Below are 57,671 nucleotides of genomic sequence, written 5' to 3' on the forward strand. Positions count from 1 at the left end.
TGCTGCTCGACATGATCGGTTCAGAGAAAGAGCTGACCAAATGCCTAATAGAGGAGGTTGCGAAGCGCGGCGGCAGACCCTTTGTGGAGTCGAGCGATCGTTCCGTGCTCCGCACCTTATTGAAATATGCGACAAAGGAGCAAATGGAGCTTTGGTCGTCGCTGGATTTGGAACGCATGAAAAACATGCAAGGCTATATCGCAGTCCGCTCAGGGGACAACGTCAATGAGCTCGCAGGCATTCCCGAGGCGAACATGCGTCTTTACGATCAGCTATATCGTAATCCGGTACATATGGAGCAGCGCGTCAAAAAAACAAAATGGGTCATCTGTCGTTATCCGAACCCTTCAATGGCCCAGCTTGCGAACATGAGCACAGAAGCGTTTGAGGATTTTTATTTTGACGTTTGTAATTTGGATTATGCGAAAATGGACAGGGCGATGGACCCGCTGCAAGCATTAATGAACAGGACGGATCGTGTCCGCATTGTCTCGCCGGGAACCGATATAAGCTTCTCCATTAAAAATATCGGCTCCAAAAAATGCTCGGGCCATCGGAATATTCCGGACGGCGAAGTCTTCTCGGCGCCTGTCCGCGACTCGGTGAACGGAACGATTTCCTATAACGCACCAAGCGTGTACTCCGGCGTAACCTTTCAAAACATTTCCCTTACATTCAAGGATGGTAAAATCATCAAGGCAGAGAGCAACGATACTGCCCGCTTGAACGAAATTCTCGATACGGATGAGGGAGCACGCTACATTGGGGAGTTTGCGATCGGGTTTAATCCTCATATTTTGCACCCTATGAACGACATCCTGTTCGACGAGAAGATTGCAGGCAGCCTGCACTTCACACCGGGCCAGGCATATGAGGAAACCGATAATGGCAACCGCTCGTCTATTCATTGGGATCTGGTGCTTATTCAGCGCCCGGAATACGGCGGCGGAGAAATTTACTTTGACGATGTGCTTATCCGCAAGGACGGCGTATTTGTAATCGCAGAGCTGGAAGGCTTGAATGCGGAGAACTTAAAATAAGCGTGGATTTCAGCCTCGCATTCCTTTGTAATAAATGGAAAATAAAGCGTTTTTCATTTTGCCCCTTGCTGGATGTGAAAATTCAGGTTATCATGGTGTCAAAGGTAAGCTTTACTAATTTAACTGGAGGGATCTCCCATGTCCAACAATGCAGCTATTGTAGAAATTTCCCAAACGGCTAGCCAATTCACTTCATCCATCGTTCTGCAAGCCGAGAGCAAATATATCGATGTAAAAAGCATTCTCGGACTATTTACAACATTGGTAGGCGGCCACGCCTATGAATTGCACGTTCACGGCCCTGATGCCGAGGAAGCTAAGACAGCAATGAATAATGTATTCGCTAAGCATAACCTTAACGTTACGGTTATTACGGATTAGTAGCATTATAAAATTATTGAATAAGCGTCCCTTCATATTTTGGAGGGGCGCTTTTCTGTTTTGACCTTGTATAATCCCTCTTTTTCGTCTAATATAAAAGGTATAGAAGACGGCGGATACGCGCACAGGGGGGAAAACGATGTCTTCACCGGAAATTACGGTACAATTGCATGAGAAAGCACTTCGTCTCCTTCAGGAAGATGCGAGTAAAATAGAAAAGCTAATCGAGGTCCAGATGGAAAATTTGACAACCCGTCAATGTCCACTGTATGAAGAAGTGCTGGATACGCAGATGTACGGCTTCTCTCGAGAGGTTGATTTTGCTGTCCGGGCTGGCTTGATTGCGGAGCATGCAGGCAAGGAAATTGTAAGTAGGCTAGAACGTAATTTGGCGATGTTATATGAAGCTTTGGAAAGAAAGGGATAGCCTCTGAACGGAGGCTGTTCTTTTTTTTGCAAGCTTAGCAGAAAGGAAGAAAGAGTCATGCCGCGGCATGACTCTTTTTGTTGCATAACGTAGCCAATGATGGTGCTCCACTTGATTCAAACAAGATAGAAAGCTATGCCGAGGATGATATAAACCATGATCAGCAGGAAACCCTCATACCAGTTGGTTTGTCCGTCCCGTGAGACGGATTTGGCGATGAATACCGAGACTCCGATTGCGGTCAACTCGATAGGCGTGAAAACGATATCCATCGTGTTGCCAAACAATGCGCTCACAAGGATGAGCACCGGTGCAACGAACAAAGCGATCTGTAGGCTGCTTCCGATGGCAATTTCGACGGCTGCGCCGATCTTGTTTTTCAAGGCAAGCATGACGGCTGCACTATGTTCAGCAGCGTTGCCGACGATCGCAATGACGAATGCCCCTATAAAGAGCTCAGATAGGCCGAATTTCTCGCTGAAGGCATCGAGCGTATGAACTAGCCATTCGCTGACAAAGGCCACCATAACCGTTGCCAGGACGAGAAACAGAATGGACTTGCCTTTGGACCAGGCAGGCTCCTCGCCATGGTCGGCGTTCATGGTTTCGTCGGAGAGCATGTCCTTGTGCGTAATCATGGAGAAGATCAGCCATAAAATGTAGGAAACGATCAAGATGCCCGCAACAGCGAGGCTGAGGAATTGATCTTTCTCAAACGTAAACTTCTCCGATACGACGAACACAGCGGGCACGAACAAGCCGATGACAGCCATAATCATTAAGGTGGAATTGTGATCAGCCAGCCTTGCATTGAAGCGCTGCTCTTTATATTTGAGCCCTCCGAGCAGGATGCTAAGCCCGAGCACAAGCAACAAGTTCCCGATGATGGCGCCAGTCAAGCTAGCTTTTACCATGTCAAATTGCTGCGCTTTGATCAAGAATATCGCTATAATCAGCTCAGCGGCATTGCCGAAGGTCGCGTTAAGAAAACCGCCCAGCCGTTGGCCGGCATAATGGGCAACGCTTTCGGTAGCCTTACCTAAGAAGCCTGCCACAAAAATAATGGCAATCGCCGAGATGATGAATTGCAGCGTGTTATCCCAATGAGCATAATGACCGATTCCGCTGAGCGCAAACATAATGATCAATCCAGAGAAAAACAGTTTTTGATTCAAATCGAACACCTCTTTGCAATGGGCTGAAAACCTGACAATACTATATAGGATATCGTTACCTAAGTAAACATTCCCAAAGGATGAATTTTTTAACCAAAATCCCGCTTAAATGAGGGTGATTGTTTTAAAAAAAGGATTGTCACATTTTGGTGGGATTTGGTAGAGTGTACATAATGAGTGTGGGTAAGCGGGGTTTCTTTTTTTGAAAGGAGTGGATGGATTGTTAGGAGTTATTATTATTCTTATGGTGATTGGGTTGCTTATTCTTCTTGTTTATCTTATTACCCTATCCATTAAGGGCAGAAATAGGTTAAGAGATGAGGCTAGGGCAAGGGGAGCTTACGCTGTTATTACTGCCGAGCATTTCGAAGGGCTTGGAATCAATAAGGAATGGTGCAAAATCTTTGCTTTGGAGCGAGAAATACAAATCGAATCTACGAACACTCATATGGCGTTCCATATCCCAGTCGACCGAATCAGGTCTGTCTTAGTGAAAAACAGCAAACAGCTAATCGAAATGGATAGCACATTACGGTCGCATATGCTTCTTGGCGGACCAGAGGCGTTGAAGGCATCCAAAGAAAATATGTTCCTGTACATCATTATAAATTATGAGAGCGGAGCAGGCGAGCTGCGGAGAGTGTTGTTTCGCGCTGAGGCAGGTAACTTTGGTTTAGGTCCCTTTATTTTTAAAGTGAATAAAAGTTTGGCTGCCGCGCAGAGCGGACGAATTATTGACCTTTAATGCTCACATCTCTAGCAATCGCATTAACAAAAGCTTTTTACGACTCTGCTTTGCCGTCGCAATGTCCGTCTGTTATAATAAGCCTATATGGCAAATTGAGGAGTGAGTCACATGACCGAAGATCTTCAAACGGGTCTTATTCGAATCTCTGATGATGTAGTAGCAACGATAGCTGGACTCGCAGCACTTGAAACACCAGGCATAGCGGCAATGTCAGGCGGAATTTCGGAAGGGCTCGCGAAACGCCTCAGCGGCAAAAATGTGCAAAAAGGAGTTTCTGTTGAAGTTGGGCAGACGGAAGCGGCGATTGATCTTCGTATCATTGTCCATTACGGAATTCCTATTCAAGAGGTGTGCCGCCAGCTTCAGCTGAATGTAAGGGAATCGGTTGAGAATATGACCGGGCTTCATGTTGTGGAAGTGAACGTGAAGGTGGAAGGCGTTGCCTTCAAAGAAGACGATATTGAAGAAGCGCAGCAGCAACGGCTGAAATAAGCCAGCAATGCAAAATAAAAAAACGGTATCTCTTATTTAGCAGAGGTACCGTTTTTTTGTTTCCGATTGTCGCCTTGACTCTCAATGCGGTTGGATTCTCGGGAGATGCTAAGCAGAACGCCAATGGACATCAGACAAAACAGAAGGGACGATCCGCCATAGCTAATAAAAGGGAGTGTGACCCCCGTTAACGGAATCGTAGCTGTAACGCCGCCAATGTTGACGAATGCTTGAATGGCGATCAAGCCTACAATGCCTACCCCGACTACCGTGCCGTATTGATCCGGGCAACGAAGCGCAACGATGAGTCCGCGCCATAAGAAAACGAGATAAAAGAGCAGGAAAAGAGCGCTGCCGATAAAACCGAATTCTTCGCCGATAATGGCAAAAATAAAATCGTTATAAGGGTATTTCAGGTAATGCAGCTTCTGCACGCTTTCACCGAAGCCTGCGCCGGTTAATCCTCCGTGTCCAAAAGCCTGAAGGGACGAGACGAGATGCCAGCCGCTTTCTTGCGAGTCGCTAAGCGGGTCCCTAAAAATGGTAAGCCGATCGATTCGGTATTTCCATGCTTTAGGATTAAGCGCCATCGAAATGCTGAATACGACGGCCATAATCATAGCTACTATCGTTCCAGACATAAAAACTTGCTTTAAATTAGCACCGCCGGCCAAAATCATAATCGTCGCACACGCAGCGAGGACCAAGCATGAGCCTAAATCGGGCTGAAGCATGATTAAGCCGCAAACGAAGCCGACGATCAAGATTACAGGGAGAAGTCCTTTTTTGAAGCTGCGAAATTTATCGCCCTTCTTCGTAATCAGCGCGCCAAGGTACAAAATGATAGCCAGCTTCGCAGGCTCTGTCGGCTGAATCCCAAGTGAACCGACCCCAAACCAGCTGCGTGCGCCATTAATGTTTTGTCCGATGAACGGAACGAGCAACAGCATAATGATGACGGGAATGAAAAAAAGGATATATAATCGTTTAAATACTTGGTAACGAAGATTCATCATAACTAACATAACCATAACACCAAGACCAGCCCACATGAACTGGCGCTTGGTAAAATATAAGGCGTCTTCTTTCGTCACGACAGCAACGCTTGAACTTGCGCTGAATACCATCACAAGTCCGAAGCCGACGAGAAGAAGCGTTAAAATGAGAAGCAGAAAGTCCGGTCTTCCACGGCTACCGCTCTGTGTGGCTTTCATGTTTTCACCGTTACGCCAGCAATTGCTTCAGTTGTTGAAGTCTTTGTGTAGCCGTATTCATAATTGGCTGAGGTACCGGAGATTCATATTCAAGGCCATGCGGGAATGTGGAGCGTCCGATGTAGACGGATTCAATTAGCAGCACGGCGTGAGGTGATTCCAGCTTGCCCTCGATTGCGCGCGTTGTAATTCTTAAGTAGTAGTCGGAGCCGCTTGCACGATCCTCAAGTTTCAAATCGTATGTAGCGCGATAATATTCCCATTGCCAACGGACAAAGCCGACCTTTTCGGCAGATTCGTCTAAATGGTCTAGTTCGCTTTTAACACCGTTTAATCCGGTATTTTCAATAATCATGGTAGTTCCTCCCAAAGGTTTTGTGAAGCAAAACTGGCTTCTTAAGCATATGCTTCCAATTCTAAAGACAGAGTTGTACATTCTTTTCTCATGATAGTATGTTTCCCCAGCAAGCGCAACCCTTACTCCCATCACTTCAAGCGAACAATCGTGACATTTTGAAGAAATGTATGCTTCTCATCGATTCGATGGGGTATAAGCTTCCTTAATAAGGCTTACTTCTGTTAAACTAGATAAAATGTTCTCATTCGTTCGAAAGCAAGGGCTTCCGGGTAGAATTGTGAAAGAAAAGCAAGCAAGGGTTATAGAATTGTTTTGTAAAAATGTTAGGAGGTTTGCGATTTGCAGACAGAGGATATCGTAGATCTGGAGCTTCAGCAGTTGTTTCCGAAAATGGTGCAATGGCGTCGGCATCTTCATCAGTACCCCGAGCTATCCTTTCATGAACGTGTAACGTCAAGCTGGATTGCAAGCCAACTGGCGGAGCTTGGCTGCGAGGTTCGGACAGGCGTCGGCGGGCATGGACTCATTGCAGTTATTCAAGGCGGGCTTCCGGGACCGGTGGTCGCGCTTCGTGCAGATATCGACGCGCTTCCAATCCAGGATGAGAAAACATGTGATTATGCATCGAAGGTACCCAATGTCATGCATGCCTGCGGACATGACGGTCATACGTCGACGCTGCTTGCGATAGCGGCTTATTATTCTGCTAATCAGCCGTCGATTAAAGGGGAACGCAGGCTTCTGTTTCAGCCTGCAGAGGAAGTAACCCCGGGCGGAGCAAAGCCCATGATTGAAGACGGGGCACTGGAAGGCGTTGACTCCATCTATGGCGTACATTTATGGACACCGCTTGCCAATGGCTTGGTTGCATCCAAGCCCGGGCCTTTCATGTCCGCCGCGGATGAATTTGTGATTGATATTATTGGGCGCGGAGGCCACGGCGGACTGCCTCACCAAGCCATTGATGCGATCATGATTGGCTCGACACTCGTTCAGTCCGTGCAATCCATCGTCAGCCGGAACGTCAACCCGCTGCAGCCTGCCGTCGTTTCAATCGGCTCCTTTCAAGCAGGGTCAACAAACAATATTATCGCAGAGCGCTGCAGGCTGAAAGGAACCGTCAGGTCGTTCGATGAACAGACGAGAATGATGATCCATGATCGCCTTGAAGCTTTAGTGACTCACGTATGTCAAATGCATGGGGCAGAGTTTGATTACCAAATGCGAATTGGCTATCCGCCTGTTGTGAATGACGAGGTAGAAGCAGAGCGATTTTTCAAGGTAGGAGGGAAATTATTCGGCGAAGCTTCTGTCGTGCGCTCTGAAGCCATAACCGTAGCAGAGGATTTCTCTTACTATTTGGAGAGGGTACCGGGCTGTTTTATGTTCGTCGGGGCTGGAAATGAGAGCATAGGAGCAACCTATTCGCATCACCACCCGAAGTTTAATTTCGATGAGAACGCTATGCTGCGAGCCGCTAGGCTGTTGATTGGAATGGCGGATGATTACGCAGAAGGCGACTCAGCTACCGTCTGAAGCTTTTTTTAGGACAAGCTAAAGCGATCTGTAAAAGGCGGGGGCAGCACGAAGCCGCAAATATTCTAGTTACCAAGAAAAAGGCTGCCGAGGCGTGTTCACACGCCTCGGCAGCCTTTTTGGCAATAAACAATGAATTCCATTTTAACATGTCGAGCTAGTTATCCTCCCAGACGGACACTAATTCATTATATTGATTATAAAGCTCAGCGGGGTCTGATTCTTTGTTGTTCCAAATATTGGTTGCGCCCCATTGTAAAATATCAGAGTCAGAAGTAACAGCCTCATCTGCCGAGGAAACGATTACTTTTTGGTTTGCTTCTAAAATATAAGGCCCAAATGGGAAAGTTTGATTGCCGCGAACACTAACGAGCTTCCAACCGTTCATCGGAATGGCATCGTTTGTCGTATTGGTTATTGTCACAAGCTCTGCGACCTTGTCGACATCCACGATAATGCCGGTTCGTGCCGCTTTCTTAACGGGAAATTCGGTGTGAGTGCTCTCGTCCGAATTGCTCCAGAGGCCTTTCTTCGCGACCTTGGCCTGCTGCTCTAGCTGCTTGTATGCGTTCTCCATCTTGACATTGGGCTCTACGATTAGTACCTTAGCCAGCCCTTCCTCTAACAACAGCTCGTTCAAAATTCGCCCGTCCTTAAGCTCGACAATGGCAAGTGTGCGGTCATATTGATCATTCAGCTCTTTATCAAAGGTCAGCCTGACCTCCTGCGATTCAGTCAGAACCTGCTTTGTATAAGCGGATGCCTCAGGACCGAATGGCTCCACCGGGCTGTCCTGTTTTTTGGTTTCCGGCGTATCCACGTAAAGCAAGCGAATCGTCGTTTCATCGGAACCCGTCTTAATCTTAAAGGTGTCTCCGTCAATGTAACCGGCGACCTGGTACCATTGGTTCGTTTGAATAACGTTCGAATTAAGCTCGGAAATGGCCGAACAGGCGGCAAGCGGCAAGCATGCGAGCATGAGGAGAATTATAAACATTCTTTTCATTGATGTAGTACCTCCAGCCCGACGTGCGGTCAAAATGAGAGCTTACTCATTTACTATAACACATTTTGTATATAAAAATCGCGTAAAGGCGCTATGGGATTCAAGCATAAAAAAGTGCCAATTTCTTCATACTGTGAGAAGGGGCATCTTGCGGCCATTTTCGTTTGCCTTGCAGAAGCATTCTGCCGACCTATTCTTTGAGGAGGGGAACTATGCACGACCTTAGTGAGAGACCCTTAATTGTCCAATCCGATTTAGTGGTGCTGCTTGATGAACGCAAGCCAGCGGCACAGCAAGCCAGAGACAAGCTCGTTCTCTTCATGGATGCGGTGCGAAGGGCGGGTAATATACATACGTATCAAATGACGCCGTTAACGCTATGGAATGCAGCCGCTGCCGGGATATCGTCCGACGATATTGTGGGCTGGCTGACGGAGTACGGACGGTATGAGGTTCCGTTTCAAGCGGAGGCGACGCTTAGAAAGCTGATGGGCAGATACGGCAAGCTTTGGTTGTCGACAGATTCTGGACGATTGCTATTGCATGGTGATCCGATTTTGATGGAAGAACTGGAGCATTTTAAAACAATAATGGGTGCCGTTGTTCAAAAGCATTCGGCTATTGCATGGGAGATGAACGAAAAGTCCAGAGGGAGTTTGAAGCAGGAGCTTACCCGCATTGGTTATCCGGTCATTGATTTGGCAGGTTATCATGCCGGAGAAACATTGGCTATTCATATGAAGGAGATGACCCGCAGCAACCGTACATTTGAATTAAGAAGCTATCAGCAAACGGCCGTTGATCAATACTATAAAGAAGGAACAGTGCAGGGCGGCAGCGGGGTCATCGTTCTTCCGTGCGGTGCGGGAAAAACGATCGTCGGCATTGCCGCGTTGGCCCGGCTAGGAAGGGCTACCCTTATTCTTACTTCAAACAGCACCTCGGTTAAGCAATGGCAGGACGAGCTTTTGGATAAGACTACCTTGACGGAGGAGCAGGTTGGCCAGTACTGCGGTACGCTTAAGCAGGTACGTCCAGTAACGATTGCCACTTATAATATTTTGACCCATCGAAAATCGAAAGAGGCGCCATTCACTCATATGAAGCTGTTTACTGAACGGGACTGGGGACTCATTATCTATGATGAGGTCCATCTGCTACCCGCTCCTGTGTTCCGGATGACTGCCGACATTCAAGCGACGAGGCGGCTGGGTTTGACGGCTACTCTCGTTCGCGAGGATGGCTGTGCAGAGGACGTCTACTCCTTAATCGGACCTAAGCAATATGACATGCTTTGGAAAACGGCTGAAGCTGGTTCGCATATCGCTGCTGTATCTTGCACGGAAATAAGAGTTCCGCTCCACAACAGCAGCAGAATGCATTACGCACAAGCGAGTACGCGTGCCCAAATCAGAATTGCAGCTGAAAATCCGGGGAAAACCCCTGTTGTCGAGCAGCTGCTGAAGGAGCATAGGGGTAAGCCTACTTTAATTATTGGACAATATTTGAGCCAATTGCATGAGCTGGCTGTAACGCTAGGAGCCCCGGTATTGACGGGCGAGGTACCGCATACCGAGCGACAGCAGCTTTATGAGAGGTTTAAAGCGGGGCACATCTCGGTGCTGATCGTTTCAAAGGTTGCGAATTTTGCGGTTGATTTGCCGGATGCCGCCGTGGCTATACAGCTCTCGGGCAGCTTTGGCTCGAGGCAGGAAGAAGCGCAGCGTATAGGAAGGCTGCTTAGGCCGAAAGCCGGCCATAATCGTGCATGGTTCTATACGATCGTAACGGACGAAACCAAGGAAGCGGAGTTCGCGATGAAGCGGCAGCTGTTTATGCTGGAACAGGGCTATAAGTACGAACGAGTGACTGTTTCGACAGCCGATAACGTTTTGGCGGGGGAGGCTGCGGCTCAGTGAGGATAAATATGCTTCTTGACAAGCTCTCTTATGAGCACAGGGCAAGCTTGGAACAATCCCCTATTTGGCATCAAGCTAGGGAGAGAGGAATGCGATGGGAAGAAGCTGCGGTTAAGGACGAGGAGATTCTTGCTGCTTCCCGTATGCTGCCCCTTTACGCAGCTGAGGTTTTGAGCGTGATGCTGCGCAGCTTTTCGGCTGTTCCAGTAGAGAGCGAAAGGCTGCTCAAAGAGCTGCGCAAGCATTCAGATTTATCCGGTGCGGAATGCCAGCTTGGTCTGGCAGAGCTTGAGGGAGCCGGCGTGTTGTTTTCGGTTCGGAAGGTATGGGGGGAACGTTTGTATTTTATGCCCCTAGACAGTTTTGGAGGCTGGCAAAGAGCTTTATTCCCATGTAATGTTGACCCAATCTCTGCTCTAGAGAGAGAATATTTGATGAATGGCGCTATGAGAGGTTACCGCAAACCGCTTGGCAGACAATTGCTTGCAGCCTTTTCAGCATTAGGTCGCTGCGGGCTTGCGCTTACCGCAAGCGGTACGCTACCCAAAAAAACGGTAGCCAAGCTCATGCAAGCCGTCGATATAGATGAGGCCGCGCTGGCATCGTTTGATCTGAAGTGGCCTTTCCCAGACAAATATCCGCTGACCGTTGCCTTTATATTGGAAGCGGGTTTTGCTTTTGGTTTGCTTGAGCAGGATGAGGGTACATTGAAATGGAATGAGGACATGCTCAGCCGATGGCTAAGGCTTGATGATCAGTGCCGTGAGCGCGAGCTTATGACTTGGGTATTCGCGTTCGTTTTACCTTCCAGCGGCGTAAGCGCGCATCTGGCGGCTGCGATGGCTGGGCTGGAAGCGGGGACATGGTACACGGAGCAGAGAATACTGGCAGCGATAAAGGTTAATCTAGTACCTGAAAATGTTGAGTGCGAGCAACGTATGGATCGTTTTTATCGGCGCTGGTTTGAACTATGGCATAACTTAGGCTGGTTGGAAATTGTCCATCGCGAAGGCCATGGCGAGCGGGAGTGGTTTGTCAGATGGAAGGCGGAAGCACCGCTTCATGACCTTATTTCTACAAGTATGGTCAGAAACGAACCTCCATTTGTCACGGTGTCACCTAATGGCGAATTAATGGTCGAACCGGAGTGTCCATTCTGGGTAAGGTGGGAGCTTGCGCTGCTTGCGGAATTAAAGTCAGATGAGCAGGTGGCGGTATATCGGCTGGAAGCTGCATCGGTTGCCCAAGCCATGGAGCTAGGGAGAAATTCCTCAGACATCAAAGCGTTTCTTGTTTTCGTTTCGGGCGGAGAGCCGTTCCCGACTGCCGCCGAGTCTTTACTGGAAGTGTGGACGGCCCGGGCATGCCGCACGGCATTTGCAGAGGTTACGCTGCTTCGGTGCGACAATGAGGAAATGGCTGCGCTGGTGGAGCAACTCCCGTCCATGAAAGCTTATCTAATTCAGAAGCTGGGGAAAATGGATTACATTGTTGAGCGAACTCAAATCGCTGAGATCCGGCAAGCCTTGAAGAAAACAGGCTATGAGGCCCGCAAAGCCGTACAATCTGAGATTGGCGCGGTCAGCACGTCCTATCCCTCTATGGCGGAGGGGAAAAATCTATGGAGTGGAACCAGTCATACAGAAGAACGGAAACGATCAACCCCAGCGTACCTTTATGAAGCTTTTCCCCTCCAGCATTTCGAGCTTAATGGACCTTCTCTGAGAGGGGAATTGCCAGCCATTGCTCAAAGAGAGAGTGTTCCGGCGATGTGGATCAAGCAGCTGCGAGCGTATCATCATTCGACAAGAAGAGAGCTTATTGAGCAAGCCTTGCTATGGCAAACGCCGGTACAGCTGCGAATCGAGCGGGAGCTGCGCTCCTTTGTCCCTGAGAAGCTGGAGCAGAAGGAAGACGGGTGGGCCGTCATCGGGCTGCTGCGTGACCAGCCAGGGAGCTCTCTGATTCGACTTACGCCGGATATGTGGGAGGAAATGCGTTTGGTTATTCCTGGGCAAGACGCTACAATATAATCTCTATCAATTAACCAAGCGACTATGATATGATAGTGGAGTATTTATGTAAATTGAAATGAGGTGGATGAATGCCAACTGCTGAAGGTTTAACGACTGTTCAGTTGGAGCAACCGCAAGGCGGCGTTTCTTCTCTCGACATGGCGTCTCTGCTGCTTTGTGCTTATGAACTAGGGGATTGGATCAATCAATCGGCGGAAGTCGCCGAATATTTATATTGGAAGTCGGCTGTGAATGAGGACGAGGAAGTGAAGCAAACGGCTAAGCGATTCGCGAAAGCGAAGGAGCTATTTGTCGAGTGCGAGCGCTTTGGTCGCTTTCACCCCGATTACAACGAAGCGAAAGACAAGGTGAAAAAAATCGAACGAGAGCTAGGCGAAATTGAAAGCGTAAGGCGCTTTAAATTAGCTGAGCAGGTTGTCGATGAAATGCTTTATGATGTATCCCGCACGATAGCTGAATCCGTCTCTGATAACATCAAAGTGCCTGGAAACGAGAAGGCAGGGGGCGGTTGCGGAAGCGGGGGGTCATGCGGCTGCGGAAGCGGCGGCTGCGGCTAAGCGCTGATTATGAAGCGCGAAAGCCATGCTTGCGAACAAGGTTTGCTACGCAAACCTTAGCAGGTGCTTACGAAGTAGGTTTGCTACGCAAACCTTTAAGGAGGAATAAGATGCTGCCGGAACGAACGGGTTATATTATATGGGTTAGCGATTTGAAAGCGGCTAGATCGCTGGAGCGTTTCGGAACGGTTCATTATATGTCGCGCAAGATGCATTACGTTGTGATGTACATGAACGCAGAGCGCTCGGAAGAGGCTGTGCGGCAGATGGGGAAGCTTTCGTACGTTCGCAAGATCGAACGTTCTTACCGCAATGAAATCAAGACCGAATACAGCAAGGACAGTGAGGACAAAACGAGGTTTTACAGCTTGTAGTTCTGGTTCCTTAAGCTGGCCCCACTGCAAGCGGACGCGTATTGACTAAGTCAACTCGGCTGTTCGGTTGTTTTAATGGAAAATAATATAAACATGTTGATATCGGGCGCTTCTCAGCGACAAAAAATGCTGAGAAGCGTCTTTTTTATACGAAATCATCCAATAACTTACAAATATGGTCTGACTTTAATTTATTGTTGTAATCTCGGACAATCGTGGTAAAATGGAATTAAATTCATAGTAAAAAAGACCCGGTTCCTTGGGAGGAGTTGGTTGCGCAATGAAAGATAAAATGACCAGAAGATGGAGCACATACGAGTCGTTTTATATCGATCTAGGTGATAAGAAAGTAGCGGACATCGTCATTACGAACCATGCGAAAGTACGTTGGCTCGACCGGATCGAAAGTGAAAAAACTGGCTTCGAGGATATTGCCGAATTTTTGTGGGAATGCTTGAAGCAAGGGCGTATTGAGCCCTATTACCGCAACGAGCAGGATGTATACTTAATCGATGATGACCTTGTGTTTGTGGCTGAATTTGCGGACTCTTTGACAGAAACGGACATCACCGGAGTTCCCCTTCAGAAGATGATCATTGTAACCTTCCTTGGGCGCATGTCTGAGACCATTGAGCTGAGGGACCTAAAGTCCTATTATTCATGGCTGAGGCACTCCCGCCGCATGACACTTGTTAAGAGCAGCAGAAAAAGAAAATAAGAAATTATAACATATAATATTGATACAGAGCGTGCATCTAAAAAAGATTGCACGCTTTTTGCTTTGGTTATAAGACTCTGTACAAGCTTTGTAGTATAATATTCAGCAGAAGAAAGGATGATTGGAACATGGCGCTTAATTTTCATCAATTGCATATTTTTTGCACGGTTGCGGAACGAGGCAGCTTTTCGGCTGCTGCGCAATCTTTACATATGACTCAACCTGCCGTGACGATGCAAGTGCAGTCACTGGAAGATTATTTCGGAACAAAGCTGCTGCAGCGCTCGACGAAACGGATTGAGTTGACGGAAGCGGGCAGGGCGCTTATGCCCTATGCCCAGCGGAGCATCGATTTAATTCGGGATACGGACCAGGCGATGTCTGCATTTACGAAGCAGCTCAAGGGAAGGCTTCAACTGGGCTCAAGCTTAACGATAGGAGAATATATATTGCCGCGGCTGCTGGGCCCGTTCGGGCAGGAGTATCCGCATATTTCAATTAGCATGAAGGTGATGAACACTTCGCAAATCATGGAAGATATCCTTAACCATCAGCTTAATTTTGGGTTGATTGAAGCTCCGGTCAATCATCCTGATATGCATATGGAGGCCGTTATGAGTGACGAGCTTCGTCTTATCGTATCCAAATCACATCCGCTTGCCGACCGCGCATCCGTGACCTTGGAGGAGGTTATGGAATATCCCTTCGTGCTGCGCGAACAAGGCTCGGGCACCCGGCTTGTGATGGAGGAGCAGTTGCGGAAAAAAAATATCGATCCTGCATCGATGAAAATTGTGATGGAATTGGGCAGCACAGGAGCAGTAAAGTCAGCGGTCGAGGCTGGTTTGGGGATTTCCTTTATTTCATCGTCCTCTGTTAAGCATGAGGTGGCCCTTGATTTAATTCGAATGATCAAAGTGTCGGATTCCAAATTTCAACGGCAATTTTATTCGATTTATCTCAAATCAGCGATATTGCCCATATCGGCCGTTACCTTTTTATCTTTTCTGAGAGAGAGGGATCTGCAGCAATGGCTTTAATACAGGGACTTGCTGATTTGCATACGCACACTACGGCTTCGGATGGCATGCAGTCCCCTGCTGAAAATGTTGGGATGGCGAAAGCGGCAGGACTTGCGGCAGTGGCCGTTACGGATCATGATACGGTTGCCGGCGTGGACGAAGCTATCCGCGAAGGGAAGCGGCTCGGCGTAACGGTGGTGCCCGGGGTGGAAGTGAGCACGGTCGCAGACGGGACGGATATACATATTCTCGGTTATTATACCAACAATGACGACAATAAATGGCTGGCGCGTTTAGCTAGCCTTCGTGGAACAAGAGACCGGCGCAATGAAATGATTGTTGAGAAGCTCAACGAGCTGGGGCTTTCCGTATCCATGGATGAGGTTTTGGCTGCCGCCCATCATGGAAACGCCAAGCAGATGCAGCAGTCCGATGGAAACAGCATCGGAAGACCGCATATTGCCGCGGTTTTACTGCGGAAGGGTTTTGTCACTAGCATGAAGGAGGCTTTTGACCGTTACCTGGCTACCGGTGCTTTGGCATACGTCAATCCGCCAAGAATCACTCCCTTTGAAGCTGTGGATTGGATTAGAGAAGCAGGCGGGACAAGCGTAATTGCCCATCCCGGTTTGTATGCCAATGATAAAATAGTGCAAGAGATAATAAGCTACGGCGTACAAGGCATTGAAGTCTTCCATTCTGATCATGGCCAAGAAGAGGAAATTCGTTACGCGCGGCTGGCCGAGGATAAAAATTTAATTGCCACAGGCGGTTCGGATTTTCATGGCTCGCGTCAAGGCATCGTATTTCATGGTGCCATTGGCAGCCGGACAGTCGGTACAGAAGTGTTAAAGCAGCTGGAGCCTTCATGGAGGAGAGAGCGGTATGACGCCTAGGCTGTATACGATTAAAGAAGTTTCGTTGCGGTCAGGCGTATCTACCCAGCTTATCCGCAAGTGGGAAGAACGTTATGAGGCTGTGATGCCGCAAAGGATGCAGAATGGGTATCGTGGCTACACGAAGCAGGATATGGACACGCTGGTTTGGTTAAAAGGGCAGGTAGACGAAGGCGTTCCGATCGGTATGGCCGTGCTGGAGTGGAAAAATGAACAGGAGGCTGCTGCAAAGGAGCTGGAACGGGAAGAAAAAGACTTGGCTTCCGAAGACGCCATAGCGAAGCTGCAACAATTTTATATGCCTACCGCTATGGACTGGAACCAACCGATCGAGCAGCTGCTGCAATTTTTCATTCAGCTTGATCTTAGCAACGCGCAGCGTTTTTACGAGCAGCTGCTTGCCATTCATAATCTGGAGCATTTGATGCTGAATATTTTAGAGCCCACGTTGGTTGAGCTTGGGGAACGCTGGGAGCGGGGCGAGATCTCCGAATACCAGGAGCATTTTGGAAGCCATTTTATTCGGGACAAGATGCTTGCCATCCGCAGCTTATTTCGTCCTAATGATGAAAGTCCGCTGCTCGTTACGGCATGCGGACCGGGAGAACGACATGAGCTCGGCATTCTTTTCTTTGGATTTTTCGCGCAGCAGGAAGGCTTTCGGGTCATTTACCTTGGAAGTTCCCCTTCGGAGAAAGGCATTTTTGATTGCTTGGCGGATGTGCAGCCGACAGCCTTTACTTTTAGCTTCTCTATTGAGGAAAGACTTGAGTCCGCCGTGCCATTCTTACTAGAGCTGGATCGTCGCATTGCGGAGAATCATTTTCGGACGAAGGTTTTTATTGGCGGGAGAGCCATCCATGAGGATGCCCTGCTTCAAGGGACAGGTCAGGTATATCTTATTGCTGGTGACGGAAAGAGCTGTATTGAGAAAATGAAAGCGTTGCTCCAGTAAATCAATTTATAAAAGGCAGAGCAGGAGTGAAGCACTCCTGCTCTGCCTTTTTGTATAGAAGAATTATTGTTATTTCGTCTCGCATGAGAGCGATTTGATTCGCTGCTCGTCAGGCGTAATGAATAGCGTTTTTTGGTTATCGTAGATGACAAAGCCCGGCTTTGCGCCGCTTGGCTTGCGAACATGGCGAATAAAGGTGTAATCAACGGGAATTGAGCTGGAGTCGCGGGCTTGGCTATAATGCGCGGATAGCATGGCCGCCTCTTCCAACGTCGCGTTGCCGTATTCACCGCCCCTGATGACAACATGGGAGCCTGGAATATCTTTGGTATGAAGCCAGGTATCCGAAGAGGAAGCCAGCCGGTTCGTCAAATATTCGTTTTGCGTATTATTTTTGCCGACATACATGGCTACACCTTCAGATGAGGTATAGCACAGGAGCGTTGGCTTGAGCGTTTTTTTCTTTTTTTGGCCCCGTTTTCCGCGCTCTTTCATATACCCTTGTTCGACGAGCTCGTCGCGTATTTCGCCGATATCCCCAAGCGAAGCGTTATCGACTTGCTGCAGAAGCGATTCGAAATAGTGGATCTCGGTACGTGCGATGTCCATTTGCTCAGCGACAATAGACAAGCTGTTCTTATGCTTCGTATATCTCCGGAAGTAGCGCTGTGCGTTATCCGACGGTGTAAGCTGAGGGTCCAGATCGATCTTGACGACGGCCTGTTCTTCATCATAGAAGTTAACGAGCTCAATGGAGGTATCGCCCCGTTTGATTTGATGCATGTAGGCGGTCAGCAGTTCCCCAAGTACGCGGTATTTCTCGGCATCCTTGGCCTCGACGAGCGTATCTTCCAGCTTTTTGATTTTTGTAATGTTTTTTGCTTTTTCATTTTGGACGAACCGGATGAGATCTGCCGCACGCTGCTTCACCGTATCCCGTTCGGCTTTATTGCCATAGAAGGCTTCGAGGCAAGCGCTAATATCCGGGAAAATGACGGCTTCTCCTTCAATATGCGTTAGCTCCGTGCTGGAAAAAAAAGATTTTCCAGTTTCGGTGTTCGTTTTTATGGTTGGCGTGTAATGGTTATTTCTAACCTGTTCGCTGAATTCCGAGAAAGCACTCCATAATGCAGACAGGGTTGGCTGTGCAGTTTCTTCCGCAGTTTGCACTGCACCTGTATCGCCTTGTGCACGGTATACGAGCTCTCTGGCAAGCAGCGGGCTGAATCCGCTCAGGCGGTCAACAAGCCGCTTATGCAATGGGGCAGTCTCATCTGTGTCGTGAAGTGCCTCATTGAATTGCTGCTCGCTCGTAATGGCAAGCGGATCAAGCTTGCCTTGCTCAGGCGGAGATGTATAGCTGCTGCCTGGCATGACGATCCGGTGGCTGCTGATTGCAGGCGTAACATGGTGTATGCCGTCATGAATCATTCCCGTAGAAGGGTCCATTAAAATAATGTTGCTATGCCGTCCCATAATCTCCACGATGATTGTCTTATTGGACAAATCGCCCAGCTCGTCGCGGTGCTTGACTTCAATGTGAATGATCCGCTCATTCCCCACTTGACGGATGGATTCGATCTGTCCGCCTTCGCAGTGCTTCCGAAGAAGCATGCAGAACATAGGCGCTTCCATCGGGTTGACGTAGGTGCCTGTCGTCCAGTGTACGCGGGGGTAGGTCGGGTTGGCAGACAAGAGCAGCTTGCCATGCGCGCCTCCTCCGCGAATGGAGAAAACAAGCTCGTGATCGGTCGGTTGGTGAATTTTATGTATACGCGCGCCTACGCAGCGCTGCAGGTCATGCGTGATCGCATGGGTGACGATGCCGTCTAATGCCATGTTGTGATTCCTCGCTTCCTTGGTCGGTCTATCTCTATCATGCCATAGTTGAGACAAAAACTTAAGTCCCTGGTGGGATATTTTATGGGCTGTCCGAATACATTTACCCTATATAGGCTGTCCGAAGGGCCGGCGTCGTTACAGCTTGGCTCGGCATATTATGGGAGGGAGTTATACCATGGAACAAATGAAATGGCATCAAATGGGGACAAGTGAGCTGGTGGACGCTTTAGTCAGCTCCCCTGAACAAGGGCTGGCGACGTCGGAAGCGGCGCAGCGCCTAGAGCAAAATGGACAGAACGAATTGACGGAAGGAAAGCGCGTCTCGCCAATCTTGCTTTTCCTTAATCAATTTAAAGATTTTATGGTGCTTATCCTAATGGGAGCGACTTTGATCTCTGGCTTGCTGGGCGAGTATCTGGACGCCATTACGATTGTGGCCATAATTGCGCTTAATGCCGTTCTCGGCTTCGTTCAGGAGTTTAGAGCGGAGCGCTCGCTGCGGGCTCTTAAGGAATTGTCAGCTCCGACCGCGAAGGTGATCAGGGGCGGTGAGCTGCTTACCGTGGCTGCTAAGGAACTGGTTGCAGGCGATCTCATCTATCTGGAGAGCGGGGATCGCATACCAGCGGATGTACGACTCCTTGAGGCGAACAGCTGTTATGTGGAGGAATCGGCGCTGACGGGTGAATCTGTCCCGGTTGGCAAGCATTCTGCAGCGATCGCCGAGGACAATTTGCCGCTTGGCGACCAGAAAAATATCGGGTTCATGGGTACGATGCTCACCAGAGGTACGGCTAAGGCCGTCGTCATTCGAACGGGCATGGATACGGAAATGGGCAAAATCGCCGGTCTGATCCAGCAAACGGAATCGATGGAGACTCCTCTGCAGCACAGGCTGGAGCAGCTCGGCAAAATTTTGATCGTCGTTGCCATCGCGTTGACGGTTATGGTCGTCGTTGCCGGTATTTTGCATGGTCAGCCGGCGTACGGCATGTTCCTCGCTGGCGTGAGTCTGGCCGTGGCAGCGATTCCCGAAGGACTGCCTGCCATTGTGACCATTGCACTTGCGCTTGGCGTTCAGCGGATGATCAAGCGCAAGGCTATCGTGCGCAAGCTTCCGTCTGTAGAGACGCTTGGCTGCGCTTCAATCATCTGCTCGGACAAAACGGGAACGCTGACCCAAAATAAAATGACGGTTACCCACGTTTGGGTTGGCGGCAGGCAGCTCGAGGTGAGCGGCGAAGGCTATGATCCGACGGGGGCTATATACGAAGAGGGCAATGCGCTGGATATTAAGCATGATCAGTCCATCAAGCGTTTGCTGCAAGTGAGCGCATTGTGCAACAACGCCCAAATCGTGAAGGTAGAGAGCGAGGATACCGGCAAGCGAAAAAGCAAGGAGATCCAGGAGGAATGGGTGCTCAAGGGTGACCCGACCGAGGGAGCGCTTGCGGTGCTGGCAGCAAAGCTCGGTTCTTCCGCAAAATCATTGGAGCAGCTGTACAAGCGGGAAAAGGAGTTTCCATTTGATTCCGAGCGCAAGCGGATGTCCGTCGTTGTTGCGCATCAAGGCGGCAAGCTCATATGTACCAAGGGTGCACCCGACTTGCTTATGGATCATTGCTCCTACGTGCTTTGGGAAGGCAAAGTTGTGCCGTTCACGGCTACGCTTAAGCGCAAATGCGCGGAGGCAGGCGAACTTATGGCTCAAAACGCGCTTCGCGTGCTGGGGCTTGCTTACCGTGATTTGCGTGCTAGCGATGCTTGCGAGACCGAAAGTGATGCGGAATGCCAACTGGTATTCGTTGGTTTGACAGGGATGATTGATCCACCGCGCCGCGAGGTGAAGGAAGCCATAGCAACCTGCCGCCGCGCAGGCATCAAGACGGTGATGATTACAGGCGACCATCAATTAACGGCAGAGGCGATTGCAGGTCAATTGGGCATTATGCCGCGTGGCGGCATTGCTATGAGCGGCAAGCAATTGGAAGCTATGGAGGATGAGCAGCTCGATCGGCTTGTCGAGAATGTTTATGTTTACGCTCGGGTTTCGCCGGAGCACAAACTGCGGATTGTCAAAGCGCTCCAGCGCCAGGGGCATGTAGTGGCCATGACTGGAGATGGCGTCAACGACGCTCCTGCGATCAAGGCGGCAGATATTGGCATTTCCATGGGCATCACGGGAACGGACGTCACCAAGGAAGCTTCTGCGCTCGTGCTCAGTGACGACAACTTCTCGACCATCGTAGCTGCGATTGAGGAGGGCCGGGGCATTTATGAGAACATCCGTAAATTCATCCGTTACTTGCTGGCATCCAACGTGGGTGAAATTCTCGTGATGTTCCTTGCGATGATGGCGGGGCTGCCGCTGCCGCTCGTACCAATTCAAATTCTTTGGGTTAACTTGGTAACGGATGGCTTGCCGGCCATGGCGCTGGGCGTAGACCAAGCGGAGAAGGATCTCATGCAGCAAAAGCCTCGATCGGCTAAGGAAAGCATATTCTCCCGCAGGCTGGGTTGGAAAATTATTAGCCGAGGCATCCTGATCGGCGTATGCACGCTTGGCGCCTTCTGGATTACGCTGCACGATGCACCGGGCAGTGCGGCACAACTGATGAAAGCTCAGACCGTAGCTTTCGCAACGCTTGTCATGGCGCAGCTTATCCATGTATTCGATTGCCGGAGCTCCCGCTCTATTTTTCACCGGAATCCGTTTCAAAACAAATATTTGGTGCTAGCCGTGCTGTCATCGCTCATTCTTATGCTAGGCGTGCTCTATATTGACGCATTGCAGCCGATCTTCAAAACCGTACCGATTGGCTTCCGTGAATGGTGCCTCGTATTCGTAGCTGCGGGAATTCCTACTTTCCTAATGGGAATAGGCAGCGTGCTAGGCTCTCCGAACAAAAAGAAGAATAAAACAAAATGGCCTATCGGACCGCAAAGCGCGGCGAGATAACTAAAAAATACAAATGATGATACAAATTATGAATAGCCTTTCTCCTTGCTTTGCGGTATGCTATTGAGAATAAATCATAGCTTTATCATACCAAGAGATGTGGCAAGGAGAGGGCAATCAGATGAATTTTACGAAAATGAACGGCTTGGGGAACGACTTTGTGGTGATCGCGGGCGAGCAGCAGCTTCCTGAGGGTGTGGCGGATCTCGCGATTTCGTTATGCAACCGGTTTTTTGGAATCGGGGCAGACGGTCTTGTTTATATATTGCCTTCGGAGATCGCGGATTTTCGTATGCGCATCATTAATTCAGATGGATCGGAAGCGGAACAATGCGGCAATGCTATTCGCTGCGTAGCCAAATACGTATACGATAACGGCTTAACCGATAAAGAAGAAATTACGATTGAAACGCTGGGCGCCGGAGCCCAAAAGGTTCAGCTTACCGTAGACAACGGGGAGGTATCTTCTGTCCGTGTTGATATGGGAGAACCGATCCTCAATGGCTTGACAGTGCCGACAACGATCGACGCTGAACGGGTCATCGAGCATCCCATTGAAGTGGATGGCAAGGAGTTCCGGTTTACGGCCGTTTCGATGGGCAATCCGCATTGCGTCATATATGTTGATGATGCTGTGAACTTTGATTTGAACGTATGGGGACCCAAGCTGGAGACTCATCCGCTGTTCCCTCGCAAAATCAACGTGGAGTTCGTAACGGTGAATTCCCGCAACCACACGGATATGCGCGTATGGGAACGTGGAGCAGGACCAACGCTTGCTTGCGGCACCGGCGCATGCGCTACCGTTGTGGCATCCGTACTGACTGGCGCGACTGACCGCACGGCTACCGTATCGCTAAAAGGCGGCGATCTTCTTATCGAATGGAACGAGTCTGATAATCACGTTTATATGACGGGTCCCGCAGCGGTTTCCTTCCGCGGGACTCTTTAAAGCAAAGTAAGATGGGTGGAGAGAATATAATGAAACCGGATTTGAGGGGGGCGCTCCAGCAGCGCATCTTAACCGGGGACGGCGCGATGGGAACCTATCTATATCAGATGGGGTTCCCTGTCGGCGTTTCTTACGAAGAATTCAATACGCTGCGTCCCGATGTTATTGAAAACATTCACAGGCGCTATTATGAGGCCGGTGCGAGAGTCATCGAGACCAACACGTTCTCGGCCAATATGGAGAAGCTTTCGAAGTACGGCTTGGAAGGCGACATGGACGCCATTAACCGCGCAGGTGTCCGCGTTGCGCGCGCAGCCATTGGCGATGATGCTTATGTTGTAGGCGCGGTGGGCTCCATTCGGGACGGCAAGCTGAAAAATCTTCGGACCGCAAAAGTCATTGAAGCCTACCAGCGTCAAATGCATGCTTTGCTTGATGAAGGCGTGGACGGCATTCTTCTGGAAACATTCTATGACCTGGACGAGATGCTGTTGGCGCTTCGGATTGCGAGAGCGGTATCGAGCGTGCCGGTCATTTGCCAGTTTGCCGTTGAAGACGTGGGCCGCACGCAGGATGGAAACGGCATGAAGAGCGCCTTTGACCAACTGCAAGCAGAAGGCGCTGACGTTGTAGGGTTTAACTGCCGCAGTGGCCCTAACGGCATAATGAGAGCCATCGATTCGATTACGGGGCCGATAGGCTTACCGCTATCGGTTTATCCAAATGCGGGTATCCCTGATTATATTGACGGTAAATATGCCTATTCCGCGGGCCCGCAATATTTTGCGGAATCCGCACAGCGTTTTGCCGACCGCGGAGCACGCCTCATTGGCGGCTGCTGCGGAACGACGCCGGAGCATATTAAGGCCATTGCGGAAGCGCTCGAGAACTACGTTCCACAAATTGGACAAACAGCTCCGATTGCTGCGCCAAGAGAAACGATTATTGTGAAGCAGGCGGAAAAGCCGGCCGAAGCGACTGTATCGTCGCAAAAGCAAGCTGTTCAAGAGCCGTCTATCGTTGATCTTGTGCAAAAGAGACATACGGTTATCGTTGAGCTAGACCCGCCGCGCGATCTGGATATCCGCAAGTTTATGGACGGTGCTGCCGCGCTTAAAGAAGCGAAGGCGGATGCGGTTACCATGGCAGATAATTCGCTGGCAGTAACGAGAATGAGCAATATTGCGCTTGCAGCGCTTATTCAGGAGAAGGTTGGCATTCGTCCGCTCGTGCATATTGCGTGCCGAGACCGCAACCTGATCGGAACGCAGTCCCATATGATGGGTCTTGATGCGCTGGATATCGACCATGTGCTTGCTGTTACCGGAGATCCTGCCCGATTTGGCGACTTGCCGGATTCGAGCTCCGTATATGACCTTACATCCTTTGAAATGATCCGGATGATCAAGCAATTGAACGACGGAACGGCTTTCTCCGGCAAGCCGTTGAAGCAGAAAGCGAAATTCGTTGTAGGCGCCGCCTTTAATCCGAACGTGAAGCATTTGGACAAAGCGGTACAGCGTCTTGAGCGGAAAATCACTTCAGGCGCTGACTACATTATGACTCAGCCGGTTTACGATCCAGCTCTAATCGAGCGTATTGCAGAGGCGACCAAGCATCTGACCGTGCCTGTATTTATCGGCATTATGCCGCTTGCTAGCGGGCGAAACGCAGAATATTTGCATAATGAGGTGCCGGGCATTCAGCTTTCGGATGAGGTCCGTCAACGGATGGCGGGGCTTGAAGGCGAAGCGGGGCGTGCGGAAGGTGTGCAAATTGCGAAGGAACTGCTTGATGCCGCGCTGCCGCATTTTAAAGGCATTTATTTAATTACACCATTCATGTTCTATGATATGGGTGTACAGCTTACGCAATACGTGTGGGATAAGACCAACCGAAAGTAGCCAAATAAGGCAGAATGTATGCGAAAAACAGGCTTTTTTGCTTGTTTTCGCATTTTCGCTTGTTCGTTCGTGAAAAATCAATTAAAATAAAGCATGGATACAGTTGCCACAACTATTACAGATGGCAAGGACAGGCTGCCCACAAGCGGCGCCAGCTTAGGCTGAGCATGCTTCGGGACGTATGTCCGGCACTTTTTTCGTCAACAATAGTGCAGTAGTTCTGTCGGTATTTGGCAAGAAGCGAACTTGTCGTTTTTACATCTACTAAACATAAAAAATCGGATTTGAACATTTGCAGGCAGATGCACAAGCAAGACCGTAGGCGGAGGAGGAACCAGGCTTGGCTATTAAACTCATTAATATCGGATTCGGTAATATTGTATCAGCGAACCGCATTATTTCAATCGTAAGCCCGGAATCGGCTCCGATTAAGAGGATCATTCAAGAGGCACGCGACCGCCATATGCTTATAGATGCGACTTATGGACGCCGAACGCGTGCTGTAATTATTACGGATAGCGATCATGTGATTTTATCCGCTGTTCAGCCAGAGACGGTTGCGCACCGGTTATCCACGAAGGACGACGATAACGACGAATAGTACGGGGAGTAATATGGATAAGGGATTGTTAATTGTATTGTCCGGCCCTTCAGGGGTTGGCAAAGGAACCGTTTGTTCCGTTCTGCGAAATAAGGTGCCTGAGCTGGTCTATTCGGTGTCCGCAACGACCCGTCTGCCGCGTCAGGGTGAAGTAGATGGCGTGAATTACTTTTTTAAGACCAGAGAGCAGTTCCAGGATATGATTGCGCGAGACGCACTCTTGGAGCATGCCGAATATGTTGGTAACTACTACGGTACGCCGCGCGATTTCGTTGAACGTACTTTAGCGAGCGGGAAGGACGTTATTTTGGAGATTGAAGTGCAAGGAGCGCTTAAGGTGAAACAGAAGTTTCCCGAAGGCATCTTCGTATTTTTGTTGCCTCCGTCCCTCGATGAGTTAAAGCAGCGGATAACCGGCCGTGGTACAGAATCTTTGGATACGATCAATAACCGTATGTCTGTAGCTGTTGACGAGATGAATTTGCTCGGACACTATGACTATGCGGTATTGAATGATGAGATAGATGCTGCTTGCGATCGTATTCGCAGTATCATGATTGCCGAGCATTGCCGCAGAGAAAGATACTTGCCTTACGTTTCAGGAATGGTTGCCGCAATTGAGAAAGCATGAGTGAGGAGAATGAACGATGTTATATCCGTCCATTGATGAAATGGTGAAAAAAGTTGACAGTAAGTACACGCTAGTCGTAGCTGCTTCCAGACGCGCTCGCATGCTCCGTAACGGAGACAAGTCGGAGCTCAAGAACCCGCGCTCCCGCAAATATGTTGGCGTAGCGCTGGAGGAAATCTACGGCGACATTCTTCAAGTGGAAAACCTCGCAACCAAAGAGGACTAGTCAGCGGAATGAACATACGGAACGGAGTATCTGCTTAGCGCAGATGCTCCGTTTTTTTGATATATAGGAAAGTAAATCATATCGCTATCCCTGCTTTCTTTCTCGGAATGAAACGCTCTGCGCAGACAAAGGACGGCAGCGGTCTTTTCACCTTACGTTTGTACAAAAAAATCGCCTATTTCAAAATGCCTTCCGATTGTATATAATGAGAATGATTATCATTTAAAGACAGAGTTATGACTTTCTCAGTGCAGTCTTAAAGAAAAGGGTGTTGTTCTTATGCATTACCAGCTTGGAAAAGTTCATAAGCACGTTGCGGATATTGAGATCATAGCTGAGGCAGGCAACTGCCATTCAATATGTATTGTCATGGCTGGAAACGGCACGATAGGCATAGGTGATAAGAGATTTGATGTCAATTGCAGTATAGCCATTGTTGCAGAACGAGGCCATTCAGTCACGCTGCATGCAGCTCCCTTTCATGCCATGCACGTGCTAAGAATTGAATTTTCGGAAAGACCAATCATTGAATTTGGCAAATTAAATGAGGATAGGGCTTTGCGGGCTTGGCCGTTTGAAGAGGGAGGAAGGATTAAGCTGAATCGGCAGTTCATGCAGCTGGCCGTTGATTTGGAGCGGGAATGGAGTTTAGGCTGCTATGAGGATAAAGCATGCGGTTCGGAAGCGATTTTTGGTACTCTTCTTCATAAGCTGTTGGAACTGCATGGGAAGATAAAACAGCCGACTTCCCATTCTTGGATGGAGAATGCCATTCGGCATATTAAAGAAAATTACCGAGAGCCTTTGACGAGGAAGGAGATGGCCGCCTTTGCAGGCGTGAGCCCGGAGCATTTCTCGAGGGAATTCATGAAGCATAACGGCAAAACCTTTAAAGCATACATAACGGAGCTTCGCATTCGCTCGGCACAGGAGCAATTGCTGGGGTCAAACTCGGATTTAGTCGAGATCGCGCTTCAAGTCGGTTATCAGGACGGCTTTTATTTAAGCCGCAAGTTCAAACAATTTGTCGGAGCAGCACCTACGATCTATTTGAAAAAACCAAAGAAAATCGCATCTTTAACCTATAATTATTCAGCAAGCTTATTAGCGCTCGGCATAACGCCAAGCGTGGCGGTTATTTCCAGCTGGGTATTCAATCATTTCCGCGGTTCTATTGATAATCAAACTGCGCAGTGGCACGACAATGTACCTGCGCGATTGTATGATACGATCCGCCCGACCAGGCCTGATCTTATCCTCGATTATAGTTTGGATGATGAGCGTGCTGCTGAGCTGCGGGCGATTGCGCCTCTGATTCGTCTGCCGTTCGAGGTGCTTCCGTGGGACGAGCAGTTTCGTTATATTGCCGAGGTTGTAGATAAAGGAAAGGAAGCGGAAACTTGCTTGAACCGGCTCCAAGCGTTGATAGAGCGGGCAAACCAAAGGCTAGACCTTGAGATAGGGAAGCGCGGTACGGCCGTTGTTATTGAACTTGGTGTGGATAAATGCTACGTATTCGGCGATAAATGGGGACGAGGCACGCATGTATTGTATGATCCGCTGCAATTTGCCCCGCCCGAAAGCTTGCTTCAAGACGGTCGATGCAAGATTGGCTACGAGGAAACAACGCTACAAGTTATTCATGAATATGCAGCTGACTTTATCTTTTATCATTTGCCGGACAACGCAGAAGAACGCTCGCGCGTATTGGCTTTTATGGAAACGGAAAGTTGGGAGAGCCTTGCGGCCGTCAAAAATAAACAAGCTTACAGGATTGAAGGGGACGCTTTTTATGGTTTTGATCCGGCGTCAACAAAGAAACAGCTGATGGATATGATGGCTTTGTTAACCGGAGGAAACGGCGGCTAAAAACGGCATCACATTTAGCCATGGACGAAGATAGAGGCGAATTGGTAAAGTTATTTTTGAGAATGATTATCATTCGTATTAAATAACTAGCGGAAAGAGGAACAGTAAGATGCAAAAATGGAACAAAGGATTAGGATTGGGGTCGATTTTTCTTGTTTTTATTTTGCTCATGACAGCCTGCGGCGGAGCGAATGGTCAAAACAGCAATACACCAACAAAAACAGATACGGCAAGCACCGAAGCGCCAACAGCGGAACCGGAAAAGACAACAAGAATCTACAACACGGTCAAGGGAGATGTGGAAATTCCGGTTGCACCGAAGCGCATCATCGCCGAACAATATTTGCAGACCATTTTGGCACTTGGCGTTAAGCCGGTAGGAGCAAGCGAATATTACATCGACAATCCGTATACGAAGGATTTGGCGGCTGGCATCGAAAGCACAGGAGATCGAAGCGGCACAAATTTGGAGAAGGTGACGGCGCTCGAGCCCGATCTGATTATAACGGCAACGGTTGATGACAATACGTATGAGCAGCTATCGAAAATCGCCCCAACGGTCGTCATCCCGTTCGGAACCGATGCTCAGTTCAAAGGCGTGCATGAGGAAGTCAAAGGCATAGGCGAGCTGCTTGGCAAACAAGAGGAAGCGGAGAAATGGCTTGCGAAATACGATGATAAAATCAGCGAGCTGCGAGGCAAGCTGGAAGGCGTGATTGCACCTACCGAAACCTTCTCCATCATTGAGTCAGGCGGAAAAACGTTTTATACGTTTGGGGACAATTTCGGAAGAGGGGGACAAGCGATTTACGGAGCTTTGCAGCTTACGCCATCGGAAATTATTAAGAACGAGCTGATGACCGCGCAGTGGAAAGAGCTCACGCTTGAGGTTATTCCCGATTACGCTGCTGACCACGTTTTGCTATTCTCGGAAACAGGTTCTGACGAATTCAAGAAAAGCAATGTGTGGCAATCGATTCCCGCAGTAAAAAACAATCAGGTTTATGAGCTTCCTGCCGACCGGTACTGGTATTTCGATCCTGTGTCCGTGCTGGCTCAGGCAGAAGAAATTACAGGAATGCTGCTTGAGAGAAACAAAAAATAGCAGTCGATGCCCATTCAATTGAAAAGCTGTCCAAACGTAGCTCTGCTGCTTTGGACAGCTTTTTTGTGTAACGAGGCCAAAAGTTTGATAAACTAGATTCACGTTGTTCAAGAGGGATCGCTTGCAAAAACCGAAGGAATAAATCATTTTTGGGGAGATGAATGCTTTGGCGAATGAGCAAGATATTGAGGAAATAAAAAGAACGCTCAAACAACTAGAGGATCAGATCGTCCAGATTAAAAAGGAAGCGCGGAAGCCTAGATCGTTTTGGTCGCGCTTTGCCATCGGTTTTTTAATCGTTTTTATCGCGATGATCATGGCTTCGGGGGTCCTGTCGTTTTTTCAGTATCATAACTAAATGAAGAGGAAGATCAAGATATGTTGATTGAACTACATGAATTTCCGGCCCTCTCTAAAGGAATCGTATGGGGCCCTGTTGAGAATTGTTTCACCCTCGATTATGAAGTGGACGAGGCCTCGGTAAGCAATATTAGCATCATTCCGATGGTTGGCGAGAAGTATGTGATCATGCAAATTGATAATGGCAAGTGGGAGCTGATTGGTGGAACCCTGGAGCCTAATGAATATTATATGGACGCCTTGTCCAGAGAAGTGAAGGAGGAGCTGGGGGCGGAGCTGGTTTCCTACAAGCTCTTTGGTTGCTTTAAGTGCCATTCTTCAGCGAGCGTTCCTTATCGGCCGCATATTCCCCACCCTAATTTCGTCAGGCTTGTCGGTTACGGTCAGGTCAACATTGTAGGCGCCCCATTAAACCCACCGGATGGCGAGCAGGTGATTGCGGTTGAAGTTGTCGAGATCGAAGAAGCGGTCAGAAGGTTTGAGGAGATCGGCCGGTTTGATATTGCCGAGCTTTACTTAATGGCACATCAGTTACGACTTGGAGCGCTTTAACCGTATTGACTATTGCGAGGCTGCGATTATATATTTTGGTTTATCTATATTCATAAAAAAAGTGGATGATTAGCGTCAAAATCGGCTAGGTCTAGTTAGATTTTGAGGCGGCATATGATATGATAGAAAAAGTGATGGATGCTGCAGTGACGAATGAACAGGAGGGAACGGAATGGACAAATTGCGTTATCCGATTGGCAGGTACTCGTTCGAAGGAATGACCGTAAAGCATCGGGAACAGTGGATTTCAGACATGGAGAAGCTGCCTGCGCAGCTTAGGGAAGCGCTGGCGGACTTAGATAACGAACAATGGGATACCCCTTACAGAAGCGGTGGCTGGACCGTGCGTCAGGTCACGCACCATCTGGCAGATGCTTCGATGAACAGCTACTCGCGTTTTAAGCTTGCGCTTACGGAGTCCAATCCGACCATTAAGCCCTTTAACGAGGAGCGCTGGGCAGAGACAGCAGACAGCTTGCAAGCATCGCCAGAGATTAGCCTTGCGATTGTTGAAGGGATTTATGCGAGATGGGTGCTGCTGCTGCGTTCCATGCAGCCTGCGGACTTTGAGAAAATGTTTTACCATCCCGAGAAGGGCAGTCAGTTCGGTTTGGCTTTTTTTCTCGGCTTCGTGGCTTGGCACGGCAGGCATCATGTCGCTCATATTACAAGCCTAAGAGAACGTAAGGGCTGGTAGCAAAAGACTGCTGGCGGATATAAATCCCTCTATGCACTAATATACTAGCTTATAAGCTTGACAGGAGATACACCATGCTAAAAGGAAAATCGATTATTCTCGGCATTACCGGCGGGATTGCAGCTTATAAAGGCGCGGCGTTATGCAGCAAGCTCGTGCAAGCAGGCGCCAAGGTTCATGTGATCATGACCGAATCGGCAACCAAATTCATAACGCCGCTTACCTTGCAAACGTTATCGCGTAATCCGGTTCATATCGATACGTTTGATGAGCGGGACCCAGCGGTTGTATCGCATATTCATTTGGCGGACCATGCCGATCTTATCGTAATCGCTCCGGCGACAGCCAATGCGATTGCGAAGCTTGCGGGAGGACACGCGGATGACATGCTAAGCACGACGCTGCTTGCGGCGACATGTCCTGTGCTAATCGCGCCGGCGATGAATGTTCATATGTATGAGCATCCCGCGGTTGTGCATAATTTGGAGCTGCTTGCCTCGCGCGGCGCGATGTTCGTAGAGCCAGGGACAGGGCAGCTAGCCTGTGGTTATGTGGCAAAGGGAAGACTGGCCGAGCCGGAAGATATTGTCCTTGCTATTGAATCGTGGTTCGATAGCGGCAGCAAGCTAAAAGGGAAGCGGCTGCTCGTGACGGCAGGCGGAACGATGGAGCGGCTGGATCCTGTTCGATATTTGACCAACGATTCGTCAGGGAAGATGGGTTTTGCGATAGCAGAGGCGGCTCTGCTCATGGGTGCCGATGTCACCTTGGTAGCAGGCCGCACAACAGCGGCCCCTCCCGCAGGCGTCAACCTGATCCGAGTGGAGTCCGCACAGCAAATGCTGGAAGCGGTGACTGGCCTGTACGATCATATGGATATCGTCGTGAAATCGGCAGCCGTTGCCGATTATCGGGCGGTTCAAATCAGTGATCATAAGCTGAAAAAAAATGGCGAAAAGCTTGTGCTGGAGTTTGAGCGGACGACAGATATATTAGAGACGCTCGGGCAGAAAAAGAAGCAGCAGTTTCTTGTTGGTTTTGCCGCTGAAACGGAGCAGGTCGAGCAATATGCGATGGACAAGCTTAGGCGTAAAAACTGCGACCTCATCGTTGCGAACGATGTTAGCAAGGAAGGGGCGGGATTCAACGGCGACACAAACATTGTTCAGGTATTTGGAGAAGAAGGCTTGGTCGCCGCGCTGCCGCTCCTGTCCAAGAGAGAGGTTGCCGCTCGGCTGCTTGATCTGATTGCAGCACGGCTTTCTTCTCCTGGAGGGAAGAGGGAATGATTGCTAAAGTAATTGTCGACGTGCCGAGCCGCCAGACGGATCGGCCGTTTGATTATGAGGTGCCTGCCGCCTTCGAAGACTGGATTGAGATTGGAAGCAGGGTAGGCGTGCCCTTTGGCGGACGAGTGCTGCAGGGCTTCGTGACCCAGCTTGCCGACACGACAGATGTTGCCTTGAGCAGGCTTAAGCCCGTTTCCGAGCTGCTCGATCATGTTCCGCCGCTGCTGCCTGATCTTATTGAGCTGGCGAAGTGGATGAGCGAGAAATATTGCTGCTCGTGGACAACGGCGCTGCAGGCGATGATACCGGCCGCTTTGAAGGGAAAAGCCGAGCGTCTTGTTGGCATTGGAGATGAAGAAGCGGCAAGGGAGGATCTGCCCCAAGCCATGACGGATTGGCTAGGAGCCAGCGGCCAGCTCGTTAAGCTGGAGGTGCTCCTCGAGCGCTTTCCCGAGCATGTCAAAGCTGTGAAGGCCGCTCTTCGCGAGGGTGTGCTTATGGAGCAGACCTCCATTCGCGACCGCCATGCGATCCGTAAAGTATTGACCGTATTCGTGCCTGGGGACGTGGATGCCGTTCGCACTGAAATGGCCGCCTTGCCATCGCGTGCGGCGAAGCAGCGTGAAGTACTGGCCTATATGCTCGAACACGGAGGCCCGCTGCCGCTTCAGCAGCTGCTTGCAGAAGCAGGCGGATCTGCTGCAAGCGTGCGCTCGTTGGCAGAGAAAGGGCTGCTTATCCTTCAGGAGGTAGAGCAGCAGCGCGATCCCTATGCCGGCAGGCAGTTCGAGCGGACGACTCCGCTTGCGCTGACCGATGGGCAGAAGGCCGTTTATGACCGCGTGGCGCGGGCCGTTGCAGCAGGAGAACCAGAGACGATGCTGCTTCATGGAGTCACCGGAAGCGGAAAAACCGAGGTTTATTTGCAATCGATCCAATTTTGCTTGGAGCAGGATAAGCAAGCGATCGTGCTTGTTCCTGAAATTTCACTAACGCCCCAGATGGTTGAGCGCTTCAAGGGACGCTTCGGAGATGCGGTTGCCGTTTTGCATAGCAGGCTCTCAAATGGGGAGCGCTACGATGAGTGGCGAAAAATTAGGAGCCGCCAAGTACAGGTAGCCATCGGAGCGCGATCGGCTATATTTGCGCCGTTTGAACGGCTTGGCCTCATTATCATCGATGAGGAGCATGAATCTTCCTACAAGCAGGAGGAGAGCCCCAAATACCATGCGCGCGATGTGGCAGTTAGAAGAGCAAGGCAGCATGGTGCGGCAGTCGTCCTCGGCTCAGCGACGCCTTCCTTGGAATCCTTTGCGGCAGCAAGCCGTCCGTTATCGGCCAAAGATGAGGGGAAGGAGCCAGCACTATTGCCGATGCCGGGGCGAGTAGGCGGAAGGCCGCTTCCTCCGGTGGCCGTCATCGACATGCGCGAGGAGCTCAAAGAGGGGAACCGGTCGATGTTCAGCAGACTGCTCCACAGCTCGCTTGCCGAACGTCTTGAGCGCGGCGAACAGTCGGTTCTGCTGCTCAATAGGCGCGGCTATTCCACCTTCGTTATGTGCCGCTCATGCGGCTATACGGCAGCTTGTCCACACTGCGACATTTCGCTGACGTACCACCAGAAATCGCGAGCGCTGCGCTGTCATTATTGCGGGCATGCCGAGCAAGCGCCAACCACATGCCCTTCGTGCCAAAGCGAGCATATCCGTTATTTTGGGACAGGTACGCAGCGTGTGGAGGAAGAGCTTTCCAAGCTGTTCCCCGGCATTCGGGTTATCCGTATGGATGTGGATACGACCACGGAGAAAAACTCGCATGAGAAGCTCTTGAAGCAGTTCGGGGACCGCAAAGCGGATGTTCTGCTTGGCACTCAAATGGTAGCGAAGGGGCTCGATTTTCCATATGTTACATTAGTGGGAGTCATTGCTGCCGATACGTCGCTGAATTTACCGGATTTCCGTGCGGCCGAACGGACCTTTCAATTGCTGACCCAAGTGGCTGGACGTGCCGGGAGGCATCATCTTCCGGGCGAGGTCGTCATTCAAACCTATGCTCCCGAGCATTACGCGGTCGTCACAGCGCAGCAGCATGATTATGCGGCTTTTGTATCCGAGGAGCTGCGCCATCGCAGCGCGATGGGCTATCCGCCTTACTGCAGGCTAATCCTAGTGACCATGTCGCACGAGCAATTGCCGCTGCTATCTTCCACGAGTGAGCGATTTGCGGCAGATTTGCGTGAACTCTCCGAGAATGAAGGCGTTTTGCTGCCGCTTAACAGCGGATTTTCAAGAGCGCTAGAGGTGCTTGGACCCGTAGCTTCGCCCATTTCAAGAATGAAAGATCGCTACCGTTTTCAATGTGTGATAAAATATCGTGGGAACATCGACGCTTCCGCACTTGTTCGAAAGGCGCTTGGGTCGTTTACGGACGGTCCGCCGCAGCGCTTAGTGCAGTTCAGTATTGACGTGGATCCGCAAGTTATATTATAAATAGCTATTACTATTTTAATGATCGTAAAGGAAGGGAATACTATGAGTATCCGTATAATTGTGAAAGAACCAGACCCGGTATTGCGGGAAGAAGCAAAGGAAGTAACGAAGTTCAATTCGAATTTGCAGAAGCTGCTGAAAGATATGGCCGATACGATGTACGACGCAGAGGGCGTAGGGCTAGCTGCACCTCAAATCGGCATTTCTAAGCGGGTCATCGTGGTTGACGTTGGCGATGAAAACGGACTGGTTGAAATGGTCAATCCGGTCATCGTTGAGCAAGAAGGCGAACAATTGGGGCCCGAGGGCTGCTTAAGCATCCCTAACCTAAACGGCGATGTGCTGCGTGCCGACCGCATTGTGGTAACGGGTCAGGACAGTACCGGGAAAACCTTTACGGTTCAAGCCCAAGGCTATTTCGCTCGGGCATTCCAGCATGAGGTTGACCATTTGAACGGCATTTTGTTTACCGATTTGGCGGAGAATATCTACGACATTTCGGAAAGAGCCAGAAAAGGCGGCGAATAGCTTCATGCGTATCGTATTTATGGGAACGCCGGATTTTGCCGTTCCCTCTTTGAAGCTGCTGCTCGAGCAGCAGTACAATGTTGTCGCTGTCGTAACGCAGCCCGATCGGCCGAAGGGCCGCAAAAAAACGTTGACGCCGCCGCCTGTAAAGGAAGCGGCTTTGTCGTTCGGGCTGCCTGTGCTGCAGCCTGAACGGATGCGCAGCGCGGATGCCGTAGCTGCGATAGCCGAGCTTAGTCCCGATCTTATCGTTACGGCTGCTTACGGTCAGATTTTGCCGAAAGCGCTGCTGGACATACCTCGTCTAGGCTGCATTAACGTGCACGGCTCCTTGCTGCCCAAATACCGCGGCGGCGCGCCGATCCAGCGCTCGATCATAAATGGAGAAGCTTCGACGGGCGTGACGATTATGTATATGGCTGAGGGACTCGATACTGGCGATATGATCAGCGTTGTCGAGCTCCCGATTACAGATGAAGACACCTCCGGCACGATGTTTGAAAAGCTGAGCTTGGCGGGAGCGGAGCTGCTTGGCCAGACGCTGCCGGCGATTATTTCGGGAGAAGCCAAATCGGTGCCTCAGCAGGATGAGCTGGCGACCTATGCCCCCAATTTGAATCGCGAGGACGAGCGGATCGATTGGACGAAGTCTGCTCGCGCTATTTTCAACCAGGTCCGGGGCTTGTCGCCCATGGCTGGAGCTTTCACTTCATTGAATGGTGAAGTATTTAAAGTATGGCAGTGCAGCGTACCTGTGGATGGAGCTTCCGGTAACACAGCGGCATCGCCTGGAACCGTGATTGCAGCAGACAACAACGGCATTCGTGTGCAGACAGGTGCGGGCGCGCTGGTGCTGAAGGTAATTCAGCCAGCAGGCAAACGCGCGATGGACGCGGCGGATTGGCTGAAGGGCGCCCGCCTTGAAACAGGCACACGGCTTGGCGATGGGGGTGCGGTATGACGGAAAGCACCCGCAAGACAAGCAGTAATGGCGCTGTTTCTGGGAATGTCGCTGGCAAGCCTAAAGCAAAGCAAGGGCACAAACGGCCTGCCGGCCGGGGGAAAGCTCCCCAGTCCGCGCCGTCGCAGCAGCCTGCGCCGCGCAAGGCGAAATCCCCTCGCGAGCTGGCGATGGATGCACTTGTCAAGGTATCCCAGACGGGAGCGTACAGCAATCTCCAGCTAAAGAGCACGCTTCAGGATGCAGGTCTTCAGAAGGCGGATGCGGGCCTTGTGACCGAGCTGGTATACGGCACGATTCAACGTCAGGCGACGCTCGATTATTGGCTGAGCCGCTTCGTATCCAAAGGGCTGCATAAGCTGGAGCCTTGGGTTCACCAACTGCTTCGCATGAGTGCCTACCAATTGTTATATTTGGACCGAATACCGGCGCATGCTGCGGTCAACGAGGCAGTAACCATTGCGAAGAAACGCGGCCATTCGGGTATCTCTGGCATGGTGAACGGCGTACTCCGCAGCATTGACCGGAGCAGAGTCGAATTGCAGGCAGCAGAAATCAAGCATGCAGATCCCGTCACGCAAATCGCACTTCGGCATTCTTACCCGGAATGGCTCGTAAAGCGATGGGTCGAATCCTACGGAGTGGACAAGGCGGAGACCATATGCGCCGCAGGCAACGAGCATCCGCATTCCAGCGTTCGGGCAAATCCACTCAGAGGCAGCCGCGAGGAAGTTATCGAGCAATTGAGAGCAGCAGGATATGAGGTGGAGCCATCTACGGTTGCTCCTGCAGGCATTGCCATCGTACGCGGCGGGAATTTAGCCGATACGGACGGTTTCCGTGAAGGCTTATGGACATTGCAGGATGAGAGCTCGATGCTGGTTGCCGAGGTCGTGGCCCCGAAGGCAGGCATGCAGGTACTGGATTGCTGCGCGGCGCCTGGCGGCAAGAGCACGCATTTGGCGGAGCTGATGGGCGGCAAAGGGAAGGTATGGGCTAACGATCTGCACGCGCATAAGCGCGACTTGATCGTTATGCAGAGCGAACGGTTAAAGCTGCGCAACGTGGAAGCCATTACTGAGGATGCGCTGAAGCTAGCTGACCGCTTTAAACCTGAATCGATGGATGCGGTGCTCCTTGATGCGCCTTGCTCCGGATTTGGCGTTATTAGACGGAAGCCGGAAATCAAATGGACCAAAACCGCAGGCGACGTGTCCGATATCGCGGCGGTTCAGCAGCGGTTATTGCAGGCTGTAAGCGGATTGGTGCGTCCTGGAGGCGTGCTGGTCTACAGCACGTGCACGATGGAGAAGGAAGAGAACGAGCAGCAGGTCGCCCGTTTTCTGGAAGAGCATCCTGAATTCGAGCTCAGCAGCGATTGGCCGCAGGACATCGTTCGGCAGCTAAGGAACGCCGGGGCTGTTGGCGAGCATTTTGATGGACAAGCACAGCTGCTTCCGCAGCATTTTAACAGTGACGGTTTTTACATTGCAAGGATGGTCAAGCGCCTGTAATTGCCGGTTATGGCTGATCATGGGCGTTTGTGGTAAAATAAATCGATGGCGGCTATCCAAAGAGGGAGCCGTCCTACTATAAGGTACAGGTGTGATGAAATGAAACCATGCATATATGACTACACGCTCGAGCAGCTTCAGCAATGGATGATAGATAACGGTGAGCCCGCATTTCGGGGCGGCCAGCTGTTTGATTGGCTTTATGTGAAGCGGGTTAAGAGCTTTGAAGATATGTCCAATCTCTCGAAAGCGATGCGCGAGAAGCTTGAAGAGAACTTCCAGTTCGTAACGCTAAGCGAGATTACCAAGTTCGAATCAAAGGACGGTACCGTTAAGTTTTTGTTCGGTCTTCATGACGCACATGCAATCGAGACGGTTATTATGCGCCACAACTACGGAAACAGCATTTGCGTGACGACTCAGGTCGGCTGCCGCATTGGCTGCACGTTTTGCGCTTCAACGCTAGGTGGCTTGAAACGGAACCTCACCGCAGGCGAGATCGTTGCTCAGGTTGTCACTGCGCAGCAAATGCTAGATGCGACGGGCGAGCGCGTTTCGAGTATCGTCATTATGGGCTCAGGGGAGCCGTTCGAAAATTATGATGCAACGATGGCGTTTCTGCGGATTATGATCCATGAGAAAGGCCTGAATATCGGGCAGCGCCACATTACCGTATCGACAAGCGGCATTGTGCCAAGCATGTACAAATTCGCAGAAGAGAACACACAAATCAATCTGGCTCTCTCGATCCATGCGCCAAATGATGCGCTGCGCTCGAAGCTAATGCCGGTTAACCGCCGCTTTCCTTTTGATGATGTTATGGCCGCTTGCCATAACTATATTGCGAAGACCGGCCGCCGAATTACGTTTGAATATGCGTTAATCGGTGGCGTTAACGATCGTGCCGAGCATGCGCAGGAGCTTGCGGACGTATTGCAAGGCATGCTGTGCCATGTCAATTTGATTCCGGTTAACCATGTGCCGGAACGGAATTATGTGCGTACGCCGCGTGAGGATATTTTTGAATTCCAGCGCGTCCTGGAGCGCAATAAAGTTAGCGTTACGATTCGCAGGGAGCAAGGGCATGACATTGCGGCTGCTTGCGGCCAATTAAGAGCGAAACATATGGAGTCTCAGGCGAGGTGATGACTGATTGTTAACGGCAAACCGAAGTGATATCGGACGGGTTCGTCATGTTAATGAAGACCAATCTTGGGTAAGTCAATTAAATAATGGGATAACGCTTGCCATCGTAGCCGATGGCATGGGCGGGCATCAGGCTGGAGACGTCGCTAGCCAGAAGGCTGTTGATGCCTTCCGCAGCATGCTGGAGCAGAGCGCCGCTAAAGCCGATCTGTCCGTTCAAGAGGGCAAGATGCTAATCAGACAGGCAATCACGCAGGCGAATGAAGCTGTATTTGAGCTGGCTTCGCGCAACGAGAACTATCATAATATGGGAACGACGATCGTAGCTGCATTAGTCAAGAAGGACAATGCCATTATAGGACATGTTGGCGACAGCAGGGCTTACAAAATTACCGAAGGCGTTATCAAGCAAATTACATTCGATCATACGCTTGTCAATGAACTAGTGAAATCCGGACAGCTCAGCGAGGAGGAGGCCGCTCATCATCCGCGCCGCAATGTACTGACCCGAGCTGTCGGTACGGATTCAAATGTTGAAATTGAAGTCCAAGCGATAGAATGGTCTCCTCAGGATGTGCTTTTGCTGTGCAGCGACGGTCTCTCCAATATGGTGAGCGACCAGCAAATCCTTCAAACGGTCATGACTGAGAAGCTTGAGCTGGATGCTAAAGCTGATCATCTCATTCAGCTTGCGCTGCATGCTGGTGGGGACGACAATATTACGGTCGTTCTTCTGCAAGAAGCAGCCGGCACGAATCGAGAGGGGTGACAAGGATGATTGGACAAGACCTAGGCGGACGCTATGAAATTTTGACGCGAATCGGCGGCGGCGGTATGGCGCTTGTGTACAAGGCGCATGACGTGCTGCTAAACAGAAACGTAGCAGTAAAAGTATTGCGGCAGCAATTCGTGCATGACGAGGAGTTCATACGCCGTTTCCGCCGTGAAGCACAGTCGGCGGCTGCGCTATCTCATCCAAATGTCGTTAGTATTTATGATGTTGGACAAGAAGAGGACACGCACTATATCGTTATGGAGTATATTGAGGGCCATAACTTAAATGAAATAATACAAGAGCGTGCGCCGCTGCAGACAGATGAAGCGGTGCGCATTGCCATGCAAATTGCAGACGCGCTCGATCACGCCCATCAAAATCATATTATTCATCGCGATATTAAGCCTCATAACATATTAATCGGCAAAAACGGGCGGGTGAAAGTGACGGACTTTGGGATCGCGCGGGCGGTCACTTCGTCTACGATTACCCAGACCGGCTCCGTTATCGGTTCGGTTCATTATTTTTCTCCCGAGCATGCGAAGGGGATCAACACAGGCGAAAAATCGGATTTATATTCCCTTGGCATCGTGCTCTACCAGATGCTGACGGCGCAGCTGCCGTTTCTTGGCGAAAGCCCGATCAGCGTAGCGCTGAAGCATCTGCAGGAAAATTTCGAAGAACCGCGTGTGGTTAATCCGCATATTCCGCAAAGCGTCGAGAACGTTATCCTTAAAGCGATGCGCAAAAATCCTAATGAGCGTTACCACTCTGCGCATGACATGCTGGTTGATCTGGATACTTGCTTGCGTCCGGAGCGCCTAAAGGAACCGAAAATCACGTTCAGCCATGTGAACGACATGGAGGAAACCCGGGTCATGCCGGCTATTCGCGGCGATTTTCCGCCCGCAATGCCTAAAGACCGGGAGCCGGCGGCTAAAGCTAGCACGGACGAGAAGCCGAGCGATAAGGGCGCGGCGCCACAAGCAAAGGGTTGGAAAAAACCGTTGACCGTCGTTGGCGTGACGCTCATTATTCTTGCATTGATCGTAGGGGGCTTTATTTGGCTTCTTAGCGTACTGGATGTAGCAGAGGTAGATGTGCCATTCGTGGTTGGCAAGACGGAGGCAGAAGCCCGGCAGATGATCGTGGATGCGGGTCTTAAAGTGGAAGAGCCGGTTCTTCACGAGCATAGCAAGGAAATCCCGGTGAATCAGGTGCTAAGCCAGACCAAGAAGAATATGAGAGTGAAGGAAGGTTCCTTTATCCAGATTACCGTCAGTGATGGACCGGAGCTTGAGGAACTGGGCAATTACGTGGGCAAGTCGCTTCAGACGGCGATTGACGAGCTTGGCGCCATCGGCGTTACGCCGGAGCAGATCGTCACCGAAGCCGAATTTAGCGAGGAGCCGGAGAATACAATTTTACAGCAGTCACCAAAGCCAGGAGAGCAGTATAATCCAGAATCGGTTGAATTCCAGTTCACCATCAGCAAAGGTCGCGAGACGGTTTCAATGCCGAATCTGATCGGCAAGACGCTGGAGGAAGCGAAGGAATTGATTAAGGAAAAAGAGCTGACGCTGGACAACGATGACATCTTATACGTGCCTAGCTATGCGCATCCGAAGGATGTTGTCATCAGCCAGAACCCTTATAAGGCGAAAGAGCCTGTGTCCAAAGGGGCTAAGGTATCGATAAGCGTAAGCTCAGGCCCTCCTGCCGACGCCAAGGAGCATCAGTTCAACATTACGATCTCGCCGGCGGAAGCAGGCAAGACAAGCGAGATACGAATTGAGTATTCCGATGCCCGAGGCGAGAAGATTGAAGGGGTTAAACGGCAAATTTCGGGAACGCAAACTTTCCCCGTTACCGTCTTAGTCGCTCCGGATACGGAAGCTTCCGTAACGGTTTACCGTGACAATCAATTCATTGACTCTAAATCGATTACGTACCAGGAATTATTGAATGGTACGAATTCATCCACCTTGATCATACCGGGTGAAGAAGTGCCGGCGACAGAAGAGCCAGTACAAGCGGAGGTTACCGAAAGCGATGAGCCAACTGAAGAAGAGCAGCAACAAGAACAGCAGCAGCCATAACAGCAAGGAAGGTCATCTGAAAGGTACCATCGTGAAGGCCTTAAGCGGGTATTACTACGTACGGGCTGAGGATGCGGCATCAGACTCGATAACGGTCCAGTGCCGTGCGCGGGGCGTGTTTAAGAACAAGGGGCTTACGCCTCTTGTAGGCGATGTGGTGATGTTTAGCTTAACCGAAAATGGGGAGGGGACGGTTGAGGAGCTGCTGCCTCGCTCCTCAGAGCTTATTAGGCCGCCGGTCGCGAACATCGATCTTGCCATACTTGTATTTTCAGTAACGGAGCCTGCGCTTAATTTGCAGCTGCTGGACAAGTTTCTCGTCCATATCGAGCATGCGGGCATTCCCGCCGTTCTTTGTTTAAGCAAACAGGATTTGGAGAATGACGGTTTGGAGACGGAGGAAGCGCAAGCTGCGGCTGCCTCCGTTAATCGTATATACCGCCCTCTCGGCTACGAGGTATATGGGACAAGCTCGCTGCTCGGAGAAGGCATAGCCCCTTTCCAGGAACGGCTGAAGGGCCATTTGGCTGTTTTCGCTGGACAATCCGGCGTAGGAAAGTCCTCCTTGCTTAATGCGATTGTACCGGGGCTAGAGCTCGAAACCAACCAAATCAGCAATCGTCTTGGACGCGGCAAGCACACGACCAGGCATGTTGAGCTGATTGAAATTGGCGGTGGCTTAGTGGCGGATACGCCAGGGTTTAGCCAGTTGGATTTTCAGGAGCTTGGCATAGAGGATTTGGGATATTGCTTTGTCGAGATGAGGGAGCTGTCTCCGGATTGCAAGTTTCGAGGCTGTACCCATGTTCATGAACCGGGCTGCGCTGTACTGGCAGCAGTAGAAACCGGTAAGATTGAGAAGAGCAGGCACGATCATTATTTGCTCTTTCTAGCTGAGATGAAGGATAAAAAAAGGAGGTACTAACAACGATGACGATTATTGCACCATCCATTTTGTCAGCTGATTTCTCGCGACTGGGTGAGGAGATTAAAGCCGTTGAAGCGGCAGGGGCGGATTGGATCCACGTTGATGTGATGGACGGGCATTTTGTCCCGAATCTAACCTTTGGCCCGCCGGTCATCTCGGCGGTACGGGAGGCGACCAAGCTGCCTTTCGACGTTCATTTGATGATTGAACGGCCCGAGCTGTCCATTGCCGATTATATTGCGGCTGGGGCAGACCGAATCACCATCCATGCCGAGGCCTGCGTGCATTTGCACAGAACCGTGCATTACATAAAGGAAAAAGGGCTTCCGGTAGGCGTAGCGATTAATCCGGCTACACCGGTCGCGACATTGGAGCCGATCCTGCATGATCTTGATCTAGTTCTCATCATGACGGTGAATCCTGGCTACGGAGGGCAAAAATTCATTCCTTATTCGCTCGTCAAGCTGCGCCAGCTTCGGGCGATGCTGGAGGAGCAAGGCCTTGATGAAGTGTTTGTCCAAGTAGATGGAGGCGTTAATGCGACTACAGCGGGTGTCATTCGCGAAGCGGGGGCAAACGTGCTGGTTGCTGGGAATGCCGTATTTGCAGAGAAAGATCGTGCCGCAGCCATAGCGGTATTGCGTTAGGTGCTCCGGTGATAAATGAACGGTTGAAAACGACATTATGGCTGCTGGGTTACAGCTTCGTTACAGGCGGGCTGCTAACAGCGTTCTCGTTGATTGAGGGATTTTATCGTTATCTCTTCTCGTTGCTGGCTTTATACATAGGCATACGTTTTTTTCGCAGATTTGAAACGCTTGGGATGCGCATTACTTTTTTTGTCGTGTCGATCGTATTTTATTTGCTGATTGCCGTTATCGTATCCGCTGTTATCTATATACGAGATAATCCGGACGCCATATCAGGCGTGTAATGCGCTTTCCTCTGCCGCTTGCGAAGGAATAGGACGAACTGAAGACGCATAGGATGGTTACATGAGCGTAGGATGTTTGTCACGGATTAATTCGATGAGCGTGTCTGAGGAGGGATGAGGCATGAAATTTTATACAATCAAACTGCCTAAATTTTTGGGCGGATTCGTAAAGGCGATTTTGAATACCTTCCAAAAAAATTAGATCGGATGCTGCAGGACACCCTTCGGCCGTGATCGTGGAAAACGTAAAAGAAAAGCACCTGAGCTCTCAGGTGCTTTTGTCTATGGCCAAAGCCATCATTATACGCGGGTAACTTTACCGGATTTCAGTGCGCGAGTGCTGACATAAACACGTTTCGGTTTACCGTCAACCAAGATGCGAACTTTTTGCACGTTTACGCCCCAAGAACGACGTGTTTTGTTGTTTGCGTGGGAAACGTTGTTACCTTTACCAGGTGCTTTACCTGTAAGAAAACATTTGCGGGACATGACTACACCTCCTTTAAATCTTGCGTGAGCAAAAGTGATTCCATAAGTATGGCTCGTTATGCGTGAGGAAAATTTCATTCGTAAGACAAATAACATTTAAACACACTTGAATATCGTATCATAAACATCTATTCTATTCAACCTAAATATACGGACAACCAAGTCGATTATCGCAAGGAAAGCTCGAAGGAACGCAGAAATGCTTGATTTATCGAACAGACTTCTATAACGGGGCTGTTTATAGTACAATAATACTTAGTCCATAATATATACAGTAAGGGAGTGTTTTCCATGCCTCTGCAGCTAAGCACCGAATTCGGTTCCATACATGTCTCTGATCATTGCATAGCCATTATAGCAGGCTCTGCGGCCATGGATTGTTATGGACTGGTCGGAATGGCTTCTCGCAAACAGTTGAAGGACGGGATTGCCGAGTTGCTCGGACGAGACAATTTGACTCGTGGCGTTGAAATTAGAAGAGAAAATGAGAAGCTGCACATCGACCTTTACATCATCGTGAGCTATGGTACGAAAATATCGGAAGTTGCTCATAACATTCAATCCAAGGTAAAATATGTGCTGAATGACGTAATCGGTCTACAAGTGGAAGAAGTCCATATAATTGTGCAAGATGTTAGGGTACTTAAGTAACAGGGAGGGAAATTTCGTTGAGTAAGCGCTTTATAAACGGATCTGATTTTACCGCAATGGCACTGCTCGGCGCGGATTACTTGCAGCGCAACGCAGAGCACGTTAATGCATTAAATGTGTTTCCTGTGCCGGATGGCGATACGGGAACAAACATGAATTTAACGATGTCCTCAGGTGTACGCGAGCTCCGCAGCAAGCCGTCAGCGAGCGTTGGGAAAGCGACGGAAGCCTTGTCGAAGGGACTGCTGATGGGCGCACGGGGCAACTCTGGCGTTATTTTGTCACAGCTGTTCCGAGGGTTTTCCAGATCGTTAGCCAATCTCGAAGAGGCAGGTACGGTGCAGCTGGCAGCTGCTTTGCAATACGGTGTCGACCTCGCTTATAAAGCTGTCGTGAAGCCAGTTGAAGGAACCATTCTTACGGTAGCCAAAGAAGCTGCGAAGCATGCCGTTCAATATGCGCGCAGAACGAATGATGTAATTGAGCTGATGCAAGAGGTGCATACGAAGGCAAATGAGGCATTGCAGCGCACGCCTGACCTGCTACCTGTTTTGAAGCAGGTAGGCGTAGTAGATTCCGGCGGACAAGGCCTCGTATTTATTTACGAAGGTTTCTTGCGCAGCCTGTTGGAGCTCGACGGACAGTTGGAGCCCGATGACATGCAATCTGAAGCCGCTCCACCGGAAGAGGTCGCGGTTCCAGTAAAGGCAACTCCGCTCAGGAAGCAGGAGCCGGCTTCGGCTCAAGCGCGCTTGGCGACCGATACGATTGAGTTCTTATACGATATGGAATTTTTTATCAATCGCAAGCTGAAAGGGAACGCGGCGGTGTTCTTTGATGAATCCGCTTACAAGCGTGCGCTCGGCAAAGATGGCGATTCCATTCTGGTTATTACAGAAGATGATATTATTAAGGTACACGTACACTCGAGAAAGCCCGGCGATGTACTGAATTTGTCACTCCCTTACGGCGAACTGACGGATATTCATATTCTTAACATGCGGGAGCAGCACCGCGAGATCTTGGAGCATGAGCAGGAGGATTCCGGCATTGCTGACTATTCTGCAGCAGAGCTGCTCGCTGGCGAAGGTCTGCAGGGCGTCCCGCCAGGCCAAGTATTCGAATGGGCGCCATTTGGCATCATAGCGGTTGCGTTGGGTGAAGGAATCACCGATATTTTCTTGGAAAACGAAGTGGATACCGTGTTGTCCGGCGGCCAGACGATGAATCCGAGCACGGAGGATTTCGTGAAGGCTATAGAGGCGCTATCGGCAGAACATATTTATATTTTACCGAATAACGGAAATATTATTTTGGCGGCTGAGCAGGCGGCAGAGCTTAGCGAGCGAAAGGTCACGATCATTCCAACGAAAACAATTCCGCAGGGCTTAGCGGCTGTTCTTGCCTTCAAAGAGGATGAAACAGCGGAACGAAACAGCGAATGGATGAAAAATGCGGCCGAACAGGTTGTTTCTGGGCAGGTAACCAAAGCCGTTCGGGATACGACCATTGAAGGCGTTGCTATTCGTGAGGGCGATTTCATCGGCATTAAGGAGAAACAGATCGTCGTGTCGAATGCTGATTTGCCAGGTGCATGTCAATCGCTTATTGCCAGCATGATGGAAACCGGAGGGGATTTGCTGACCATTCTTACAGGCGAGGAAGCAGATACCGGGGAAACGGCATCGCTTTGCGAATGGATTGGGGAGCAGTATCCAGAGCTCGAACTGGAAGTGCAAAAAGGCGGACAACCGCTGTATCCTTATGTTTTTGCATTGGAGTAGGCTCTAATCGTTTGATAGCTGGGAGGGATCTGCCTTTGGGAAAGGTAAGAATTGTAACAGATAGTACAGCGGATATACCGGAAGAGATCCGCCAGCGGCTGGGCATTTCCATGGTGCCCTTAAAGGTGCTGTTTGGGGAAGAGACGTTTCTCGATGCGGTGACGATTAAATCAGAGGGGTTCTACGAGAAGCTTGCGCAAGCTTCTGCCCTTCCCACAACGTCGCAGCCGTCCCCAGTGGAATTTTCTGATGTGTATCAGCGTTTACTTGAAGAGGACGCGGAGGCGCCGATTATTTCGCTTCACTTATCGGCAGCGCTTAGCGGCACATATCAGTCTGCGTTTATCGCTCAGTCCATGCTGGAAGAAGAAGCGGATCTTACGATCCTCGATTCGAAATCGGCTTCCTACGGCTTCGGCATGCGAGTGGTGAAGGCGGCCGAAATGGCGCAGGCAGGCGAATCGAAGGAACGCATTATCGAGGAGATTGAACGCCTCGCAAACGGTACGGAATTATATTTTCTCGTGGATACGCTGGAGTACTTGCAGAAGGGCGGCCGCATCGGAAAAGCATCAGCGCTAATCGGTTCCATTCTTAATATTAAGCCGATTCTCTCGCTTGATCCTGATGGCGTCGTGCTTGCTGTAGATAAGGTTCGAGGCACGAAGAAGGCAATGGCGCGCATTGTCGAGCTTCTCAAAAAAACGTATGGCGATGAGCCGGTCGGTATGACGATGGCCTATTCGCTGCACAAGGAAACGGCGGGGGAGCTTTACGAGCTACTTAAGAGCCAATTCAATGTTCAGGCGGTGAGCTGGACGACCATTGGAGCTGTTATTGGCACGCATACCGGTCCGGGCACTTCTGCCGTGTTTATGTACAGGATGTGATTGGATGATGACGCTGGACCAAATTTCCGTTCGGCAAATCAAAGGCGTGAGTGCTCCTAAGGAAGAGGAGCTTCACGCCTTTGGCGTGAGAACGATTGCAGACTTATTGGATTATTTTCCGTATCGATATGAGGATTATCGTATTCGGGAGCTTACAGATGTCAAAGAAGGCGAAAAGGTCACCGTGCTTGGTCATGTCCGGGGAATCCCAGTCTTGCAGCGCTACGGCAAAAGCAAGTCCAGACTAACCTGCAAGGTGGAGGTTGGCCAGTGGCTGGTGACGGCCGTATGGTTCAACCGACACTTTCTGCAAGACCAGCTTGTGATTGGCCGCGAGATTATGCTGACAGGCAAATGGGAGCAGCAGCGCCTGCAAATGACGATATCCGACTCGGAGTTCCCAGGCAGCGGTGGAGCTGCCAAATCAGGAACGCTTCAGCCGGTCTACTCTGTGGGTGGCAGTATTACGCAGACGTGGATGCGGAAGACGATACGTCAAGCTTTGACGCAGTACGGAACGATGATTGAGGAATTGCTGCCGCAGGAGCTTGTTCAAGGACATGACCTGATGCCAAGACGCGATGCGGTGCAGCGTATCCATTTGCCGGATGATACGAAAGAAGGACAAGAAGCTCGCAGAAGGCTGGTCTACGAGGAGTTATTTCTGTTTCAGTTAAAGCTGCAAGCCTATCGCGCGCTTAACAGGAAGCGTAACGATGGCATTGCCCATCGTATTGAAAGTGAGACGATACGCCAATTCGCTGCTACGCTGCCATTTGAGCTGACGGATGCGCAGAAGAAGGTCGTCAATGAAATTTGCGTTGATATGCGAAGGCCTTCCTGTATGAATCGTCTGCTGCAGGGGGATGTCGGCTCCGGCAAAACGGTCGTATCGGCGATTGCGCTCTATGTTGCCGTGAAGTCGGGGCATCAAGGCGCAATTATGGTACCGACCGAAATATTGGCTGATCAGCATATGCGCTCGTTGACTAAAATGTTTGCGGATTTGGGCATTCAGGTAGCCTTGCTTACCGGAAGCTTGACCGAACGCAAGCGGAGAGACGTGCTGGCGGGACTTCAAATGGGTGTTATTGATATCGTTGTCGGCACGCATGCGCTGATTCAGGAAGACGTCTTTTTTCGAAGCTTGGGCCTAGTCGTTGTGGACGAGCAGCACCGGTTCGGCGTCAATCAGCGAAGTGTGCTGCGGCGCAAAGGGATGAACCCCGATGTTCTTACGATGACAGCAACGCCGATTCCACGGACGATGGCGATTACCGCGTTCGGAGATATGGACGTTTCCACAATACGCGAGCGACCGCATGGCCGGAAGCCCATTAAGACGTATTGGGTCAAGCATAGCATGATGGAACGGGTACTTGGCTTTATCCGCAAAGAAGTGAGCAAAGGACGGCAGGCTTACATTATTTGCCCTTTAATCGAGGAGTCCGAGAAGATTGATGTTCAAAACGCGATAGATCTCTACGTACAGACGCAGCAAACCTTTCCTGATTTACGTGTTGGCCTGCTGCATGGGCGGCTCTCCGCAGCAGAAAAAGAAGGCGTTATGGGGGCTTTCGGTGCGAATGAAACGCATGTGCTCGTCGCGACGACGGTCGTTGAGGTAGGCGTCGATGTTCCGAATGCGACGCTTATGATCATTATGGATGCGGAACGCTTTGGCTTGTCGCAGCTGCATCAGCTGCGCGGTCGTGTCGGGCGGGGAGAGCATCAATCGCATTGTATTTTGGTGGCCGATCCGAAATCCGAAACCGGGCGCGAACGGATGAAGGTGATGACGGATACGGACGATGGCTTTGAGGTATCGCGCCGCGATCTTGAAATTCGTGGCCCGGGCGATTTTTTTGGCACAAAGCAAAGCGGCCTGCCCGAGTTTCGTCTAGCGGACATGGTGGCGGATTATGAGGTATTGGAAATCGCCCGCGAAGACGCAGCAGAGCTCACGGAGCGTGAAGATTTCTGGTCCAATGATTCGTATGTCAGAGTGCGCTCTGTACTGCAAAAGGATCAATTTTTTCAAGGGGAACAGCTGGACTAGGCAATAATTACCTCCTTGCGGCATATAGTTTAACGATGTGATCGGATTGCCGGATGGAGGTGTCGAGGCAGTGAGTTACCAAAATTATGGAATTAAGCCGCAGTTTGTCGAGCGTGTGAAATACAAATTAAAAAATCCTGTCATGAAGGACCGAATCAGGCAGCTTCTCGGTAATGTGACGAAGTATGATTTGCAGGACCGGCCAAAGGTAAGAAAATTAGTGAAGGCAGCCGCCGTTATTTTGCAGGAGCAGCTGACGGACACGCAGGAAGATCAGATTGTTGCCTTTGTGATGGGGCAAAAAATTGATCCCAACAACACGTTTCATTTGCTGAAGCTGTGGGGGATGTTTCGCTGACCGCTTTTGGTCAGCGATTTTTTTTTGGACGCAATCGCGGCGGCTGCACCTACCAGAGCTCGAGCTGCTCACCCGCATCAAAAGGCTCGATCAGGGCTGGCTCGTCGTTGCGTACACTGCCCACCGCTGCGGAAACGGGATAGGCATCGAGCTCACTCGCTTGGTAAGGCACGAGCAATGGCATTAGCATAGCCGTATCGGTTACTGTGCGATCGAGCCAAAGCTGCTCATCCTCGGGGCGCAGAATGACGGGCATTCGGTCATGGATGGGGGCAATAAGCTCGTTAGGGGCAGTGGTCAGGATCGTACAGCTATTAATTTTGGTTCCGTCAGGAGAGAGCCATGTTTCATACAGTCCAGCCATGCTGAATAAAGCGCGGCTTTTGAGCGTGATGCGCATAGGCTGCTTGCCGGTTGCCGTTGTCTTCCACTCATAGAAGCCATCGGCCGGGATAAGGCAGCGTTTGCGCCGCAGCGGCGTCTGGAAGGCAGGCTTGCTCGCTGCCGTCTCGGAGCGCGCGTTCAGCATTTGAAAGCCGACCTTCGGATCATCTGCCCAAGGCGGCACAAGTCCCCACTTCAGCTCACCCAATCGGTTGGCTTGTCCATCATGAATGATCGATAAGACCTGCTGGCTGGGCGCAACGTTGTATTTCGGACGGTGAAATGGCACCATAGTCTCTCCAATCATATATCTGACCAACAGCTCCTCCAACGTTACCGTTAACGTATATCTTCCGCACATGACTTTTTCTCTCCTCTCCTTGCGTTTGTTCTTAGTATAACATCGCGGCCAGCTGCAGCGCATATGTTGCAAACAAAGTATGACGGACCGCTGTGTGGCGGATACTGGTTATTATGGGCTTGTTAGCTGTGCTTCATTTCCTAAACAGGCAATGACGTTGAATGGGGAGCGCTTACGATGGGCAAAACGGATGGAGTTCGGACAAATCGCCGCACAATCGGCTATTGGCTGCGGGAGCTGCTTGCGCTTCCAGGCGCGGCATTTGATTATGCTGTCGGAAAATGGGCATCGCTCAGCGCATCGCATGAAATGATCGCAGAGGCGGTTCCGCTTGAGCTGCCTGCTGCTACGATAGCCAAGCTTACGCATGCCTGGTCCAAGTCCACAGCAGCGCCTGATTCTGGCGGTGCCGCTGGCTGGACGGAAAGAGAGCAGGGGCTGATTGCGCGCATTCGCGCGGAGATAGCGGCTGGCAATCGCAATAATGTGACGCGTACAGAGGCTTACCGTGACGTGTATTTTCGCACGCCTGAGCTGCACTGGGCGCTGCTGGCTCATATGGTATCGCGCAACGGCGGCTGGAATATGACTGATTTGCAAGGGGAGTGGCTGCCGTGGCTGCTCGGCAAGGAGCAGCGCGAGGCCGTATTCCGCTTTTTGGAGCAGGCCAATGCGTTAATTTTTCAGGATGCCTATCCTCAGCTGCTGTTGTACGAATGGAGCCGCAGAGAAGGAAGGAGCTTGTTTCACCTGCTGCCGGCTTTTGGCGTATCGGCATTTATGGCCCCGGCCTGGAAGCAGTTTTGGCGAGATGGCGAGTCGGCTCCGCTAACGGTTGCTCTTATTGTGAATGAGCAAAATTATATTGAACAGCGGGTCGTGCAGCATCCCTATTTCCGAGATAAAGTGCTGCATACGTTCTTTTTTGGGCTGCAGTCGCTGCTGCAACTAAATGGCGTTGTTTTTCCTTATGGGAAGGGGCAGCGGAGAGGGGAAGAGGCGGTCGTGCTCAAACTTTCCGGACTAATACTGGAGCGCTTCGAACATTTGCATGAACGGATTGAGTTTGGCAAACGGCTCTACGCGATGCTGTTCGGCATCCCACGCGTATACGATGGAGTGAAATGCTTTGCAGCCGCTGTTAAGCACACGGGGTCTAGGGCGGACTACGCCCCTCATTTATTTGCCCGCGTTCGTCAGAAGCCCCCTCAGCGCGTCTACGCGGAGCGTTTGCTTGGGGGACGGCTGAAGCTTGGCGCGGAGCCGATCTACAGTCCTGAGCTTAGTGCCGCTTGGGGAGAGCAACCTCCGCCGGTGCCCGAACCCGGCGATTGGTTTACGTCGGCTGCCGAGGTCGTGCCTTATTTTCAAAAGCTGCCGCTTCCGTCATCCTTCGAAATGACGAATGAATATGGCATGATGCTGAACAAGATCGAGCTGGCTGTTATTGCGGTGCAGCGGGGAAAGTGAACGGCTGCCTGAAGCAGGGGATTAGGCTAATTTTACATGGAATTTGTCCCGTTATTTTAATAGATTTCCGATTTTCGGGGAATTTAGTTGGAATTTGTCCCTCTAATTCCAAAGATTCAGCCGATATGACGAAAAACGGTTTGATTAATGGGAGAAATTACCACTAAAATCTATAGCCAAGCTGATAACGGTATTTTAGCGGGAGAAATTCCATTTATTCTTTATATCTTTATGTTGGGCATACGAAAAAGAGCCGTCCGCTTAAGCGCGGGACGGCTCCTTTTCGTAAGTCGTTTCATTCTTCTTCGATGGATGCCCCTTCGATATCGCGAATGGAGAACCATTCGCCATCAACCATGAAGCGTCCTTTCAGCTGATCGACCCGATCGACGACGCCAATGACGCTCAGCTCCTCCAGCGGATGGAACAGGCGGATCGCAATGGGGTGCCGCTGCTGCAGTGATTCCATTACAAAGCGGCTTATATTTTCCCATTCCTGCTCGTCAAGTTCGATCCGCTGCCTCTGCCGCAAAGCCTGCTCCTGTTCATTGATAGCAACCTTATGCTCCGGCAGCATCATGCGGCTCGATTCCCAGATGCCGTTGCCTTCAAGCTTCTTCCTCATTTATAGTGTCCTCCGATCTTCTCCGAGCGGTGCTGCGCTTGGCCGGCAGGGGTTACGGAGACGGCCCTTAAAATGATGGAGTCCCCATACTTTTGCTTCAGGGCGTCGGTCGCTTTCTCGAGCGCCATCGTCTTCTCCCGCTTCGTGTCAAACAAGGACAGCTGATACTCGCCATCCTCGGAAAATTGCGACAGGCTGACGCCGACCTTTCTTACCGGATAGCCGTCCCAGTGGCGAAGCAGCAGCTGTATAGCGGCATGGTAAACCGTGTTGGTCACGTTGCTCGGATCGTCCATTTTCATTTGGCGGCTAAAGCCGGTAGGCTGGTCATAATTGGCCCCCATCAAGCCAACGGAAACGACATGCCCCATATAGCCCTTGCCCCGGCAGCGCTGGCATACGAGCTCGGTGAGCTCAAGCAGGACAACCTTAATGTCCTCCAGTCTTTGATAATCCCGGGGCAGCGTCATCATATGCCCGATCACCTTCGGAGCAATCTCATGCGTCCCCGGCGTAACGGGACTATCATCGATGCCGTTCGCAATCCGAGAGTAAAGCTCGGCGTTAATATCGGAGTTTTTGCCGAATTTGCGGCGCATCATCAGCTTCAGCTTCTCGAGCGGCGTAGCGGCTACCTTGCCGATCGTCTCCAGGCCCATGGCATTGAAATGCCGCGTCATGCGGCTGCCGACCATGAACATTTTGGCAACGGGCAAAGTCCAAAGCGTCTCCTCAAGCCGATCCTTCCGCAAAATATAAATGCCGGAATCATTTTTTTTGGCATAGTTGTCGCAGGCCATCTTCGCCAGCATTTTATTTTCGGCAATGCCAAAGCGCGTGTAAATCCCCAGCTCTGCCTGGATCCGTGTCTGAATGTGATGCGCGAGCTCCTCCGGTGATCCGTACAAATGAAGGGAGCCCGTCACATCTAGAAACTGCTCATCGATGGAATAGGGCTCAACTAGGTCTGTATACGATTGATAGATGCTCGTAATCCTCATGGAGATATCGATGTACAGCTGCATGCGAGGCTTAATAATGACTAAATTCGGACACTTCGCCAAGGAATCGCCCAGCCGCTCTGCCGTGGTTACCCCAAAGGATTTGGCAAGGGGACAAGCGGCGAGAATGATGCCTGACCTTCGTTCCGGATCGCCTGCAACGACGAGGGGCAAATCCCGATACTCCGGGTGGTCAGCCTTCTCGACGGAGGCATAAAATGACTGGCAGTCCGCCAGCATAATGACTTTGTTAAGAGACATGCGGGTTCACCAGCTCTGCTGCCAAAAGATTAGCCACGAGAAAGACGCGCTGCGCGCCGGAGTTGAGACAGAAAGCCCGGATGTAGCCGTCTTTTACGGCTAGAACACGAATTCTTCGCTTGGTGAATTTCCCTTTCTTGCTCATATAAATCACATCAACGACACAATCGATCATGTGAAGCCATTTTTCCAATGCCATGATGCTCCTCCTTCTAGGTAAGAACGTTTGTTCTTATTATATGCGGAACATGTGTTCTTATGCTAGAGGTTAATTGTGGTTATTTTTTACATGGTTTTACTGCTGTAATAGCGCTACAGGCGGCTTAGAAAAGAGAACTTGGAGTGGGAAAATGAAAAAAGATAATCCCACTATTGAATTTAGTTTGTGCAGCTGATAAGGTAAAAGAATATAACCGACTGAAAAGGTTGGAATTAAATGTATGGGAGGGGTCACTTTGACCAAAATCGCGAAGAACTTAACGGAGCTAGTCGGCAACACACCGCTTCTGGAGCTTGCCAATTTTAGCGGGCAGCACAACATTCAAGCGAAACTCATCGGCAAGCTAGAGTATTTCAATCCTGCCGGGAGCGTAAAGGATCGGATTGGCGTGGCGTTGATCAAGGATGCGGAAGAGCGCGGGCTCATTAACCAAAACTCGATTATTGTTGAGCCTACAAGCGGAAATACAGGCGTCGGGCTTGCGTTCGCCGCAGCGGCACTAGGGTACCGGTTAATCATTACACTGCCGGAGAGCTTCAGCGTGGAGCGCCGCAAGCTATTGCTGGCACTCGGAGCGGAGCTTATTCTAACCCCTGCCAGCGAAGGAATGGCTGGCGCGATCAGGAAGGCAGAGGAGATTACTGAAGCGACGCCAAACGCATTTATGCCCCAGCAATTCAATAATCCAGCGAATCCGGATATTCATAAGAAAACGACAGCCGAAGAAATTTGGAGGGACATGGACGGCGAGGTTGATTTTTTTGTTGCAGGCGTAGGGACAGGCGGTACGGTTTCTGGCGTAGGCGCAGCGCTTAAAGAGAAAAATCCAGCTGTTCAAATTATAGCGGTAGAGCCTGCGGATTCCCCGGTGCTATCCGGCGGCAAAAAGGGGCTGCATAAAATTCAAGGCATCGGCGCAGGCTTTGTTCCCGACAACTTTCATCCGGCTGTGGTAGATGAAATCATTCTGGTAAAAAGCGAGCCTGCCTTTGAAACGGCAAGGCAGCTTGCGCGAAGCGAAGGCCTGCTCGTCGGCATTTCTTCGGGCGCTGCGGTGTATGCGGCGCTGCAAATTGCGAAGCGGCCAGGCAATCAAGATAAGAAAATAGTGATCCTGCTGCCGGATACGGGGGAGCGCTACTTATCGTCCGCGCTTTATCCGGAAGCCTAACGGGGGACAAAGAAGAGCGATGCAGAAGCCATGATTTAAGGCTTTTGCATCGCTTTTTCTGTTATTACGCAAGGTTCCGTCATCTCGGACCTTCTCAACTGCCTGCCCGCCAAACGGCAGGTGAGGCAGCCGCATTTTATTTTCATATAAGCAAATCAAGCATCCTATAGACGCTTATCATCAAGCGGTACATATTTAAACCCATAATGCGCCAAAATAGAAGCAACATGGAAACGAAAGGTGCCGCTATGAACAAACAACCCGCAGGAGCGCTAACGCCGCTTAGTCCCTCGCTGCAAGCGAACGTTAAGGCGATTCAGAGCCGTTTCGGAGGAAGCACAGATCTTGTGGTTCGAATGTTTCGCAGCGATGCGGCACCAGACCGCGAGATCGCGATCCTCTATGTAGATGGAATTGTGGATACGGGGACGATTAATGAAAGCGTCATGGAGCCGTTAATGTCGATGAGGCTGCCTCCGCATGCCTTGGTCAAGGGCAGCAAGCTGCTCGAGGCGCTTCGGAGCTGCGTCGTGTCTATCGGTTCCGTGAAGGACATCCATACCTTGGAGCATGCGCTTCAGTATATGACGGACGGATTATGCGTCATTTTGGCTGATGGATGCGCAGCGGCATTGACGGCGGATGTAAATGGAGGCGATCAGCGCAACGTTTCTATTCCCCAGACGCAGACCGTCATCCGGGGACCGCAGCATGCGTTTGTGGAAAACCTCCGTACGAACATCAGCTTGGTCCGGAGAATTATTCGTTCTTCGGACCTTCATGTGCAGGTGCATAAGCTGGGCCAGCAAACGCATACCAACGTAGCCGTTTTGTACTTAAACGGAATCGTAGACGAGGGAATCGTCAAGGAGGTTTATCGAAGGCTGGCTGCCATCGATCTCGACGGCGTGCTTGAGAGCGGCTACGTGGAGGAATTCATTCAAGACGAGACGTTTACCTTATTTCCCACGCTGCTTAATACGGAACGACCGGATACGGTAGCCGCCGCGCTGCTTGAGGGAAGGGTAGCGGTTATGGTTGACGGGTCTCCCATCGCGCTGATGGCACCGACCACTTTTTTTACCTTTTTCCAGTCACCGGAGGATTATTATCAGAGATTCGATATCGCTTCCTTCGTCCGCATTATTCGATATGCCGCGTATGTGGTGTCCATTCTTTTGCCAGCCGTCTACATCGCAGTGACAACCTTCCACCAGGAAATGCTACCGACCACGCTGTTAATCAGCCTGGCCGCGCAGCGGGAAGGAATCCCGTTCCCGGGCCTTGCTGAAGCGCTGCTGATGGAGCTTACATTCGAGGTGCTGCGTGAGGCGGGGCTGCGAATGCCGCGAGCCATCGGACCGGCCATCTCTATCGTAGGTGCGCTTGTACTGGGACAATCGGCGGTACAGGCCGGCATTGTATCGGCCGGGATGGTTATTGTAGTCTCTTTTACGGCAATATCCAACTTCGTTATGCCGGAATTCAATATGGCGGCTACCTCGCGCATTATCCGGTTTCTCTTTATGATCATGGCTGGGATTTTCGGTTTTTTCGGGATATTCATCTCTGTGCTGTTTATGCTGATCCATCTGGTATCGCTGCGTTCCTTTGGGGTGCCTTACATGTCTCCTATAGCTCCGGGACCGGCAAAGCAAAGTTTTTGGAGAGACGCGTTCATCCGGCTGCCGTGGTGGGCGATCGTGCTTCGGCCAATGGATATGAACTTACGCAATCCGAAGCGGCAGGCAAATGGGAAACGTCCGCCCGCGCAGCGTCATTCCAGCAAACCGTGACGGAAAGGAAGGAATGGCTATGAAGAAATGGAGGCTGCTGCTGCCGCTGCTCGCCTGTCTACTGACTGCCGGCTGCTGGAACCGTGTAGAGCTAAACGATATTGCTGTCATTTCGGCAACCGGTATCGATTGGAAGGAAGGGAGCTGGGTATTGTCGTATCAGGTCGTTATACCGCAGGCCATATCGAGCCAAAGCGCTACCAGCAGCTCGGCAGCGGTCAACGTTTTTTCGACGAAAGGCTCGAGCTTTCGAAGCGCGGTCAGCAAGGCCAGCCAAGAGACCTCCCGCCGCCTTTATTTCTCTCATACACAAATCGTGATTATTGGACAGGAAGCGGCACGGAAAGGAATCAGCTCACTCCTGGATACTTATTTGCGCAATCATGATTCGCGCGAGACGGTCAGCGTGTATTTGTCGAAGGGGAGCGCCCGCAAAATGCTGGAGCAGTTGATTCCGCTTGAGAAGATACCCGGCGCGGCGATTCAGCGCATGATTACGAATGAAGAGATGAATAGCTCTACCTTTCGCCAAATGACGATTCATCAGGTGCTGATGGACTTGCTAGGGACAACGCATGCCACGGGTATTCCGGGCCTGATCGTATCGGGAACGAACGAGAGCGTGGAGCGGGCGGGACAATTGACTCGGACAAGCACGCCTTCCAAGGTCAGGCTGTATGACCTCGGGCTGATTCAAGGAGACAAGCTGGTCGGCTGGCTTAATAACGAAGAAAGCCAAGGGGCGATGTGGCTGGCCGATCATGTGAAGAAAACAACGGTCCCGTTTGCTTGCGAGGAGAACAGAAGCGGCCAGAAAAATTCGTCGGTACGAATTACGCATGCCAAGACCAGGCTGCGCCCGGAGCTCTCGAACGGCAATTGGATCATGCATGTGGAAGCGGGAGCGGACGGTATGTTAATGGAATACAATTGCGA

56 protein-coding genes (2 of these 56 only partly in view) are annotated in these 57,671 nt (G+C 50.6%); 46 read left to right on the forward strand and 10 right to left on the reverse strand.

Features of this window, described 5'->3' with window-relative positions; translation table 11 throughout:
- The 3 genes from FJQ58_RS26900 to FJQ58_RS26910 all read left to right on the forward strand — a co-directional run.
- Positions 1-1,040, forward strand: partial view of an aminopeptidase gene (locus FJQ58_RS26900; protein ID WP_139998124.1) — the 3' portion only. 76 nt of this gene lie to the left of the window's left edge; 1,040 of the gene's 1,116 nt are visible here — the last part of the coding sequence; the start codon falls outside the window, past its left edge; its stop codon occupies positions 1,038-1,040.
- Between the two features lie 138 nt (positions 1,041-1,178).
- A complete protein-coding gene (locus FJQ58_RS26905) occupies positions 1,179-1,421 on the forward strand; it encodes an HPr family phosphocarrier protein (protein WP_139998126.1) in 243 nt (80 codons plus the stop codon).
- A 139-nt stretch (positions 1,422-1,560) separates the two neighbouring features.
- The gene (locus FJQ58_RS26910) at positions 1,561-1,848 is read left to right on the forward strand and encodes an Fpa/YlaN family protein (RefSeq protein ID WP_139998128.1); all 288 of its coding nucleotides are present in this window, start codon (positions 1,561-1,563) and stop codon (positions 1,846-1,848) included.
- 116 nt (positions 1,849-1,964) lie between these two features.
- Here the strand turns inward: FJQ58_RS26910 and cax are convergent, their stop codons facing one another.
- Positions 1,965-3,023: a calcium/proton exchanger gene (cax, locus tag FJQ58_RS26915; RefSeq protein WP_139998131.1), complete on the reverse strand. Its 1,059-nt coding sequence runs from the start codon at positions 3,021-3,023 to the stop codon at positions 1,965-1,967.
- Positions 3,024-3,243: 220 nt separating this feature from the next.
- On the opposite strand from cax, the gene FJQ58_RS26920 reads away from it, so the two are divergent.
- Together FJQ58_RS26920 and FJQ58_RS26925 are read left to right on the forward strand one after the other, a co-directional pair.
- Entirely contained in the window at positions 3,244-3,768 is a 525-nt protein-coding gene (locus FJQ58_RS26920) for a hypothetical protein (protein WP_139998133.1), read from the forward strand.
- A gap of 111 nt (positions 3,769-3,879) precedes the next feature.
- On the forward strand, positions 3,880-4,263 hold the full coding sequence (locus tag FJQ58_RS26925) for an Asp23/Gls24 family envelope stress response protein (RefSeq protein ID WP_139998135.1): 384 nt from the start codon (positions 3,880-3,882) through the stop codon (positions 4,261-4,263).
- Positions 4,264-4,295: 32 nt separating this feature from the next.
- Here FJQ58_RS26925 and ftsW read toward each other — a convergent pair whose 3' ends face one another.
- Both ftsW and FJQ58_RS26935 read right to left on the reverse strand, forming a co-directional pair.
- A complete protein-coding gene (gene ftsW, locus FJQ58_RS26930) occupies positions 4,296-5,477 on the reverse strand; it encodes a putative lipid II flippase FtsW (protein WP_139998137.1) in 1,182 nt (393 codons plus the stop codon).
- Between the two features lie 10 nt (positions 5,478-5,487).
- Positions 5,488-5,832 carry a YugN family protein gene (locus FJQ58_RS26935; protein ID WP_139998139.1) on the reverse strand — a complete coding sequence of 115 codons (345 nt, stop codon included), beginning with the start codon at positions 5,830-5,832 and terminating at the stop codon, positions 5,488-5,490.
- A 342-nt stretch (positions 5,833-6,174) separates the two neighbouring features.
- Between FJQ58_RS26935 and FJQ58_RS26940 the strand changes: the two genes are divergently transcribed.
- The gene (locus tag FJQ58_RS26940; protein ID WP_420799865.1) at positions 6,175-7,371 is read left to right on the forward strand and encodes a M20 family metallopeptidase; all 1,197 of its coding nucleotides are present in this window, start codon (positions 6,175-6,177) and stop codon (positions 7,369-7,371) included.
- Positions 7,372-7,528: 157 nt separating this feature from the next.
- On the opposite strand, the gene FJQ58_RS26945 is transcribed toward FJQ58_RS26940, so the two are convergent.
- Positions 7,529-8,377, reverse strand: a complete 849-nt coding sequence (locus FJQ58_RS26945; protein ID WP_139998141.1) for a thermonuclease family protein — start codon at positions 8,375-8,377, stop codon at positions 7,529-7,531.
- Between the two features lie 212 nt (positions 8,378-8,589).
- Between FJQ58_RS26945 and FJQ58_RS26950 the strand changes: the two genes are divergently transcribed.
- From FJQ58_RS26950 to FJQ58_RS26985, 8 genes are all read left to right on the forward strand, one after another.
- Positions 8,590-10,296 (forward strand): DNA repair helicase XPB, encoded by a 1,707-nt coding sequence (locus FJQ58_RS26950; protein ID WP_139998143.1) that lies wholly within the window; start codon positions 8,590-8,592, stop codon positions 10,294-10,296.
- Positions 10,293-12,329, forward strand: a complete 2,037-nt coding sequence (locus FJQ58_RS26955) for a helicase-associated domain-containing protein (RefSeq protein ID WP_139998145.1) — start codon at positions 10,293-10,295, stop codon at positions 12,327-12,329. Before FJQ58_RS26950 ends, FJQ58_RS26955 begins: the two co-directional genes overlap by 4 nt.
- Positions 12,330-12,400: 71 nt before the next feature.
- A complete protein-coding gene (locus FJQ58_RS26960) occupies positions 12,401-12,889 on the forward strand; it encodes a YlbF/YmcA family competence regulator (protein WP_139998147.1) in 489 nt (162 codons plus the stop codon).
- A gap of 110 nt (positions 12,890-12,999) precedes the next feature.
- The gene (locus FJQ58_RS26965; RefSeq protein WP_139998149.1) at positions 13,000-13,263 is read left to right on the forward strand and encodes a YlbG family protein; all 264 of its coding nucleotides are present in this window, start codon (positions 13,000-13,002) and stop codon (positions 13,261-13,263) included.
- Between the two features lie 280 nt (positions 13,264-13,543).
- Positions 13,544-13,981 (forward strand): hypothetical protein, encoded by a 438-nt coding sequence (locus tag FJQ58_RS26970; protein WP_139998151.1) that lies wholly within the window; start codon positions 13,544-13,546, stop codon positions 13,979-13,981.
- Positions 13,982-14,109: 128 nt separating this feature from the next.
- Positions 14,110-15,021, forward strand: a complete 912-nt coding sequence (locus FJQ58_RS26975) for a selenium metabolism-associated LysR family transcriptional regulator (RefSeq protein WP_139998153.1) — start codon at positions 14,110-14,112, stop codon at positions 15,019-15,021.
- The gene (locus FJQ58_RS26980) at positions 15,012-15,899 is read left to right on the forward strand and encodes a PHP domain-containing protein (RefSeq protein ID WP_202915336.1); all 888 of its coding nucleotides are present in this window, start codon (positions 15,012-15,014) and stop codon (positions 15,897-15,899) included. The genes FJQ58_RS26975 and FJQ58_RS26980 overlap by 10 nt, the downstream gene beginning before the upstream one ends.
- Positions 15,889-16,854: a MerR family transcriptional regulator gene (locus FJQ58_RS26985; RefSeq protein WP_139998155.1), complete on the forward strand. Its 966-nt coding sequence runs from the start codon at positions 15,889-15,891 to the stop codon at positions 16,852-16,854. Before FJQ58_RS26980 ends, FJQ58_RS26985 begins: the two co-directional genes overlap by 11 nt.
- A gap of 69 nt (positions 16,855-16,923) precedes the next feature.
- On the opposite strand, the gene FJQ58_RS26990 is transcribed toward FJQ58_RS26985, so the two are convergent.
- The gene (locus FJQ58_RS26990; RefSeq protein WP_139998157.1) at positions 16,924-18,693 is read right to left on the reverse strand and encodes an Rqc2 family fibronectin-binding protein; all 1,770 of its coding nucleotides are present in this window, start codon (positions 18,691-18,693) and stop codon (positions 16,924-16,926) included.
- Between the two features lie 178 nt (positions 18,694-18,871).
- Between FJQ58_RS26990 and FJQ58_RS26995 the strand changes: the two genes are divergently transcribed.
- The 23 genes from FJQ58_RS26995 to spoVM all read left to right on the forward strand — a co-directional run bounded on the left by FJQ58_RS26995 (position 18,872) and on the right by spoVM (position 43,417).
- The gene (locus tag FJQ58_RS26995; protein WP_139998159.1) at positions 18,872-21,655 is read left to right on the forward strand and encodes a calcium-translocating P-type ATPase, SERCA-type; all 2,784 of its coding nucleotides are present in this window, start codon (positions 18,872-18,874) and stop codon (positions 21,653-21,655) included.
- A gap of 121 nt (positions 21,656-21,776) precedes the next feature.
- Positions 21,777-22,607 (forward strand): diaminopimelate epimerase, encoded by an 831-nt coding sequence (gene dapF, locus FJQ58_RS27000; protein ID WP_139998161.1) that lies wholly within the window; start codon positions 21,777-21,779, stop codon positions 22,605-22,607.
- 29 nt (positions 22,608-22,636) lie between these two features.
- Positions 22,637-24,511, forward strand: a complete 1,875-nt coding sequence (locus FJQ58_RS27005; RefSeq protein ID WP_139998163.1) for a bifunctional homocysteine S-methyltransferase/methylenetetrahydrofolate reductase — start codon at positions 22,637-22,639, stop codon at positions 24,509-24,511.
- A 340-nt stretch (positions 24,512-24,851) separates the two neighbouring features.
- Positions 24,852-25,112, forward strand: coding sequence for an extracellular matrix/biofilm regulator RemA (remA, locus tag FJQ58_RS27010; RefSeq protein WP_005548256.1), 261 nt, complete (start codon positions 24,852-24,854; stop codon positions 25,110-25,112).
- 13 nt (positions 25,113-25,125) lie between these two features.
- Positions 25,126-25,743, forward strand: a complete 618-nt coding sequence (gene gmk / locus FJQ58_RS27015; protein ID WP_139998165.1) for a guanylate kinase — start codon at positions 25,126-25,128, stop codon at positions 25,741-25,743.
- Between the two features lie 16 nt (positions 25,744-25,759).
- Positions 25,760-25,969: a DNA-directed RNA polymerase subunit omega gene (gene rpoZ / locus FJQ58_RS27020; protein WP_053375625.1), complete on the forward strand. Its 210-nt coding sequence runs from the start codon at positions 25,760-25,762 to the stop codon at positions 25,967-25,969.
- A 279-nt stretch (positions 25,970-26,248) separates the two neighbouring features.
- Positions 26,249-27,838 (forward strand): AraC family transcriptional regulator, encoded by a 1,590-nt coding sequence (locus FJQ58_RS27025; RefSeq protein WP_139998168.1) that lies wholly within the window; start codon positions 26,249-26,251, stop codon positions 27,836-27,838.
- 109 nt (positions 27,839-27,947) lie between these two features.
- The gene (locus FJQ58_RS27030; protein WP_139998170.1) at positions 27,948-28,943 is read left to right on the forward strand and encodes an iron-hydroxamate ABC transporter substrate-binding protein; all 996 of its coding nucleotides are present in this window, start codon (positions 27,948-27,950) and stop codon (positions 28,941-28,943) included.
- Between the two features lie 166 nt (positions 28,944-29,109).
- Positions 29,110-29,301, forward strand: a complete 192-nt coding sequence (locus tag FJQ58_RS27035; RefSeq protein WP_139998172.1) for a hypothetical protein — start codon at positions 29,110-29,112, stop codon at positions 29,299-29,301.
- Positions 29,302-29,321: 20 nt separating this feature from the next.
- Entirely contained in the window at positions 29,322-29,855 is a 534-nt protein-coding gene (locus FJQ58_RS27040) for an NUDIX domain-containing protein (protein WP_139998174.1), read from the forward strand.
- A 172-nt stretch (positions 29,856-30,027) separates the two neighbouring features.
- Positions 30,028-30,552: a YfiT family bacillithiol transferase gene (locus tag FJQ58_RS27045; RefSeq protein WP_139998176.1), complete on the forward strand. Its 525-nt coding sequence runs from the start codon at positions 30,028-30,030 to the stop codon at positions 30,550-30,552.
- Between the two features lie 74 nt (positions 30,553-30,626).
- On the forward strand, positions 30,627-31,841 hold the full coding sequence (coaBC, locus tag FJQ58_RS27050) for a bifunctional phosphopantothenoylcysteine decarboxylase/phosphopantothenate--cysteine ligase CoaBC (RefSeq protein WP_139998178.1): 1,215 nt from the start codon (positions 30,627-30,629) through the stop codon (positions 31,839-31,841).
- Entirely contained in the window at positions 31,838-34,330 is a 2,493-nt protein-coding gene (gene priA, locus FJQ58_RS27055; protein WP_139998180.1) for a primosomal protein N', read from the forward strand. Before coaBC ends, priA begins: the two co-directional genes overlap by 4 nt.
- A gap of 42 nt (positions 34,331-34,372) precedes the next feature.
- Positions 34,373-34,858 (forward strand): peptide deformylase, encoded by a 486-nt coding sequence (def, locus tag FJQ58_RS27060; protein ID WP_238404359.1) that lies wholly within the window; start codon positions 34,373-34,375, stop codon positions 34,856-34,858.
- A 4-nt stretch (positions 34,859-34,862) separates the two neighbouring features.
- Complete coding sequence (fmt, locus tag FJQ58_RS27065; protein ID WP_139998184.1) at positions 34,863-35,819, forward strand: methionyl-tRNA formyltransferase; 957 nt, start codon at positions 34,863-34,865, stop codon at positions 35,817-35,819.
- Positions 35,816-37,333 (forward strand): 16S rRNA (cytosine(967)-C(5))-methyltransferase RsmB, encoded by a 1,518-nt coding sequence (gene rsmB / locus FJQ58_RS27070; RefSeq protein WP_139998186.1) that lies wholly within the window; start codon positions 35,816-35,818, stop codon positions 37,331-37,333. The genes fmt and rsmB overlap by 4 nt, the downstream gene beginning before the upstream one ends.
- 99 nt (positions 37,334-37,432) lie before the next feature.
- Complete coding sequence (rlmN, locus tag FJQ58_RS27075) at positions 37,433-38,479, forward strand: dual-specificity RNA methyltransferase RlmN (protein WP_139998188.1); 1,047 nt, start codon at positions 37,433-37,435, stop codon at positions 38,477-38,479.
- Positions 38,480-38,486: 7 nt separating this feature from the next.
- A complete protein-coding gene (locus FJQ58_RS27080; RefSeq protein ID WP_139998190.1) occupies positions 38,487-39,248 on the forward strand; it encodes a Stp1/IreP family PP2C-type Ser/Thr phosphatase in 762 nt (253 codons plus the stop codon).
- Positions 39,249-39,253: 5 nt separating this feature from the next.
- Positions 39,254-41,353: a Stk1 family PASTA domain-containing Ser/Thr kinase gene (gene pknB / locus FJQ58_RS27085; RefSeq protein WP_139998192.1), complete on the forward strand. Its 2,100-nt coding sequence runs from the start codon at positions 39,254-39,256 to the stop codon at positions 41,351-41,353.
- The gene (gene rsgA, locus FJQ58_RS27090) at positions 41,307-42,278 is read left to right on the forward strand and encodes a ribosome small subunit-dependent GTPase A (protein ID WP_139998194.1); all 972 of its coding nucleotides are present in this window, start codon (positions 41,307-41,309) and stop codon (positions 42,276-42,278) included. Before pknB ends, rsgA begins: the two co-directional genes overlap by 47 nt.
- 5 nt (positions 42,279-42,283) lie before the next feature.
- Positions 42,284-42,928 (forward strand): ribulose-phosphate 3-epimerase, encoded by a 645-nt coding sequence (rpe, locus tag FJQ58_RS27095; RefSeq protein ID WP_139998195.1) that lies wholly within the window; start codon positions 42,284-42,286, stop codon positions 42,926-42,928.
- Between the two features lie 23 nt (positions 42,929-42,951).
- Entirely contained in the window at positions 42,952-43,215 is a 264-nt protein-coding gene (locus FJQ58_RS27100) for a hypothetical protein (RefSeq protein WP_202915337.1), read from the forward strand.
- A gap of 121 nt (positions 43,216-43,336) precedes the next feature.
- On the forward strand, positions 43,337-43,417 hold the full coding sequence (gene spoVM / locus FJQ58_RS27105) for a stage V sporulation protein SpoVM (protein WP_010345573.1): 81 nt from the start codon (positions 43,337-43,339) through the stop codon (positions 43,415-43,417).
- A gap of 98 nt (positions 43,418-43,515) precedes the next feature.
- On the opposite strand, the gene rpmB is transcribed toward spoVM, so the two are convergent.
- Positions 43,516-43,704, reverse strand: a complete 189-nt coding sequence (gene rpmB, locus FJQ58_RS27110; protein WP_114378912.1) for a 50S ribosomal protein L28 — start codon at positions 43,702-43,704, stop codon at positions 43,516-43,518.
- A gap of 291 nt (positions 43,705-43,995) precedes the next feature.
- Here rpmB and FJQ58_RS27115 point away from each other — a divergent pair, with 291 nt between their 5' ends.
- The 5 genes from FJQ58_RS27115 (at position 43,996) to FJQ58_RS27135 (ending at position 49,446) form a co-directional block, all read left to right on the forward strand.
- Positions 43,996-44,355: an Asp23/Gls24 family envelope stress response protein gene (locus FJQ58_RS27115; protein ID WP_139998197.1), complete on the forward strand. Its 360-nt coding sequence runs from the start codon at positions 43,996-43,998 to the stop codon at positions 44,353-44,355.
- A 56-nt stretch (positions 44,356-44,411) separates the two neighbouring features.
- Entirely contained in the window at positions 44,412-46,139 is a 1,728-nt protein-coding gene (locus tag FJQ58_RS27120; protein ID WP_140000131.1) for a DAK2 domain-containing protein, read from the forward strand.
- Between the two features lie 35 nt (positions 46,140-46,174).
- Complete coding sequence (locus tag FJQ58_RS27125; protein ID WP_139998199.1) at positions 46,175-47,029, forward strand: DegV family protein; 855 nt, start codon at positions 46,175-46,177, stop codon at positions 47,027-47,029.
- Between the two features lie 7 nt (positions 47,030-47,036).
- On the forward strand, positions 47,037-49,088 hold the full coding sequence (gene recG / locus FJQ58_RS27130) for an ATP-dependent DNA helicase RecG (RefSeq protein WP_140000133.1): 2,052 nt from the start codon (positions 47,037-47,039) through the stop codon (positions 49,086-49,088).
- 70 nt (positions 49,089-49,158) lie between these two features.
- On the forward strand, positions 49,159-49,446 hold the full coding sequence (locus FJQ58_RS27135) for a stage VI sporulation protein F (protein WP_139998201.1): 288 nt from the start codon (positions 49,159-49,161) through the stop codon (positions 49,444-49,446).
- Between the two features lie 49 nt (positions 49,447-49,495).
- Here FJQ58_RS27135 and FJQ58_RS27140 read toward each other — a convergent pair whose 3' ends face one another.
- Positions 49,496-50,191: an SOS response-associated peptidase gene (locus FJQ58_RS27140; protein ID WP_139998203.1), complete on the reverse strand. Its 696-nt coding sequence runs from the start codon at positions 50,189-50,191 to the stop codon at positions 49,496-49,498.
- A gap of 177 nt (positions 50,192-50,368) precedes the next feature.
- Between FJQ58_RS27140 and FJQ58_RS27145 the strand changes: the two genes are divergently transcribed.
- Positions 50,369-51,661 carry a DUF2515 domain-containing protein gene (locus tag FJQ58_RS27145; RefSeq protein WP_139998205.1) on the forward strand — a complete coding sequence of 431 codons (1,293 nt, stop codon included), beginning with the start codon at positions 50,369-50,371 and terminating at the stop codon, positions 51,659-51,661.
- Positions 51,662-51,956: 295 nt separating this feature from the next.
- Here FJQ58_RS27145 and FJQ58_RS27150 read toward each other — a convergent pair whose 3' ends face one another.
- The 3 genes from FJQ58_RS27150 to FJQ58_RS27160 are packed head-to-tail and all read right to left on the reverse strand — an operon-like array spanning position 51,957 to position 53,747.
- The gene (locus FJQ58_RS27150; RefSeq protein ID WP_139998207.1) at positions 51,957-52,286 is read right to left on the reverse strand and encodes a YolD-like family protein; all 330 of its coding nucleotides are present in this window, start codon (positions 52,284-52,286) and stop codon (positions 51,957-51,959) included.
- A complete protein-coding gene (locus FJQ58_RS27155) occupies positions 52,283-53,548 on the reverse strand; it encodes a DNA polymerase IV (protein WP_139998209.1) in 1,266 nt (421 codons plus the stop codon). The genes FJQ58_RS27150 and FJQ58_RS27155 overlap by 4 nt, the downstream gene beginning before the upstream one ends.
- Positions 53,538-53,747 (reverse strand): hypothetical protein, encoded by a 210-nt coding sequence (locus FJQ58_RS27160; RefSeq protein ID WP_139998211.1) that lies wholly within the window; start codon positions 53,745-53,747, stop codon positions 53,538-53,540. Before FJQ58_RS27160 ends, FJQ58_RS27155 begins: the two co-directional genes overlap by 11 nt.
- Before the next feature lie 256 nt (positions 53,748-54,003).
- Between FJQ58_RS27160 and cysK the strand changes: the two genes are divergently transcribed.
- From cysK to FJQ58_RS27175, 3 genes are all read left to right on the forward strand, one after another.
- The gene (gene cysK, locus FJQ58_RS27165) at positions 54,004-54,939 is read left to right on the forward strand and encodes a cysteine synthase A (RefSeq protein ID WP_139998213.1); all 936 of its coding nucleotides are present in this window, start codon (positions 54,004-54,006) and stop codon (positions 54,937-54,939) included.
- 248 nt (positions 54,940-55,187) lie between these two features.
- Positions 55,188-56,735, forward strand: a complete 1,548-nt coding sequence (locus tag FJQ58_RS27170) for a spore germination protein (RefSeq protein ID WP_139998215.1) — start codon at positions 55,188-55,190, stop codon at positions 56,733-56,735.
- Positions 56,692-57,671, forward strand: partial view of a Ger(x)C family spore germination protein gene (locus FJQ58_RS27175; protein ID WP_139998217.1) — the 5' portion only. Its footprint extends 289 nt past the window's final position; only the first 980 of its 1,269 coding nucleotides appear in the window; the start codon lies at positions 56,692-56,694; the stop codon falls past the right edge of the window. The genes FJQ58_RS27170 and FJQ58_RS27175 overlap by 44 nt, the downstream gene beginning before the upstream one ends.

The sequence above is a fragment of the Paenibacillus paridis genome (assembly GCF_006345825.1).
GTDB classification, from domain to species: Bacteria; Bacillota; Bacilli; order Paenibacillales; family Paenibacillaceae; genus Pristimantibacillus; species Pristimantibacillus paridis.

Excerpts from the sequence above, each read along its gene's own strand:
- FJQ58_RS26960 (WP_139998147.1), top strand. The coding sequence starts at position 12,401 with ATGCCAACTGCTGAAGGTTTAACGACTGTTCAGTTGGAGCAACCGCAA.
- FJQ58_RS26925 (WP_139998135.1), top strand. The coding sequence starts at position 3,880 with ATGACCGAAGATCTTCAAACGGGTCTTATTCGAATCTCTGATGATGTA.
- FJQ58_RS26905 (WP_139998126.1), top strand. The coding sequence starts at position 1,179 with ATGTCCAACAATGCAGCTATTGTAGAAATTTCCCAAACGGCTAGCCAA.
- FJQ58_RS26980 (WP_202915336.1), top strand. The coding sequence starts at position 15,012 with ATGGCTTTAATACAGGGACTTGCTGATTTGCATACGCACACTACGGCT.
- FJQ58_RS27005 (WP_139998163.1), top strand. The coding sequence starts at position 22,637 with ATGAAACCGGATTTGAGGGGGGCGCTCCAGCAGCGCATCTTAACCGGG.
- FJQ58_RS27155 (WP_139998209.1), bottom strand. The coding sequence starts at position 53,548 with ATGTCTCTTAACAAAGTCATTATGCTGGCGGACTGCCAGTCATTTTAT.
- recG (WP_140000133.1), top strand. The coding sequence starts at position 47,037 with ATGACGCTGGACCAAATTTCCGTTCGGCAAATCAAAGGCGTGAGTGCT.
- FJQ58_RS26910 (WP_139998128.1), top strand. The coding sequence starts at position 1,561 with ATGTCTTCACCGGAAATTACGGTACAATTGCATGAGAAAGCACTTCGT.
- rlmN (WP_139998188.1), top strand. The coding sequence starts at position 37,433 with ATGAAACCATGCATATATGACTACACGCTCGAGCAGCTTCAGCAATGG.
- FJQ58_RS27120 (WP_140000131.1), top strand. The coding sequence starts at position 44,412 with ATGGCACTGCTCGGCGCGGATTACTTGCAGCGCAACGCAGAGCACGTT.
- FJQ58_RS27025 (WP_139998168.1), top strand. The coding sequence starts at position 26,249 with ATGCATTACCAGCTTGGAAAAGTTCATAAGCACGTTGCGGATATTGAG.
- dapF (WP_139998161.1), top strand. The coding sequence starts at position 21,777 with ATGAATTTTACGAAAATGAACGGCTTGGGGAACGACTTTGTGGTGATC.
- FJQ58_RS27150 (WP_139998207.1), bottom strand. The coding sequence starts at position 52,286 with ATGAGGAAGAAGCTTGAAGGCAACGGCATCTGGGAATCGAGCCGCATG.
- rsmB (WP_139998186.1), top strand. The coding sequence starts at position 35,816 with ATGACGGAAAGCACCCGCAAGACAAGCAGTAATGGCGCTGTTTCTGGG.
- FJQ58_RS26975 (WP_139998153.1), top strand. The coding sequence starts at position 14,110 with ATGGCGCTTAATTTTCATCAATTGCATATTTTTTGCACGGTTGCGGAA.
- FJQ58_RS26945 (WP_139998141.1), bottom strand. The coding sequence starts at position 8,377 with ATGAAAAGAATGTTTATAATTCTCCTCATGCTCGCATGCTTGCCGCTT.
- FJQ58_RS26985 (WP_139998155.1), top strand. The coding sequence starts at position 15,889 with ATGACGCCTAGGCTGTATACGATTAAAGAAGTTTCGTTGCGGTCAGGC.
- FJQ58_RS27030 (WP_139998170.1), top strand. The coding sequence starts at position 27,948 with ATGCAAAAATGGAACAAAGGATTAGGATTGGGGTCGATTTTTCTTGTT.
- FJQ58_RS27140 (WP_139998203.1), bottom strand. The coding sequence starts at position 50,191 with ATGTGCGGAAGATATACGTTAACGGTAACGTTGGAGGAGCTGTTGGTC.
- rpe (WP_139998195.1), top strand. The coding sequence starts at position 42,284 with ATGACGATTATTGCACCATCCATTTTGTCAGCTGATTTCTCGCGACTG.
- rpmB (WP_114378912.1), bottom strand. The coding sequence starts at position 43,704 with ATGTCCCGCAAATGTTTTCTTACAGGTAAAGCACCTGGTAAAGGTAAC.
- spoVM (WP_010345573.1), top strand. The coding sequence starts at position 43,337 with ATGAAATTTTATACAATCAAACTGCCTAAATTTTTGGGCGGATTCGTA.
- FJQ58_RS27040 (WP_139998174.1), top strand. The coding sequence starts at position 29,322 with ATGTTGATTGAACTACATGAATTTCCGGCCCTCTCTAAAGGAATCGTA.
- gmk (WP_139998165.1), top strand. The coding sequence starts at position 25,126 with ATGGATAAGGGATTGTTAATTGTATTGTCCGGCCCTTCAGGGGTTGGC.
- FJQ58_RS26965 (WP_139998149.1), top strand. The coding sequence starts at position 13,000 with ATGCTGCCGGAACGAACGGGTTATATTATATGGGTTAGCGATTTGAAA.
- FJQ58_RS27170 (WP_139998215.1), top strand. The coding sequence starts at position 55,188 with ATGAACAAACAACCCGCAGGAGCGCTAACGCCGCTTAGTCCCTCGCTG.
- FJQ58_RS26935 (WP_139998139.1), bottom strand. The coding sequence starts at position 5,832 with ATGATTATTGAAAATACCGGATTAAACGGTGTTAAAAGCGAACTAGAC.
- FJQ58_RS26950 (WP_139998143.1), top strand. The coding sequence starts at position 8,590 with ATGCACGACCTTAGTGAGAGACCCTTAATTGTCCAATCCGATTTAGTG.
- fmt (WP_139998184.1), top strand. The coding sequence starts at position 34,863 with ATGCGTATCGTATTTATGGGAACGCCGGATTTTGCCGTTCCCTCTTTG.
- rpoZ (WP_053375625.1), top strand. The coding sequence starts at position 25,760 with ATGTTATATCCGTCCATTGATGAAATGGTGAAAAAAGTTGACAGTAAG.
- FJQ58_RS27160 (WP_139998211.1), bottom strand. The coding sequence starts at position 53,747 with ATGGCATTGGAAAAATGGCTTCACATGATCGATTGTGTCGTTGATGTG.
- FJQ58_RS27115 (WP_139998197.1), top strand. The coding sequence starts at position 43,996 with ATGCCTCTGCAGCTAAGCACCGAATTCGGTTCCATACATGTCTCTGAT.
- def (WP_238404359.1), top strand. The coding sequence starts at position 34,373 with ATGAGTATCCGTATAATTGTGAAAGAACCAGACCCGGTATTGCGGGAA.
- FJQ58_RS26970 (WP_139998151.1), top strand. The coding sequence starts at position 13,544 with ATGAAAGATAAAATGACCAGAAGATGGAGCACATACGAGTCGTTTTAT.
- rsgA (WP_139998194.1), top strand. The coding sequence starts at position 41,307 with ATGAGCCAACTGAAGAAGAGCAGCAACAAGAACAGCAGCAGCCATAAC.
- FJQ58_RS27145 (WP_139998205.1), top strand. The coding sequence starts at position 50,369 with ATGGGCAAAACGGATGGAGTTCGGACAAATCGCCGCACAATCGGCTAT.
- FJQ58_RS26990 (WP_139998157.1), bottom strand. The coding sequence starts at position 18,693 with ATGGCATTAGACGGCATCGTCACCCATGCGATCACGCATGACCTGCAG.
- pknB (WP_139998192.1), top strand. The coding sequence starts at position 39,254 with ATGATTGGACAAGACCTAGGCGGACGCTATGAAATTTTGACGCGAATC.
- coaBC (WP_139998178.1), top strand. The coding sequence starts at position 30,627 with ATGCTAAAAGGAAAATCGATTATTCTCGGCATTACCGGCGGGATTGCA.
- priA (WP_139998180.1), top strand. The coding sequence starts at position 31,838 with ATGATTGCTAAAGTAATTGTCGACGTGCCGAGCCGCCAGACGGATCGG.
- FJQ58_RS26995 (WP_139998159.1), top strand. The coding sequence starts at position 18,872 with ATGGAACAAATGAAATGGCATCAAATGGGGACAAGTGAGCTGGTGGAC.
- ftsW (WP_139998137.1), bottom strand. The coding sequence starts at position 5,477 with ATGAAAGCCACACAGAGCGGTAGCCGTGGAAGACCGGACTTTCTGCTT.
- FJQ58_RS27045 (WP_139998176.1), top strand. The coding sequence starts at position 30,028 with ATGGACAAATTGCGTTATCCGATTGGCAGGTACTCGTTCGAAGGAATG.